We start from the raw sequence: 56,274 nt of genomic DNA on the forward strand, positions 1-56,274 counted from the left end.
GAACAGCGGGTTGCCGGCCTGCTCGGCGGGCGTGACCACCATCACCGCGACGACGAACATCACCGTCATCGCCGCGAGCACGGCCCAGCCCTGGCGCATGTCGCCCACCACATGGCCGAAGGTGAAGCACAGCGCCGCCGGGATCAGGAAGATCGCGATCATCTGCAGCAGGTTGGAGAGCGCGGTCGGGTTCTCGTACGGGTGCGCCGAGTTGGCGTTGAAGAAGCCGCCACCGTTGGTGCCGAGCATCTTGATGGCTTCCTGCGAGGCGACCGGGCCCATGGCGAGCGTCTGCGTCCTGGTGGTGGCGTCTTCCATCACCGGGGCGCCCTTTTCATCCTTGAGCGCCTGGCCGTCCGCACCGGTCTTGGGCTGCTGGAAGGCGGTGGTCTCGACCGTGTCCACGGTCTTGTAGGCATCGAAGTTCTGGATCACGCCCTGGCCCACGAAGAAGACCGCGAGCACGAACGACAGCGGCACCAGCACCCACAGCGTGACGCGGGTGATGTCGGCCCAGAAGTTGCCGACCAGGCCCTTGCTCCCCGCGCCATCGCCCCGGCGCGCAAAGCCGCGCACCAGTGCGAAGGCCACCGCGATACCGGTGGCGGCGGAAAAGAAGTTCTGCACCGTGAGGCCGAGCATCTGCGTGAGATAGCTCATGGTCGATTCACCGGCGTAGCCCTGCCAGTTGGTGTTGGCGACGAAGCTCACCGCGGTATTGAAGGCCGAGTCGGCCGACACCGCGCCCATGCCGGCCGGGTTCAGCGGCAGCACGCCCTGCAGGCGCTGCAGCCCGTAGACGACGACGGCGCCCACGAGGTTGAAGGCCAGCAGCGCCAGCGCATAGGTGCGCCAGTTCATCGAGCGCTCGGGGGCGGTGCCCGCAAGCTTGTAGAGCGGCGCTTCGACGCGCTGCATCCAGCGCGGCACGCGCTCGTTGCACAGCGCGGCGAGGAATTTGCCGACGGGCCAGGCCAGCACGGCGAGTGCGGCGAGAAAGAGGGCCAGCAGGCCCCAGGCGGACGCGGTCATTTCAGAATTCCTCGGCGCAGATCAGCGCGAAGACGAGATAGGCGAAGAGGACGACGGCGATGAGCGCGCCGAATCCGTAAAGGACTTCGAGGCTGATCACGATGCTTCTCCGTTGCCGGTTTTCGGCGGGTTCGGTCCCTCGAGCCTGTTCAGCCCGACGACCATGGCCGCTACCACGACCCACAGCGCCAGCAAGGCGCCCATCCAGACGATGTCCATTCAATTGCTCCTGGAGCGAAACACAAGGGCACCAGTCTCGGCAGGCGTCCGTAAAAACGGGGAACAGAGTCGGCGGGGCCGCATAAAGAAAGCGTAAAAACGCGCCCCTTTTTCCAAGGCCCGGCTGTCACAAAGCCGCTGGCCCGCACGTCTTCAGGACAGGCGCCGGGCCGCAGAACCCGCGGATAGCCCGGCCCTATCGGGGTCATTGCGCCGTCTTGCTCGACAGCGCCTTCGACGGCATTCAATAATCAAAGCACTAACTTTGATAAATAACGGATCGAGATCATGAACACACGATCAAGGGCCTGGCTGGTCGCCGGCCTCGCGGTACTGGTGGTGGGAGCGGCGGGCTACGGGCTCGTCAAGCTGAAACCGGCGCATGCACAGGGCGGCGGCATGCCGCCGGCCAAGGTGGCGGTAGCGGCCGCGCGGCCAACGGAGATGGCGCGTTTCCTCAGCGGCATCGGCACGCTGGAGGCCAACCGGCAGGTCGAGGTGCCGGCCGAAGTGGAGGGGCGCGTCGCGAAGATCCTCTTCACGCCGGGCGCCGAAGTGCGCGCCGGCCAGTTGCTGGTCCAACTCAACGACGCGCCCGAGCAAGGCGACCTGGAGCGCCTGACCGCCCAGCGCGCCAACGCCAAGGCCCTGCTCGACCGCACGCGCCGCCTGCTGCCGCAGCAGGCCGCCACGCAGGAGCAGATGGATCAGGCGCAGGCCGGCTTCGACCAGGCCAACGGCGAACTGCGGCGGGTGCAGGCGCTGGTCGAGCAAAAGCGCATCAAGGCGCCGTTCGACGGCGTGCTGGGCATCCGCAAGGTGAACCTCGGCCAGTTCGTGCGGGCCGGCGACACGCTGGTGTCGCTCACCGACGGTCGCACGCTGTTCGCGAACCTCACGCTGCCCGAGACCGCGCTGCCGGCGCTCAAGCGCAACCAGGTGGTGTCGCTCGCGGTCGATGCGTATCCGGGCCGCGTCTTCCAGGGCAGGCTGAGCGCCATCGAGCCGCAGATCGGCAGCGACACGCGCACCGTGCGGCTGCAGGCCACGGTGGACAACGCCGACGGCGCGCTCACGCCGGGCATGTACGTCAACGGCAAGGTCGCGCTGCCATCGCGCACCGACGCGATCACCGTGCCGGAAACCGCCATCACCTACAGCACGCACGGCGACTCGGTCTTCGTGGTGCGCCCCGCCGAAAAGGGCGATGGCTTCACGGCGCACCAGGTGTTCGTGAAAGCGGGCGACAGGCAGGACGGCCTGGTCGTCATCGAAGAGGGCCTCAAGTCCGGCGAGAAGGTCGTCACCTCGGGCCAGTTGCGCCTGTACACCGGCGCCGCCGTCGCACCGGCCGAGAAGGACACGCTCGCCCTCGCGGAGCGCAAACCATCATGAAGTTCACCGACCTCTTCGTGCGCCGGCCCGTGCTGGCGCTGGTGGTGAGCACGCTGATCCTGCTGCTCGGCGCCCGCGCTCTGGGCGACCTGCCGGTGCGCCAGTACCCGCTCACAGAGAGCACCACGCTCACCATCACCACGCAGTACCCCGGCGCCTCGCCGGAACTGATGCAGGGCTTCGTCACGCAGCCGATCGCGCAGGCGGTGGCGACCATCGAGAACGTCGACTACCTCTCGTCGTCTTCCACGCTCGGGCGCAGCGTGATCAGCGTGCGCATGAAGCTCAACGCCGATGCCAACCAGGCGCTCACGCAGGCGATGGCGCAGGTGAGCCAGGTCAAGTACCGGCTGCCGGCCGAGGCTTTCGATCCGGTCATCCTGAAGTCGTCGGGCGAAGCCACCGCGGTGGCGTACGTCGGTTTCTCGAGCAAGACGATGCCGGTGCCTGCCCTCACCGACTACCTCTCGCGCGTGGTGCAACCGCAGTTCGCATCGATCCCCGGCGTCTCGGGCGTCGAGGTCTCGGGCGGGCAAACGCTCGCGATGCGCGTGTGGCTGGACGCCAACCGCATGGCCGCGCGCGGCATCTCGGCCGGCGAGCTGGCCGACGCCTTGCGGCAGAACAACGTGCAGGCCGCGCCCGGCCAGGTGAAGGGCCTGTTCGTGGTGTCGAACATCCGCGTGAACACCGACCTGGTGAACGTGGCCGAGTTCCGCGACATGGTCATCAAGCGCGAGGGCGACGCCATCGTGCGCCTCGGCGACGTGGCCACGGTCGAGCTCGGCGCAGCCAGCGCCGACAGCAGCGCGACGATGGACGGCGACAAGGCCATCTACCTCGGCCTGCAGGCGGCGCCCAACGGCAACCCGCTGGTGATCGTCAAGCGCATCCGCGACCTGTTGCCCGGCATCAAGCAGAACATGCCGCCGGGCGTGGAGGTGCAACTGCCCTTCGAGCTCGCGCGCTTCATCGAGGCCTCGATCGACGAGGTGCAGAAGACGTTGCTCGAAGCCATCGCGATCGTGGTGCTGGTGATCTTCCTGTGCCTGGGGTCGGTGCGCGCGGTGCTGATTCCGGTGGTGACGATTCCCTTGTCGATGCTGGGTGCGGCGGCGCTGATGCTGCTGTTCGGCTTCAGCATCAACCTGCTCACGCTGCTGGCGATGGTGCTGGCCATCGGCCTGGTGGTGGACGACGCCATCGTGGTGGTGGAGAACGTGCACCGCCACATCGAGGAAGGCAAGTCGCGCGTGCAGGCCGCATTGATCGGCGCGCGCGAAGTGGCGGGCCCGGTGATCGCGATGACGCTCACGCTCGCCGCGGTGTACGCGCCCATCGGCCTCATGGGCGGGCTCACCGGCTCGCTCTTCAAGGAGTTCGCCTTCACGCTCGCGGGCGCGGTGGTGGTCTCGGGCGTGATCGCGCTCACGCTGTCGCCGGTGATGAGTTCTTTCCTGCTGCCGCAGGACGCCACCGGCAGCCGCATGGCGCGCTACGCGGAGTCGTTCTTCCACAAGCTCGCCACCGCCTACGGCCGGCTGCTCGACGTGTCGCTGCACCACCGCTGGGTCACGGGCCTCTTCGCGGCCCTGGTGCTGGCGAGCCTGCCCTTTCTCTACAACGCGGCGCAGCGCGAGCTCGCACCGGGCGAGGACCAGGCGATGGTGCTCACCGTCATCAAGTCGCCGCAGCACGCCAACATCGACTACGTCGAGAAGTTCGGCAAGAAGTGGGACGACGTGTTCGCCGCGCTCCCCGAGAACACCGGCCGCTGGCTCATCAACGGCTCTGATGGCGTGTCGAACAGCATCGGTGGGGTGCAGCTCTCGGACTGGAAGGACCGCAAGCGCAACGCCGACCAGATCCAGGGCGAGGTGCAGGCGAGCATGGGCGACGTGGAAGGCAGCAACATCTTCGCGTTCCAGCTGCCTTCGCTCCCCGGCTCGACCGGCGGGCTCCCGGTGCAGATGGTGATCCGCAGCGCCGGCGACCACCGCGCGGTGTTCGAAGCCATGGAAACGCTCAAGACCGCCGCGCGCGAGAGCGGCAAGTTCGCCGTGGTCGACAGCGACCTGGAGTTCAACAACCCGGTGACCGAGGTGCGCGTGGACCGCGCCAAGGCCAACAGCATGGGCGTGACGATGAAGGCCATCGGCGACACGCTCGCGGTGCTGGTGGGCGAGAACTACGTCAACCGCTTCGGCATGGACGGGCGCTCGTACGACGTGATCCCGCAGTCGCCGCGCGACCAGCGGCTCACGGCCGAATCCCTCGCGCGCTACTTCGTGAAGAGCGCGAGCGGCCAGCCCGTGCCGCTCGCGAACCTGGTGACGCTTTCCACCAACGTCGGCCCCAACAAGCTCACGCAGTTCAACCAGCTCAATGCCGCGACCTTCCAGGCGATCCCGATGCCGGGCGTGACGATGGGCGATGCGGTGGCGTTCCTGAGCGAAGAGGCCAAGAAGCTGCCCGCAGGCTTCAGCTACGACTGGCAATCGGATGCGCGCCAGTTCACGCAGGAGGGCTCGGCGCTGGTCGTGGCTTTCGTGTTCGCGATCATCGTGATCTACCTGGTGCTGGCCGCGCAGTACGAGAGCCTGCGCGATCCGCTGATCATCCTGATCAGCGTGCCGATGTCGATCTGCGGCGCGCTGGTGCCGCTGGCGCTGGGCTTCGCGACCATCAACATCTACACGCAGATCGGGCTGGTGACGCTCATCGGGCTCATCAGCAAGCACGGCATCCTGATGGTGGAGTTCGCCAACGAGATACAGGCACGCGACAACCTCGAACGCCGCCCCGCCATCGAGCAGGCCGCGCGCATCCGGCTGCGCCCGATTCTGATGACGACCGCCGCGATGGTGGTGGGCCTGGTGCCGCTCTTGTTCGCGAGCGGCGCGGGGGCCAACAGCCGCTTCAGCATCGGCCTGGTGATCGTGGTGGGCATGCTGGTGGGCACGCTCTTCACGCTCTTCGTGCTGCCCACGATGTACACACTGCTGGCGCGCGACCACCGCACGGTGGGCCGCTCGCAGCGCACCGCCGAACTCGACGCGCTGGTCGAAGGAGCATGACCATGACGACAAGACTTTTCAACACTGCACCCTTCGTGCTCGGCGCGCTGGTGCTGGCGGGCTGCGCGGTCGGGCCGACCTACACCGCGCCGTCGGATGCGCCCGTCGCCATCTCGGCGCCCGAGCGTTCGCTGTTCGCCAACGACGCGGTGCAGCGCGACTGGTGGCGCCAGCTCGACGATCCGCAGCTCGATGCGCTGATCGAGCGCGCGCTCACCGGCAACCACGACATCCGCATCGCGCAGGCGCGGTTGCTGGAAGCCCGCGCCTCGCAAACCGAGGCCGAGCTGGACCGCCTGCCCGTCGTCACGCTGGGCGCGAGCAAGACGCGCAGCATCGCGCAGGGCAACGGCACGCCGGCCGATGCGCGCACGCTGGCGCAAAGCAGCCGCTCGGGCTTCGATGCCTCCTGGGAAATCGACCTGTTCGGCCGCCTCAAACGGCTCGACGAGGCGGCCACCGCACGCACCGAAGCCAGCGCGGCCGACCTCGAGCAGGTGCGCATCGTGGCCGTGGCCGAACTGGCCCGCAACTACTACGAGATGCGCGGCGCCGAGCAGCGCCTCGCGGTGACGCGCCGCACGCTCGAGAGCCTGCGCAGCAGCCTGCGCGTGACCGAGGCGCAGGTGCAGACGGGCCGCGGGCTCGAAGGCGACCTTGCAAGCGCGCAGGCCAACGTCGCGACCACCGAGAGCCAGCTGCCCGCCTTCGAGACCACGCGCCGCCAGGCCGCGTACCGCGTGGCGGTGCTGGCGGGCCTGCGCCCCGCCGAGCTGGAGCCGATGCTGCAGCCGCAGCAGCTGCGCGTGCTCGACAAGCGCCTGCCCATCGGCGACCTGGGCGACCTGCTGCGGCGCCGGCCCGACGTGCTGCGCGCCGAGCGCGGCCTCGCGGCCAGCACGGCCGACGTGGGCGCGACGACGGCGGAGCTGTACCCGCGCTTCGACATCGGCGGCTTCCTCGGCTTCATCGCGCTGCGGGGTTCGGACCTCGGCAGTTCATCGAGCCGCGCCTTCAGCGTGACACCGGGCGTGAGTTGGCCGGCGCTCCGGCTGGGCTCGGTCAAGGCCCGCGTGCGCGGCGCCGAGGCACGGGCAGAAGGCGATCGCGCGCTCTACGAGCAGACGGTGCTGCGCGCCATCGAGGACGTGGAGAGCGCCCTCACCGGCTACGGCCAGAACCAGCAGCGCCTGCAGTCGCTGGTGCAGGCCGCGGCCCGCAGCGGCCGCGCGGCCGAACTGGCCGAGGTGCGCTACCGCGAAGGGGCCGCGCCCTACCTGAGCGTGCTCGATGCGCAACGTACATTGCTGCGTGCGCAGGACGCGGTGGCCGAGGCCGAGACCGCCTCGTACACCAGCCTCGTCGCGCTCTACAAGGCGCTGGGCGGCGGGTGGCAAGCCCCCCCGCAGGCACAGGGAGGCCCCGCCACCTGACAATCGCCCGAACAAGAACCCACGAAACGTCCATGTCCGTCCCCATTGACGCCAAGCCCACCTGGATGCCGCACCAGCCGGCAGACCGCATCCTCTCCACGCTCAAGACCCGCGGCGCGCTCGGTATTCCCGACATCGCCAAGGTGCTGGGCGTCACAGTGGAAGCGGTGCGCCAGCAGATGGCCAAGCTGGAGGCCGAAGGCCTGGTCGATGCGGAAAGCCGCCCGAGCGGCCGCGGCCGGCCGACACAGATCTGGCGGCTCACCGGGGAAGGCCACAAGCGCTTTCCCGACACCCACGCCGAGATGACGGTGCAGATGATCAGCGCCGTGATCAGCGTGTTCGGCCAGAAGGGCATGGACCAGCTCATCGGCGCGCGCGAGAGCACCATGCGCGCCAACTACACCGAGGCGATGCGCGGCGCGCGCAGCCTGAAGACGCGGCTGGAGCGGCTTGCCGAGATTCGCAGCCGCGAAGGCTACATGGCCGAGTTCCGGCCCGAAGGCGACGGCTTTCTCTTCATCGAGAACCACTGCCCCATCTGCACCGCGGCGCAGGCCTGCACGGGCTTCTGCCGCAGTGAACTGCAACTCTTCGATGAAGTGCTGGGGCCCGAGGTGACCGTCAGCCGCGTCGAACATGTGCTCGCGGGTGCGCGGCGCTGTGCCTACCAGGTCAGCCCGAAGCCGCGCGCCTGAACACTGAACAACGATTTACCCACAACCCACCGAAAAGGAACCACGATGGAACACAAGCTCCCACCCCTGCCGTACGCCCTCGACGCGCTGGCACCCGAGTATTCGAAGGAAACCCTCGAGTACCACTACGGCAAGCATCACAACGCCTACGTGGTGAACCTCAACAACCTGCAGAAGGGCACCGAGTTCGAAGCCCTCACGCTGGAAGAAATCATCAAGAAGGCCAGCGGCGGCATCTACAACAACGCTGCCCAGATCTGGAACCACACCTTCTTCTGGAACTGCATGAAGCCCCAGGGCGGCGGTGCACCGACCGGCGCGCTGGCCAAGGCCATCGATGCCAAGTGGGGCAGCTACGACGCCTTCAAGGAAGCCTTCGTGAAGTCGGCTGTCGGCAACTTCGGTTCGGGCTGGACCTGGCTCGTGAAGAAGGCCGACGGTTCGGTGGACATCGTGAACACCGGCGCAGCCGGCACGCCGCTGACGACCGCGGACACCGCGCTGCTGACCGTCGACGTCTGGGAACACGCCTATTACATCGACTACCGCAACCTGCGCCCGAAGTTCGTCGAGACCTTCCTGGCCAAGCTGGTGAACTGGGACTTCGCAGCAAAGAACTTCGGCTGATCGATCAGCCGTTGATCAGGTTCAGGATGTTCCCGTCCGGGTCCTTGAACCACGCGACCTTCATGTCGCCCATGACATGGAGGTCGCCTTCGAGCTTCGTGTCGGGCATGTCGTAGTGCTCGAAGCGCACGCCCTTGGCCTTGAGCGCCGCGACAAGGCGCTCGATGTCCGTACCGACCTGCCAGGTCACTGCCGTCGCCTGGTTCGTGCCTGCGAACGACGAGCGGTACACGTTGATGCGCGTCGTGCCGCTGCGGTAGACGATGACCTCGTCGCCCTCCGCGTCGACCTGGGCGAGGCCCAACGTGCCTTCGTAGAAGCGGCGGGCCACCGCCAGGTCTTTCACCGCGAGGTTGGCTACGGCGTCGATGTTTCCGAGCATGGGTGTCTCCTGTGTTGCCTTGGGAATCGACATTTCATGTTCGACGCCGAAGCGGCCCTGTCAAGTCGCCGCCGTCTGATACGGGGCCCATCGCAAACCACGAAAACACCATCGCGGCGCTTGCGGCACACTGCACCCTCGGTGCAGTGAGGCCAAAAGACCTCTATCGCCCCTGCCCTGCTGCAACCCCGACTCGTCCAGACAAAGAGACAAACCCATGATCCGCAAACTCACCCGCACGCTGGCCCTCGCGCTGGCGCTCCCCCTGGCTTTTGCCGCCATCGCCGTGCACGCGCAAAGCTACCCCGCCAAGCCCATCCGCATGATCGTGCCGTTCCCGCCCGGCGGCGGCACCGACATCCTGGCGCGCCTGGTCGCGCAGAAGCTCACCGAGGCCAACCACTGGACCGTGGTGCCCGACAACCGCGGCGGCGCCGGCGGCACCATCGGCATCGCCGAGGCCGCGCGCGCCGCGCCCACGGGCTACGACATCGTGATGGGCCAGAAGGACAACATGGTCGTGGCGCCCTGGCTCTACAAGAACCTGAGCTACAACCCGGTGAAGGACCTCACCGCCGTGGCCCACGTGGCCTACACGCCGGTGGTGATCGTCACGCAGGCCAATTCGAAGTTCAAGACGCTCGACGACGTGGTGAAGGCCGCGCGCGCCGCGCCCGACACCGTCACCTACGGCTCGCCCGGCAACGGCACCACCATCCACCTGGCCGGCGAGATCTTCAACAGCGCCGCCAAGATCAAGATGCGCCACGTGCCCTACAAGGGCTCCAACGCGGCCATGATGGACGTGCTCGCGGGCAATGTCGACCTGATGGTGTCGTCGGTGCCCTCGGCCATGGCGCAGATCAAGGCCGGCAAGCTGCGCCCGCTGGCCGTCACCTCCGCCAAGCGCAGCACCTCGCTGCCCGAGACGCCCACCGTCGCCGAGCTCGGCTACAAGGGCTTCGATGTGAGCACCTGGTATGGCGTCTTCGTGCCGGCCGGCACGCCCAAGGACATCGTCGCCACGCTGAACACCGAGATCAACAAGCTCCTGGCCACGCCCGAAATGAAGGCCGCCATCATCGGCCAGGGCGCGGAACCCGAGAGCATGACGCCCGACCAGTTCGGCACGCTGCTGAAGACCGACTACGAGAAGTGGAAGGGCATCGTGCAAGCCTCGGGCGCGACCATCGAATAAGCCTCGCGGTCGCAGAATGGTGTCTCCACAACGGGCCGCGACGACGGCATGGAGACACCGATGGCATTTCTTCGCGAGAACTCACGCACCCTGCTGCTGAAGACAACCGCCCTGGCCGCGGTTGCCGCTTTCATCCAGGGCTGCGCACAATCGCCGGCGCAGCAGCCACCACCTTCGGAAGCCACCGTGGCCGCGCACGTTGCCGCGGCCACGCGCACGGCCGGCACCGACCTCACGCCGTTCCTGTCGCTGTGCAAGCCCGCGCCCGCCGCGCAGCCGCCGCAGGCCGAGCTGGACAAGGGACTGAAGGCGCTCATCGACAAGCCCGCGCCGCCGCCGGGCAAGGCCTTCGACAACCTCTACTTCGTGGGCGCCGACTGGGTGAGCGCCTGGGCCATCAAGACTTCGGACGGCATCATCCTCATCGATGCGCTCAACAACCAGATGGAAGCCGCCGCGCTCATCGAGGGCGGCATGCGCAGGCTGGGCCTGGACCCCGCGCAGATCAAGTACGTGATCGTCACGCACGGCCACGGCGACCACTACGGCGGCGCGCCCTACCTCGCGCAGAAGTACCGCGCCCGCGTGGTGATGAGCGAGGCCGACTGGACGATGACCGAGACGAAGCTCGAATTCGCGACGCCGATCTGGGGCGCCCCGCCCAAGCGTGGCGCGGGCGACGTGTCGGCGAAGGACGGCGACCGCCTCACGCTGGGCGACACCACCGTCACGCTCTACATCACGCCGGGCCACACCATGGGCACGATCTCGCCGGTGTTCGACGTGAGCGCCAACGGCCGGAAGCACCGCGCGATGCTCTGGGGCGGCACCGCCTTCAACTTCGGCAAGAACGTGCCGCGCCTGGGCAGCTACATCGACGCCACGCGACGCATGGACACGGTGGTGAAGGCGCAGAACATCGATGTGCTGCTGTCGAACCATTCGGCCATGGACAGCTCGCAGGCGCGGCTGGCGGCGCTGCGGCAGCAGCCGGCGAACGGAACCAATCCGTTCGTGATCGGCACGCCCGCGGTGTCGCGTGCGTTGAATGTGATGGGTGAATGCGCGCAGGCGCAGCGGGACCGGTTCGCGATGCAGTGAGCATGTCTTGCGCCTCCCCCTTCCGGGGGAAGGAGCAAGAAAGAGATGCCGAGGGTCAGTCCGGCACGAACTTGGCGTTGAAGATGTCGACGTCCGAGGCATCCTCGAACGTCGCCACCTGCCCCATCTTCCCGTCGCTCATCCGGCACGCCGAGAACAGGCTGTAGCGCCCCTTGAAGTAGAACTCGTCCATCACGATCAGCGCGTACGGATACGGCACGAAGACCTGGTGTTCGAAGATGACGCGGTGCACGTTCCTCGGCGACGGGAAGAGCTTGTAGTCGTTGGTGTCGATCGACTTTGCGGTGGCCATGGTCGTGCGCGCTTTCGGTGTTGAGGGCGTTCAGGCCGGGTCGCGCACGTCGGCCACGGGGTTCGCGCCGAAGTCCTCGCGCGCCAGGTACTTGAGCACCTTGGCCGCGGCGGTGGCGGGGCTGTCGAGCCGGCCTTCTTCCTTCATGCTCACGAAGCGCGTGCGGTCCGGAAAGTTCTCGGCCGATGCGCCGCGCAGTTGCACCTGCATGTCGGTATCGATGATGCCGGGCGCGAGCGAGACGATGCGCGCGCCGTTCGGTGCGGCCGCTTCCTCGAGCGCCACGGCCTGAGAGAAACGGTCCATGCCGGCCTTGGCTGCGCAGTAGGGCGCCTGGCTGCCCATCGCGTTGCGGCCGAGGCCCGAGGAGATGTTCAGCACCTTGCGCGCGCCGCGCCATTCGCGCGTGGCGTTGAGGAACGCCGCGGTCAGCAGCATCGGCGCTTCGAGGCCGATGCGCAGCGCCTGCGAGAGCTCGCTGGTCACTGCGCTCGCGAGCGGCGCCGGGTTGCCGACGGTGCCCGCGTTGTTGATGAGGGTCACGCTGTCGAAGCGCTGCCCGTCGAGGGTCTTGAGCCATGCCGACACGCGGGCCGAGGCGGCGACCGGGTCGGACAGGTCCTGCTCCCATTGAACGAGTTCGGCACCGGCGGCCTTGGCCGCTTCGGCCAGTTGCGCATCCTGCTTGCGCGAAATGCCGAGCACCACGTGGCCTGCTTGCAGCAGCTGTTCGGCCATGGCACGGCCCAGGCCGCGCGAGGCGCCGGTGATCAGGGTGAGGTGGGAAGCAGCAGCGGTCATCGGGAAAGTCTTTCTTGAACGAAGGCGGGGAGGTTAAAGGGTATCGAGAGGCCTTGCGGCTCAGCCGGTACGGAACTGGTTGCGCAGGAAGTTGCGATGGCGCGCAATGTGCTGCAGCTGCGCGGGCGCGATGGTGCCGCCCAGGTCGACTTCGTCCGCCCCGTTGAGCACCGCGTTCGCGTTTGTCATGGCACGCGCGACGACCTCTTCCTCGCTCACGCCCAGCTGCGCCGCGAGGTCGAGCGCCACGCGGCGCATGGCGCGCTGCGAGAGCATCCACATCGCGCCGAAGCGATCCCAGGCGAGCGCGGCTTCCTCGGCCTTCTCGCGGTCGGCGAGGATCTCGCTGAGCGGCTTGGCAAGGATCGCGTCGAGCGCGTCGATCTTCTCGGTCAGCGCCTCGTTGCGCGCGATGGCTTCTTCGAGCGTTGGACCGCTGTCCTCGGCTTTCTTCGCCTTCGTCGCCTCGGGCGGTGGAATGAAGGCCGCTTCCGCGTTCGCGGGCACGACCTGGATCTGGTCTTTGAGGGTCATGAGGTTTCCGTTTCCGCCGAGGCGTTCTTCTTGTTCGACATTGCGCTCACGCGAAGGCCCGGCAGGTCGAGCACGCGCAAGCCCCCGTACTCCACCCGGATCAGCCCCTGCGCTGAAAGGCCGTTGAGCGCCTCGTTCACCCGCTGGCGCGAAAGACCCACCAAGTAAGCCAGTTCCTGTTGCGTGATGCGCAGCACCTCACCCACGCCGGGGTACAGCACCGGGTTGAACAGCGACACCAGGTTGCGCGCCACGCGGGCGTCGGGGTTGTTGAGCCGGTCGATTTCCAGCGCCGCGATGAACTGGCCGAGCCGTTCGTTGAGCTGGTTCATCACGAAGCGGTTGAAGCCGATCGAATGATCGAGCAGCCAGTGGAAGCTCTCGATCGGCAGGCCCGCCACCACGCTGCGGCGCAGCGCCTGGATGTTGTAGCGGTAGGGCTCGCGCTTCATCACCGTGCCTTCGCCGAACCAGCCGCCGGGCGGAACGCCGGTGTAGGTGACCGAGCCGCCGTCGGCGTTGTCGTTGCTCATCTTGAGCAGGCCCTCGACCACGCCGAACCAGTAGGTGGGCGAGCGTCCGACGCGGCAAACAAGGTCGCCGGGCTCGGCTTCGCCCACCACCAGCGCAGCCTCGGCGCGGCGGCGCTCGGCCGGCGTGAGCGTGGGCAGCCAGGGGATGCCGCCGAGCTCCACGGCATTGGCGGGACGCACGCGGTCCTTGATCGAATTACCGAGCGGACTCTGGTTGAGATTGCCGTGAGGCATCGGGAAACTCCGGGGAGTAGTGTCCCTAGGATTGTCGTCGGAACGACAAGCGGACGTCAAAGTGAAGCCTACGATCCGCCCACTGTGCAAACAAACGACCCCACCTTCCCCCGGCTGCTGCTCGCGCACGCCCAGGCCCAACCCGAGTCGCCCGCGGTGCGCGAGAAAGACCTCGGCATCTGGCAGACCTGGACCTGGAACGCCGTGGCAGAAGAGGTGCGCGAGATGGCCTGCGGCCTCGCGAGCCTCGGCTTCAAGCCCTTCGACAACCTTGCGATCGTGGGCGCCAACCGGCCGCACCTGTACATGGCGGTGGTCGCGGCGCAGAGCCTGCGCGGCGTGCCGGTGCCGCTCTACCAGGACGCCGTGGCCAGCGAGATGGTCTTCATGCTGCAGGACGCGGCCATCGACTTCGTGATCGTCGAAGACCAGGAGCAGGTCGACAAGCTGCTCGAGTGCCGCGAGCTGCAGAAGGACCAGGCGCACGGCATCCGCCACATCATCTACGACGACCCCAAGGGCCTGCGCCACTACGACCAGCCCGGGCTCATGAGCTACGAGCAGCTGCGTGCGCTGGGCCGCGAGTTCGACAAGGCCAACATCGGCTACTACGACCGCGCCGTGGCGAGCGGCGAGGCCACCGACGTCGGTGTGATCCTCTACACCTCGGGCACCACCGGGCGCCCCAAGGGCGTGTGCCAGACGCACGCGAGCTTCATCGCCGCGGGCCGCGGCGGCGTGGAGACCGACAAGCTCGGCCCCGGCGACAACATCATGAGCTACCTGCCGATGGCGTGGGTGGGCGACCATCTGTTCTCGGTGGCGCAGTGGCTGGTGGGCGGCTTCACGCTCAACTGCCCCGAGTCGAGCGAGACGGTGATGAACGACATGCGCGAGATCGGCCCGAGCTACTACTTCGGCCCGCCGCGCACCTTCGAAGGCCTGCTCACCGCGGTGTCGATCCGCATGGAAGACGCGGCCGCGCCCAAGCGCTGGCTCTATGCGAAGTTCATGGCGCTCGCGCAGCGCGTGGGTGCCGACATCCTGAACGGCGCGCCGGTGAGCACGGGCGACCGGCTGATGTACGGCCTCGGCAACCTCCTGATCTACGGGCCGCTGCGCAACGTGCTGGGCATGAGCCGCATCCGCGTCGCGTATACGGCCGGCGCGGCCATCGGCCCCGACCTGTTTCGCTTCTATCGCTCCATCGGCGTGAACCTCAAGCAGTTCTACGGCCAGACCGAGACCTGCGCCTATGTGTGCCTGCAGCAGGACGGCAAGGTCAAGCTGCAGACCGTAGGCACCGCCGCACCCGGCATCGAACTCAAGATCGCGGAAGACGGCGAGGTACTGGTGCGCGGCGTGTCGGTGCTCAAGGAGTACTACAAGCGCCCCGATGCCACCGCCGAGGTGCTCGATGCCAATGGCTACTTCCACACCGGCGATGCGGGCGTGCTCGACAGCGAAGGGCACCTGCGCATCATCGATCGCGCGAAGGATGTGGGCCGGCTCGTCAGCGGCGCGATCTTTGCGCCCAACTACATCGAGAACAAGCTCAAGTTCTTTCCGCAGATCAAGGAAGCGGTGTGCTTCGGCAATGGGCGCAGCGAAGTCTGCGCGGCCATCAACATCGACTTCGAGGCCGTCGGCAACTGGGCCGAGCGCCGTGGTCTCGCCTATGGCGGCTACGTCGACCTGGCCGGCAAGCCCGAGGTGCTGACGCTCGTTGCCGAATGCATCGCCAAGGTCAACGCCGACCTCGCGAGCGAAGACGGCATGGGCGAGACGCAGATCGCGCGCTTCCTCGTGCTGCACAAGGAGCTGGACCCCGACGACGACGAGCTCACCCGCACGCGCAAGGTGCGGCGCGGCTTCATCGCCGAGAAATACTCGGTGCTGGTCGATGCGCTCTACGGCGGCAAGACCGAGCAATACATCGAGACCCAGGTCAAGTTCGAGGACGGACGCACCGGCGTGGTGAGTGCCACACTGAAGATCGTCGAGGCCAAGACCTTCCCCATCGTGAAGGCAGCGGCATGAGCGCACGCAAGACCGGCGAGGTCATCCTCGACGTACAGAACATCAGCCTGAGCTTCGGCGGCGTGAAGGCGCTGACGGACATCAGCTTCAACGTGCGCGAGCACGAAGTGCGCGCCATCATCGGCCCAAACGGCGCGGGCAAGAGCTCGATGCTCAACTGCATCAACGGCGTCTACTGGCCGCAGCAGGGCTCCATCACCTTCCGCGGCCAGACCTTCAAGCACATGAACTCGCGCCAGGTGGCCGAGATGGGCGTGGCGCGCACCTTCCAGAACCTGGCGCTCTTCAAGGGCATGAGCGTGCTGGACAACATCATGACGGGGCGCAACCTCAAGATGAAGAGCGGCCTCCTCGCGCAAGCGCTGCGTTGGGGCCCCGCCGAACGCGAGGAGCTGCGGCACCGCGAGTTCGTCGAACACATCATCGACTTCCTGGAGATCCAGGCGCACCGCAAGACGCCGGTGGGCCGCCTGCCCTACGGCCTGCAGAAGCGCGTGGACCTCGGCCGCGCACTCGCGATGGAGCCGCAGGTGCTGCTGCTCGACGAGCCGATGGCCGGCATGAACGTCGAGGAAAAGCAGGACATGAGCCGCTTCATCCTCGACGTGAACGACGAGTTCGGCGCGACCATCGTCCTCATCGAGCACGACATGGGCGTGGTGATGGACATCTCCGACCGCGTGGTGGTGCTGGACTACGGCAAGAAGATCGGCGACGGCACGCCGGACGAAGTGCGCAACAACGAAGACGTGATCCGGGCGTACCTCGGCGTGGAGCATTGACCATGGGATTTTTCCTCGAAACCCTGTTTGGCGGCCTCATGGTCGGCATGCTCTATTCGCTGATCGCCATCGGCTTCGTGCTGATCTACAAGGCCTCGGGCGTCTTCAACTTCGCGCAGGGCGCGATGGTGCTGTTCGCGGCGCTGGCGATGGCGCGGTTCTCCGAATGGTTCCCGCTGTGGTTCGGCTTCCAGAGCCTCATCCTCGCGAACATCCTGGCCTTCATCGCCGCGATGGCGGTGATGGTCGTGGTGGCCTGGCTCATCGAGCGGCTCGCGCTCAGCAAGCTGGTGAACCAGGAGGGCATCACGCTCCTGATGGCCACGCTGGGCATCGCCTACTTCCTCGATGGCGTGGGCCAGACGATCTTCGGCAACGACATCTACAAGATCGACGTGGGCATGCCCAAGGAACCGCTGATGGTGCTCGAGGGCACCTTCCAGGGCGGCCTGCTGCTGAGCCAGGAAGACCTGATCGCCGCAGCGGTGTCGGCAGCGCTCGTGGTGGTGCTGGCCATCTTCTTCCAGAAGACCGCCACCGGCCGCGCACTGCGCGCGGTGGCCGACGACCACCAGGCCGCGCAGTCCATCGGCATTCCGCTCAAGCGCATCTGGGTGATCGTGTGGTCGGTGGCCGGCTTCTCGGCGCTGGTGGCCGGGATCATCTGGGGCTCCAAGCTGGGCGTGCAGTTCTCGCTGTCGCTGGTGGCGCTGAAGGCGCTGCCGGTGGTGATCCTCGGCGGGCTCACCTCGATTCCGGGCGCGATCATCGGCGGCCTGCTGATCGGCGTGGGCGAGAAGCTGTCTGAAATCTATCTCGGTCCCATGCTCGGTGGCGGCATCGAGATCTGGTTCGCGTATGTGCTCGCACTGGTCTTCCTGCTGGTTCGTCCGCAGGGCCTGTTCGGCGAAAAGATCATCGATCGGGTCTGACATGTTCTACAGAGAAAACGGCCAGTTCAAGTCGAGCTACAGGGCCGACCAACAGATCCTCCCGATCGCGCAGGACCGCATCGCGATGCTGGTGCTGCTGCTCGTGGCATTCATCGTGATTCCGCTGGGCGTGTCCGACTACTGGATGCGCGCCATCCTCACGCCCTTCCTGATCCTGTCGCTCGCCGCACTCGGCCTCAACATCCTGGTCGGCTACTGCGGGCAGATCTCACTGGGCACCGGCGCCTTCATGGCGGTGGGCGCATACGCGGCCTACAACTTCCAGGTGCGCATCGACGGCATGCCGCTCATCGCCTCGCTGCTGCTGGGCGGGCTTTGCGCGACGGTGATCGGCGTGCTGTTCGGCATTCCGAGCCTGCGCATCAAGGGCCTGTACCTCGCGGTGGCGACGCTGGCCGCGCAGTTCTTCACCGACTGGGCGTTCCTGCGCATCCAGTGGTTCACCAACAACTCGTCGTCGGGTTCGGTGAGCGTGGCAGGTTTGAATGTGTTCGGCGTGCCGATCGAGTCGCCGGTGCAGAAGTACCTGTTCTGCCTCATCTTCGTGGTGGTGTTCGCCCTGCTCGCGAAGAACCTGGTGCGCAGCGCCATCGGCCGCGAGTGGATGGCGATGCGCGACATGGACGTGGCCGCCGCGGTGATCGGCATCCGACCGGTGTACGCCAAGCTCACGGCCTTTGCGGTGAGCAGCTTCATCGTCGGCGTGGCCGGCGCGCTGTGGGGCTTCATTCACCTGGGCGCGTGGGAGCCGGCGGCGTTCAGCATCGACCGCTCGTTCCAGCTGCTGTTCATGGTGATCATCGGCGGGCTCGGCTCGATCATGGGCAGCTTCTTCGGCGCCGCCTTCATCGTGCTCTTGCCGCTCTTCCTGAACCAGCTGCCCGCGTGGCTGGGTTTCTCGATTTCCACCGCGCTGGCCTCGCACCTGGAGACCATGATCTTCGGCGCGCTGATCGTGTTCTTCCTGATCGTCGAGCCGCACGGCCTCGCGCGGCTGTGGTCCACGGCCAAGGAGAAGCTGCGGCTCTGGCCCTTCCCGCATTGACAACGTATCTCGAGAGTTCCGTTCGTTCGTAAAAACCCGGCACCGAGGTGCCCACAAAAGGAGACAGGCATGAAACTGAAATCGCTCGCTCTGACCGCCGCCCTGGTGGCCAGCACCCTCGGCGCCATGCTCGCGCCATCGATCGCCACCGCGCAGGCCAAGGAGCAGTTCTTCCCGCTCCTGGTGTACCGCACCGGCCCCTATGCGCCCAACGGCACGCCGTGGGCCAACGGCAAGCAGGACTACATCAAGTACGTCAACGCCACCGGCGGCATCAACGGCGTGAAGATCGCCTATGAAGAGTGCGAGACCGGCTACGCCACCGACAAGGGCGTGGAGTGCTACGAACGCCTGAAGGGCCGCCCGGGCGTTGCGCTGTTCGATCCGCAGGCCACCGGCATCACCTTCGCGCTGACCGACAAGGTGCCCACCGACAAGATCCCGCTCATCACGCTGGGCTACGGCCTCTCGGCCTCGCAGGACGGCGGCGTGTTCAAGTGGAACTTCCCGCTGATGGGCAGCTACTGGACCGCGGCGGACATCCTGATCCAGCACATCGGCAAAAAAGAAGGCGGCATGGACAAGCTCAAGGGCAAGAAGATCGCCCTCGTCTATCACGACTCGCCATTTGGCAAGGAGCCGATTCCGCTCTTGCAGGAGCGTGCCAAGCAGAACGGCTTCGAGCTCTCGCTGATCCCGGTGACCGCGCCCGGCGTGGAACAGAAGTCGGCCTGGCTGCAGGTGCGCCAATCGCGCCCCGACTTCGTGCTGCTGTGGGGCTGGGGCGTGATGAACTCCACCGCCCTGAAGGAAGCCGTGGCCACGGGCTACCCGCGCGAGAAGATGTACGGCGTGTGGTGGGCCGGCGCCGAACCCGACGTGAAGGACGTGGGCGCCAATGCCAAGGGCTACAACGCGCTCGCGCTCAACACCTCGGGCACGCAGCCCAAGGTGATCCAGGACATCCTGAAGCAGGTGCACGACAAGGGCCAGGGCACGGGTCCGAAGGAAGAAGTGGGCTCGGTGCTCTACACGCGCGGCGTGATCATCCAGATGCTGACCATCGAGGCCGTCAAGCGCGCGCAGGAGCGCTTCGGCAAGGGCAAGGTCATGACCGGCGAGCAGGTGCGCTGGGGCATGGAGAACCTCGCGCTCGACCAGAAGAAGCTCGACGCGCTGGGCTTCTCGGGCGTGATGCGTCCGGTGAGCACCTCGTGCCAGGACCACATGGGCTCGACCTGGGCGCGCGTGCACACCTGGGACGGCGCCAAGTGGGGCGGCATGTCGGACTGGTATGAGGCCGACGAACAGATCATCAAGCCGATGGTCAAGGCCGCAGCCGACAAGTACGCCGGCGAGAAGAAGCTGACGCGCCGCGAAGCCGCCGACTGCCAATCTTGAGCTAACCCCCAGGCTACGCGCACTTCCTGTCGCTTCTCCCACCCCCTCTTGCAGGGGGCAACACCTGCGGCCCGGCAAAGCCGGTTCCGCGGTGTTCCCCGAAGGGTGGTGGGCCAAGCGGGCATCTGAAAGAACAGCGTCGTTGTTCTTTCGAATGCTTCGGACCACACCATGAGCGAACCCAACATCCTTCTCAACGTCAACGGCATCGAGGTCATCTACAACCACGTGATCCTCGTGCTCAAGGGCGTGTCGCTCACCGTGCCCGAGGGCGGCATCGTGGCGCTGCTCGGCGGCAACGGCGCGGGCAAGACGACCACGCTGCGCGCGGTGAGCAACCTGCTCGCGGGCGAGCGCGGCGCGGTGACCAAGGGCACCATCGAATTGCGCGGCGACCGCATCGAGGCGCTGTCGCCGGCCGAGCTGGTCAAGCGTGGCCTCATCCAGGTGATGGAAGGCCGGCACTGCTTCGCCCACCTCACGATCGAAGAGAACCTGATGACCGGCGCCTACACGCGCACCGACGGCAAGGCCGCGGTACAGCAGACGCTGGAGAAGGTGTACGCGTATTTCCCGCGCCTGAAGACACGCCGCACCTCGCAGGCCGCCTACACCTCGGGCGGCGAACAGCAGATGTGCGCCATCGGCCGCGCGCTGATGGCCAACCCGACGATGGTGCTGCTGGACGAACCCTCGATGGGCCTCGCACCGCAGATCGTCGAGGAGGTGTTCGAGATCGTGAAGGACCTCAACACCAAGGAACACGTGACCTTTCTCCTGGCCGAGCAGAACACCAACATGGCGCTGCGCTACGCCGACTACGGCTACATCCTGGAGAACGGCCGCATCGTGATGGACGGCGAGGCCAAAAGCCTGCGCGAGAACGAGGACGTGAAGGAGTTCTACCTCGGCGTCGGCGGCGCGGACCGCAAGAGCTTCCGGGACGTGAAAAGCTACAAGCGGCGAAAAAGGTGGCTGGCTTGAAACGCACTGGTGTTGCTGTTCAGGGCGCGATCACGCCGGCGGGGGACATTCGCGGAGGGGAGTACCCGGTGGCCTGTGCACACGCCCTGAACAACACCCGTCGGCAAGACACTGAACTGAATAGATGAAGGGTGCGGACATGACCGACCACTACGACAAGCTCGAAATCCGTGACCCCGCCGAACGCGAGCGCGACCTGCTCGCCGCATTGCCGAAACAGGTCGCGCAAGCACAGACAGCCACGTCCGCGTTCAAGAAGATCCTCGACGGCGTGAAGCCCGCGGACATCACGACACGCCAGGCGCTCGAGCAACTGCCGGTCACGCGCAAATCGGAATTGCTCGAACTGCAGAAGCAACGCCGCACCGACGATCCTTTCGGCGGCTTCGCATCGATCGTGCGCGGACCTCGCATGCCGCGCGTGTTCGCGAGCCCCGGCACCATCTACGAGCCCGAGGGCGAAGCACGCGACTACTGGCGCACCGCACGCGCGCTGCATGCGGCCGGCTTTCGCAGCGGCGACCTCATCCACAACAGCTTCAGTTATCACATGACGCCCGCCGGCTCCATCATGGAAACCGGCGCGCACGCCTTGGGCTGCACCGTGTTCGCGGGCGGCACCGGGCAGACCGAACAGCAGCTCGAAGCCATCGCCGACCTCAAGCCCGAAGGCTATGCGGGCACGCCGAGCTTCCTGAAGATATTGCTGGAGAAGGCCGAAGAGAAAGGCCAGAAGCTGCCCTTCACCAAAGCGCTCGTCTCCGGCGAAGCCTTTCCGCCGAGCCTGCACGACTGGATCGCCGCGCACGGCGTGAAGGGCACGCAGTGCTATGCCACCGCCGACCTCGGCCTCATCGCGTACGAGACCAGCGCGCGCGAAGGCCTGGTGATCGACGAGGGCGTGCTGGTCGAGATCGTGCGCCCCGGCACCGGCGACCCCGTGCCCGATGGCGAGGTGGGCGAGATCGTCGTCACCAGCTTCAACCCCGACTACCCGCTGGTGCGCTTCGGCACCGGCGACCTCTCGGCCGTGCTCGCGGGCACCTGCCCGACGGGCCGAACCAACAAGCGCATCAAGGGCTGGCTCGGCCGCGCCGACCAGACCACCAAGGTGCGCGGCATGTTCGTGCACCCCTCGCAGGTCGCGGAGATCGCGCGGCGCTTTCCGGAAGTCTTGCGCGCGCGCCTCGTGGTGTCGGGCGAGATGGGCGACGACCAGATGACCTTCAGGCTCGAATGCGCGGGCGCGCCGGCCGGGCTCGATGCGCGCATTGCCGATGCGGTGCGCGAAGTGACCAAGCTGCGCGGCACCATCGAGCTGGTGGCGCCGGGCACGCTGCCGAACGACGGCAAGGTGATCGAGGACGCGCGCAGCTACAAGTAGCGGCGATAGAACCGGCGCGTGACGGCGCGCGTGATCACCACCACCAGCGCCGCATAGACCAGCGCGAGCGCCACGGTGGCGCCGATGGCTCCGAGTGCGTTCGACATGCGCATGGAGCTCGTGTAGGCAAGGAAGAACCACGCGATCGCGATCACGAGGCTCGTCACCTGCACCAGCACGAAGGCCGACACGGACACGGCCACGGCCCTGAAAGGCCGCGCCGGCGATATGCCGGCGCGCGTACCGAGCCAGGCACCCCAGAAAGCGAGCGCAAAGGCCGCGAGCCACGGCAGCAGCAGTGTGAGCAGCAACCTGAGCGTGTTGTCATCCGACCGGAAAAGCCAGTTGGAGACCGCAAGGCTGCTCCACAGCTGCATCGACGCGAACAGCGCGGCGATCAGCCATACGACGGCGCGGCGCGGCGGTGCGCCGGAGACCTCGAAGGCCGCATCCTCCGGTGCGCGAACTGCCACGTCCTGGCCGCGGCTTCGGCTCAGCGCGAGGCGTGCTGCAAGCCAAATGCCGAGCACCAGCACCGCCAGCTGGACAACGGACTGCACCAGCATGGCAGCGCCCATGCCGAGATAAGGCGAGTAGCCGGAGAACTCTTCGAAGCGGCCGCCGAGCATGAACAGCGTCCTGATCTTGAAGAACAGCGGTGTCAGGCCGTAGTAGCTGAACGCGACCACGAGTGCCCACACCGTTCCGAAGCGCAGCCTCGCATCGTGCGCCAGCGCCACGTTCGCCGCGCCGAGCCTTTCGAGCGCATTGCGTGCGTGGCTCCAGGCGAGCACGGCCGACAGCGTCCAGGGTACCGCGAGGCCGGCCAGCATGGTGATCCAGACCTCCGGTTGCGCGTAGGCACTGCGGATCTGCTCGACGTCGGGTGTGAACCGCGTCAGCAGCACGACCGTGCTGATGACGAACATGGCCACATCGAGCCCCACTGCGATCAGCGCGAAATCGCGGGGCAAGCGCAGCGCGCGCTCGTCGGAAGGGTTCACCGTCATAGGAATACTTTCGCCTTGCGTCATGCATGCCGCGGTCGGCATGCGAAGACAACGAGGGTACCGGATGACGGTGCGACGGCGCGCGGGCCTTGCGTTTGTCTCTCTCGGGATCAGTGCGCGAGCGCGGCTTCGGCCTCTTCGGGTGCGGGCCCGATGTACACGGACTGCGGACGAATGAGCCGCCCCTTCTTCACCTGCTCGCGCGCATGCGCCACCCATCCGCTCACGCGGCCGGCCGCGAACACGCAGGTGAAGCTCTCGCGGCCGAAGCCCAGCGCTTCGAGCAGCAGCGCGGTATAGAACTCGACGTTGGTTTCCAGCGCGCGGCCAGGCTTCTTCTCGCGCAGGATCGCGAGTGCGGCCTGCTCCGCGGCTTCGGCCAGTTCGAAGCGCGCGGCGTTGACGCTGCCTTCCACGCTCAACCGGCGCAGTGCGCCCTTGAGCGCATCGGCACGCGGATCGCGCACGCGGTAGATGCGATGGCCGAAGCCCATCAGCCGCTGGCCGCTGGCCACCGCTTCCTCGAGCCAGTGGCGCGCGTTGGCGGCTGTGCCGATGGCATCGAGCGCATCGAGCACCGGGCCGGGCGCGCCGCCGTGCAGCGGGCCCTTGAGCGCGCTGATGCCGGCGAGCACCGCCGATGCCAGGCCCGCGCCCGTCGATGCCACCACGCGCGCCGCGAAGGTCGAGGCGTTGAGACCGTGGTCGCACACGGTGACGAGATAGGTGTCGAGCGCGGCGGCCTGCGCGGCCGTGGGCGTGCGGCCATGCAGCATGCGCAGCATGTCGGCGGCACAGGGCAGCGACTCGTCGGGCGCGAGGGCCTGCACGCCGAGGCGCCAGCGCATCACGGCCGCGGTGTAGACGGCGGGCGCCGCAACCAGACGCAATGCGGTGGCGAGGTCGTCGCCATCGGGCAGCCGCGCGAGCAGCGCGCGCACCGCTTCGATGGGCGGCATCTTGCGCAGCACCGCGTCGTCGTTGGGCTGCAGGCGCTCGAAGGCTTCGCGGCGCGCGCGGCCGAGCGCGCCGCGCAGGGCCGTTGCGTTCGGCACCGTGTCGAAGAAGCCCTCGAACAGCAGCGCCACCACGTCTTCATAGCGCCAGCGCTGCGCGATCTCGTCGAGCTGGTGGCCGCGGATCACCAGCCGGCCGGCGGCGCCGTCCACCTCGGACAGCACGGTGTGCGCAGCCACGACACCTTCGAGGCCGCCAAGTCCGTCATCGTCATTCATCGCTTCGTACTCCTGGTTTTTCACGATGACGTTGATTCTGGCGAGGCTAATATTGACGTCAATCTTGATCTATTCCATCAACATGACCAAGGCTCCCCTCTGGCTCCCCGCCGCCGAAGCGCTCGAACTGATGCAGGTGCGCCCGCAAACGCTCTACGCGAGCGTGAGCCGAGGGCGCGTGCGCGCCAAGCCCGATGCGGCAGACCCGCGCCGCAGCCTCTATCACCGCGACGACGTGCAGCGTGTCGCGGCGCGCACGCGCGGCCGCCGCAGCAGCGAGACGGTCGCGAGCGAGGCCATCCAGTGGGGCGAGCCGGTGCTTCCTTCCGCGGTGTCGACCGTGGCCGAGGGACGCCTCTGGTATCGCGGGCAAGACGCCTGCGACCTGGCCCAACGCGCCACGCTCGAAGACGTCGCGGGACTGTTGTGGGAAAGCGCAGCGCCGCGCTTCGCGGCTGCGAGTTCCGGGCCGGCGCCTGCCAACAAGGCCGCGACGCCGTTGCAGGCCGGCCTGCTCGCACTCGCCGCGCGCGCTGCCACCGACCCGCCTTCGCGCGGCCGTTCGCGCAGCGCGCTGCAGGCCGAGGCGGCCGATGTGATCGGCACGCTCGCCGATGCGCTGCTCGGTCCGTCGGCCTCCCAAGGCCAAGGAGCGCACCTGCACATGCGGCTTGCCGCCGCATGGCGCCGACCGCGCGCAGCCGACGTGCTGCGCCGCGCCCTGGTGCTGATGGCCGACCACGAACTCAACGCATCGACCTTCGCCGCGCGTGTGACGGCCTCCACGGGCGCATCGCTCGCGGCCTGCCTGCTCACGGGCCTGTCTACGTTGACAGGTCCTTTGCACGGCGGTGCGGCGGCTGCAGTCCAGGCCCTGATGCGCAGCGTCTCCACCCTCGGCAGCGAAGCCGCCGTGCGCGAATGGCTGGCGCACGACCGGCCGCTCGCGGCCTTCGGGCATCCGCTCTATCCGGCGGGCGATGCGCGCTGCACCGCGCTGCTCGATGTCATGGAACTTCCGCCGGCTTTCGCCGAGCTGCGCGCCACCGGGGAAAAGCTGCTGGGCGAGGCGGTAAACATCGACTTTGCGCTGGCGGCCATGGCGACGGTGCACAAGCTGCCAGCCGATGCACCGCTGATGCTGTTCGCGCTGGCGCGCACGGTCGGCTGGACGGCGCATGTGCTCGAGCAGCAGGCCACAGGACAGCTGATCCGGCCGCGCGCCCGCTACACGGGGCCCGGCATCGCGCGCTGAGCGCAAGCCCTAGTGCAGGCCCTAGTGCAGGGCAGCCTCGTACGCCAGCTCGAACACCTTCGTCATCTCGCGATTGAAGGCCGGCAGGTCGTCGGGCTTGCGGCTCGTGACGAGGTCGCGGTCGACCACCACCTCGGCGTCGCTCCACTTCGCGCCCGCATTGCGCAGGTCCGTGCGCAGCGACGGCCACGACGTCATCTTTCTGCCCTTCACGCCGCCGGCATCGATCAGCGTCCAGGGGCCGTGGCAGATCGCGGCGATGGGCTTGCCCGCATCGACGAAGGCGCGCACGAAAGCCACGGCCTGCTCGTCGATGCGCAAGGTGTCCGGATTGACCACGCCGCCCGGCAGCAGCAGCGCATCGAAGTCTTCGGCCTTTGCGCGCTCGAGCGGCACGTCGACTTCGAAGGTGTCGGCCGCCTCGTGGTGATTCCAGCCGCGCACGCTGCCGTCCACGGGGGAGACGATCTGCGTGTGTGCGCCGGCACGGTCGAGCGCCTGGCGCGGTTCGGTCATTTCGACCTGCTCGAAGCCGTCCGCAACGAGGATGGCGACCTTCATTCCGTCGAGGGACGAGGTGGTGATGGTGGGCATAGGGATGTGCTCCTTGTGAGTGAATGGGCGGGTGGGTTTCAGTTTTCACCCTAGGGCGCCCGCACGGCCCACGCATCGGCGTGCGTCGGGTCCGCCTGTCGGACAGTTCGACGGGCGGCAAACTTCTCTTACGACGTTTTACCGCGCGCTCGTACTTGCGTCTCTGGCGTGCCGCTTCGATCCAGGCGATGAAGCCGGCAGCACATGGATACGCGCGGCGCCCCGGGAGCCGGACGCCCGCAGCCCCAAAGAGGGGCACGGCCACGCCGACCGCGAAGGGGCGGATTTCGTCACGGACCTAAGGGCTATTCGGTATAGGTCAGGCGGTGGTCAGCCTATAAGATCGCGGCCGATTTTCAAACTCAACCGCCCGGAGACTTCATGAAGAAATTGCTTGCCCTTACCGCGATCGCCGCCGCCGCCGTCGGCGCTCACGCCCAGGATTTCCCCGCAGGCAAGACCGTCACGCTGGTGGTGCCTTTCGCAGCCGGCGGTCCGACCGACCGCGTTGCGCGCGACCTGGCCGAAGCCATGCAGAAGACGCTCGGCACCACCATCGTGGTGGACAACACCGCCGGTGCCGGCAGCTCCATCGGCACCGCCAAGGTGGCGCGCGCCAACCCCGACGGCTACACGCTGCTGCTGAACCACATCGGCATGTCCACGATGCCGGCGCTCTACCGCAAGCTGCCGTTCAACGTGGAGACCGACTTCGAATACCTGGGCATGGTCAACGAAGTGCCGATGACGCTGATCGGCAAGCCCGGCCTGCCGGCCAACAACTACAAGGAACTGACGACCTGGATCGAAGCCAACAAGGGCAAGATCAACCTGGGCAACGCCGGCCTGGGCGCTGCGTCGCACCTGTGCGGCCTCTTGTTCCAGAGCGCGCTGAAGGTCGAGATGACGCCGGTTCCCTACAAGGGCACGGCCCCCGCCATCGCCGACCTGCTGGGCGGCCAGATCGACCTGCTGTGCGACCAGACCACCAACACCACCTCGCAGATCGAGGCCAAGAAGGTCAAGGCCTATGCCGTGACCACCGCCAAGCGCCTGACCACGCCGGCCCTGAAGGACCTGCCGACGCTGCAGGAAGCGGGCGTGAAGGGCTTCGAAGTGTCGATCTGGCACGGCATGTACGCCCCCAAGGGCACGCCGGCACCGGTGCTCAAGAAGCTGAACGAAGCCATCACGGCCGCCATGAAGGACCCGGGCTTCATCAAGCGCGAAGAAGCGCTGGGCGCGGTGATCACCACCGACAAGCGCACCGAGCCGGCCGAGCACAAGAAGTTCGTCTCGGCTGAAATCGCCAAGTGGGGTCCGATCATCAAGGCGGCTGGCGTGTACGCCGACTGATCTTTTCGATCTCTCCAAACAAGAAGCCGCCGGCCCTCGGGACCGGCGGCTTTTTTCATGGCGACGGCGGAAAGGCACCGCGCGGCCGGCCTGCATTCTTTCGCTATGCTCGCCGGAGTTTCCCCCACCCCCTCTTTCCCATGCGTCTTCGCGGCACTTCGCTGGTGCTGGCCCTGCTGGCCTTGTTCGCGCACGAAGCCATCGCCGGCCCGCAGGCCAGCCCGCCGCGCACGCTGCTCTGGGTGTGGGACCGCCCCCAGCTTTTCTCCGCGCCGCCCGAAGGCACCGGCATTGCCTACCTGCACGCCACGGTGCGCCTGAGCGGCACGCAGAGCCGCACGACGTGGCGCCAGTGGCCGCTGCGCATCGCGCCCGGTATCACGGTGATTCCGGTGGTGCACGTCACGCTCGACAACCTCGCGCCGTCGCCGGTCGACGACGCGCAGCAGCAAGCCATAGCCCGCGCGCTCGAACATGCCGCCGCGCACAGCCGCTCGGGCTGGGTGCAGCTGGACTTCGAGGCGCGCCGCAGCCAGCGCGAGGCGTATGTCGCGCTGCTCGGGCGGCTGCAGCCGCTGCGCGCGAACGTGCGGCTCTCGGCCACGGCGCTGGCCTCGTGGTGCATGGACGACCCCTGGCTGCCGGCGGGCCTCCTCGACGAGGTGGTGCCGATGTATTTCCGCATGGGCGCGGATTCCGCGCGCATCCGCCAGCGGCTGCAGGCCACGGGCGCGGCCACCGTGCCGGCCTGCCGCGACGCGGCCGGGCTGCTGCTGGGCGAAAGCTGGCCCGCGCTGGGCGGCAACGTGAAGCGGCGCTACGTCTTCCACACGGGCGCATGGAAGAACGAAGACTTCGAAAAGATCGACACCAGGGACACACATCCATGACTTCTCCCATGCGCACCCTGCGCGCCGGCCTTCGTCTGCTTGCACTGGCCGCATCGCTCGGCGCAGCGGCGGCGCACGCGAGCGGCGGCGGCGACCCCGTGGACCTGTTCTTCGACAACACGCGGCCCGATCAGCCGGTGCGCGAATTCGTCGAGCGGCCCGCGGGCTACTACACCGACTACCTCGTGCCCTACCAGGTGCTCTGGTATTGGCGCCTCCGCGGCCAGGCGTTCTCGCCCGATGCGGTGCGGGCCTTCTCCGACCTGCTGGAGAAGCTGCCGCGCGAGGACAGCGGCATGGAAGACACCGACACGGCCTGGACCGACTGGCAGCAGGCCCGCGCCGACGCCTACGCCAAACTGGGCCAGCCGCTGCCCGAGGGATCGAAGGCCACCACGCCGCCTTCGGGGCGCACACCGCAGTGGAACGCCAACACCCTGCAGGCGAGCCCCCATTGCCTTTACGGCGACGCCTTCCGCAATGCCACGAAGACGCTGGCCGAACGCCTCGCGCGCACGAACAGCGACAAGACGGCCGGCGCGTTCGTGCTGCACTGGTTGCAGGCGCAGGAGGTGGTGTTCTACGCCTGCGACAAGGAACCCGCCGCGCTCCCGGAGCTGCCGCCCCGCGCCCCCGCCTGGCTCCAGGCCGACCACGCCTACCAGCAGGCCGCGTGGCGCTTCTACACCGGCGACCTGGACGGCGCCGACACCGCGTTCACCGAGATCGCGGCCGACAAGGCGAGCCCGTGGCGCGACCTCGCGGCCTACATGCGGCTGCGCGTGCTGGCGCGCCAGAACCCGGGCAACGATGTGGCGCCCCCGGACCGCGAGAGTCCCGACAAGGAGAGCCCCGAGGCGCTCGAGCAGCAGGCCGAGCTCACGAAGGCGGTCGACGCCATCGCGCTGCCGCTGCTGAAGAACCCGCGCCTGAAGGCACTGCACCCCTCGGTGCATCGGCTGGCCGAGGCGCTGCGCATCCGCTACCTCACGCCCGCCACGCGCGTGCAGCGCCTGGCCGATGGCCTGAAGACCATCGGCACGCCCGACGCGGCCGCCGCAAGACTCCTGCTGCTGAACCACGAATTCCGCGCCTGCGGGTTCTTCTTCGACTGCACGTACATCGGCCCGACGCAGCCCTCCGACCTCGTTCAATGGCTCAGCACGGTGCGCGGCTTCAAAGGCCGCGGCAGCGACCGCGACCCGAGTGAAAAATGGCGCGAGACCCGGAGCTGGAGCCGCTACCAGCGCACCCACGAGCTCACCTGGCTCATGGCCGCCGCGAGCCTGGTGCCGGTCGCCGGCACGGCCGACGACAAGCGCGAAGCCGAGCTGAAGGCCGCGCTGGCGGCAGTGCCCGAAGACCATCCCGCGCGCTTCGCCGCCACCCAGTTGCGCGCGCAGCGCCTGTTCGCACAGGGCCGCTTCAAGGAGGCGCGCGAGCTCGTCGCTGGCGCGCTCGATTCGCCGCTGATCGCCCGCAGCCCCTCGGGCCAGACCTTCGTGAAGGCGTTGCTGCTGCCCACGGCCTCGTCGGAAGAAGAATGGCGCCGCCTCGCGATCCGGCCCGTGATCGCGCGCCGCGATCACGAGGCGCAGGAGGCCAAGCCCAATGCAGTCCCTCTGGCCAGCGCCTTCGACGACGACGTGGTGCGCTTCCTGAATACGCGCGCACCGCTCGCGATGTGGCTGCGATTGGCAGTCGACCCGGCCCTCTCGCCCGCGCTGCGCGACACGCTGCTGGAGACCGCGTGGACCCGCGCCGTGCTGGTGGAGGACTACGCCACGGCGCACCGCGCGGCCGAACTGCGCATCGCCTCGACGCAGACCGCGACACAGAACGCACCGGCCAAGGGCGCCGACGCCATCGCCGGCATCCGCCGTTCGCTCACGCTGGCCACGACCGACACCGCCGCCTGGCACCGCCTGCTGCTCGAGCGCATGGCCAGCGCCACCGAGACGCTGCAGCCGCCGCACTGGCCCGACGCCGGCTGGTACGTCCGGCCCACGCCGCTCGCGCCCTGGGTCGTGTCGAACTACGACTCCAACGCGGCCGTCGGCAGCTACGGCAAGTGGTGCACCTCGCTAGGCGTACCGACCTCGGGGCCCAAGGCCGCGAGCCCGGCCGACTTCGAGATGCCCGCATTCGTGCCGCAGGAGGAACGCACCCGGCAGGCGGCGCTGGTCGCGAAGCTGCGCACCATTCCGCAGGACTCGATCTACTTCACGCAGGAAAGCCTGGCGCTGATGCAGCGCGACCGCGCCGATCCGTTGGTGCCGCAGGCGCTTTCGGTGGCGGTGAAGATGGCGCGCTACACCTGCCAGGACAAGGCGGTGGGCGACTGGTCGCGCAAGGGCCTGCAGGCCCTGCACGCGAATTACCCGAAGTCGACTTGGGCCGCCAGCACTCCGTACTGGTTCGGCGGCCGCTAGCCGAAAAGCGCGCTGCGACTTACTTCGGCCGGACTGCGTCCGCCGTCCCCTGAATGAACGCCTTGATGCTCTCGATGTCCTCGCCCGAGAGCTTGCCCGTGAAGTCGGGCATGCCGCGCGACATGGCCGGGCCTTTCAGGATGAACTTGTCCAGGTTCTCGATGTAGGCCGCATCCATGTAGCCGAGGTTCGGGATGTTGCCGCCGCGGTCCACGCCCGGCACGCCGTGGCAGAACACGCAGTTGCTCACGTAGAGCAGCGTGCCGGCCTGCACCTTGGCGGGGTCGTACTTCACGCCCTGCACCAGCTTGCTCATGCGGTATTGCACGAAGTCCGGCATCTTGGCGGTGCCGCCGACCGCGAAGGTGTAGACCGTGCCCGGCCCCTGCCTTTCGGTGGCGCGCTGCGCGAGGCCGTACACGCCGCCCCAGCCCACGGCCACCGACACGTACTGCTTGCCATCGACCATGTAGGTCGAAGGCGCCGCGACCACGCCGGTGCCGGTGGGCGTTTCCCACAGCTTCTCGCCGGTCTTCGCGTTGTAGGCCAACAAGCGCCCGTCGGCCGTGCCCTGGAACACGAGGTTGCCCGCGGTGGTGAGCGTGCCGCCGTTCCAGGGCGAGGCGTAGTCGACGCCCCACGCCTCCTTCTGCGCGACCGGGTCCCAGGCGACGAGGCGTCCGAAAGGCTTGCTCTTGGGCGGCTCGGCGTTGGCGAACATGCCGGTGTTCCAGCCCAGTGCCGCATGCGGACGGCCCGGGGCGTTCTGGTCGAACTTCCAGTCCTTGTCATCCATCAGGTTGAGCGGCACATGCTGCGCAGGCAGGTAGGCCAGCCCCGTCTGCGGGTTGAACGACATCGGGTGCCAGTTGTGCGCGCCGAAGGGGCCGGGGATGCTGTCGCCGGGCTTCTCGTTCTGCCGCGCGGCGGCGATCTCGATGGGGCGGCCGTTCTTGTCGTAGCCGGTGGCCCAGTTCACTTCGACGAAATTCTTCGCCGAGATGAACTTGCCGTTGGTGCGGTCGATGACGAAGAAGAAGCCGTTCTTCGGCGCATGCAGCAGCACCTTGCGCGCCTTGCCGCCGAGCTTGACGTTCGCCAGGATCATCGACTGCGTGGAGGTGTAGTCCCAGTTGTCGCCGGGCGTCTCCTGGTAGTGCCACACGTACTTGCCGGTGTCGGGGTCGAGCGCCACCACCGAGCCGAGGTAGAGGTTGTCGCCGCCCTTGGGGCTGCGTGCCTTGTGCGCCCACGGCGAGCCGTTGCCGGTGCCCACGTACATCAGGTTGAGCTCGGGGTCGAAGGCGAAGCTGTCCCATGCGGTGCCGCCGCCGCCGGCTTCCCAGTACTTGCCGCTCGGGTCCCAGGTCTTGGCGGCGCGCGCCATCGATTCGTCTTCGAAGGGCTTGGACGGATCGCCCGGCACCACGAACCAGCGCCACTTCTGGTCGCCGGTCTTCGCGTCGTAGGCGGTCACGTAGCCGCGCACGCCGTACTCGGCGCCGCCGTTGCCGATGATGACCTTGCCCTTGAAGACGCGCGGCGCGCCGGTGATGGTATAGCTGCCCTTCTGGCCTTCGATCGTGTTCTTCTCCCACACCTTCTGGCCGGTGGCCGCGTCGAGCGCGATGAGCCGGCCGTCGTAGGCGGCCACGTAGACGCGGCCTTCGTGCAGCGCCACGCCGCGGTTCACCACGTCGCAGCAGCCCCTGAAGCCTTTGGACTTATCGACCTGCGGATCGAAGGTCCACAACCGCTGGCCGGTGCGCGTGTCGATCGCGTGCACCACGCTCCACGAGGCGGTGACGTACATGATGCCGTCCACCACCAGCGGTGTGGCTTCCACGCCGCGTGTCGATTCGAGGTTGTACGACCAGACCAGCCCGAGCTGCTTCACGTTGCCCGCGTTCACCTGGTCGAGCTTGCTGAAGCGCGACTCGGCGTAGTCCAGGCCCACGCTGGGCCAGTCGGGGGTTTTCTGCGCCGCGTTGGCGCGCACGAAGTTGCCGTCGACCTTCTTTGCCGCGGCGGCGGCGCGGTCCTGCGGACTCTGGGCCGAGGCCATCGATGCGCCCAGGCACAACAATGCGCCGGCCAGCAGATGCAGCCCGGTGGTGGTTTTCTTCATCGTGGGTCTCCTTGTGCCGCAAGGATCGTTCGCGCGGCGCCGGCGTTCATCCTCGGGATTTCCCCAATCGAGCCTTGTTCCATTGCGGAACACATTCGCTGTGGTTCCCGAATCCAGGGAGGCATCGAGCACCATGGCTCACGACATGTTCGACAGGCTGGGCACCGCGGATGCGCCGCGCCAGCTCTTCGCCAACACGCCCGCGGAGCGCGTGGCGCTCGCGCGGCGGCAGTTTTTCGAGGAAGGGGTGCGGCCCTCGGGCCTCATCGGCGAAGCGGTGCTCCAGTCATGGATGCGCTGCACACGCAGCCACGCCGATCGCCAGCGCATCGTGCCCTTCGATGCCGTCACGCCGAGCCGCCTGCACGCCACGCTCGCGCGCAACCGCGAGCTGCTCGATGTGGCGCGCCAGGAGCTCGGGCAGATGGAGCACGCGCTCGCCGGCACCGACTGCCGCGTGATCCTCACCGACCGCGAAGGCGTGGTGGTGCACGTCACGCACCAACCCGCCGCCGCACACCAGCCGGTGCTGCGCAAGACCGCGCGCGTGGGCGTGAACATCTCCGAGCGCATCGTGGGCACCACCGCGCCAGGCATCGTCGCCACCACGGGGCAGGCCTGCACGGTCGATGGCGCGGAGCACTACTTCGACGTACTGCGCGAGATGCAGTGCGCGGCAGCGCCGATCCGCGACGTGACAGGCCGCCTCGCCGGCGTGCTCGACCTCACGGTGGAGGCGCGGCGCTTCGGCTTCGATGCGGCGTCGATGGTGTCGCTGTACGCGACGACGATCGAGAACCGGTTGCTTCAGGCGCAGTCGCGCGACCACCTCATCCTTCGCTTCCAGGCGAGTCCGACGCTGCTCGGCACGCCACTGGAGGCGCTCGCCGGCATCGCGCCGGACGGCACCATCGCGTGGCTCAACAACGCGGGCGCGCGCTTGCTCGGGCGCTTGCCCGAAGCGGCGGACGAGCGCGATGTCGAATGCCTGCTGGGCCACGACCTCGCGAGCCTGCTGCGGCTGGGGCGCCGCGAATCGGCGCAGCCGCTGCGGCTTGCGAGCGGCCTGGGCGTGTGGGTGCAGGCGCATCTGAAGGGCGCGGACGGGGTGGACTTCAAGCACGCGGTGGCGATGCCCGGCCTGCATGCATCGACCCCCGTCGAGCACACGGTCAACGCAACCACTGCCGGCGAAGACTGCACAGCCGCAACCGACGACGAACAGGCGCCGCATGCCGAGACCTTGCGCGAACACAGCCGCAAGCTGATCGAGGAAACGCTCGCGGCGCATGGCGGCAATGTGTCGCAGGCGGCGCGTCAATTGCACGTATCGCGCGGCACGCTCTATCGACGCATGCGCGGCTGGCGCGAGAGCGAGGGGCTGGCTGCGGACTGAGCGCAACCTTCAGCGCTTGGGCAAGGCATAGGCAATCACGTGATCGCCAGTGCGCGTTCCCAGCGACCCATGCCCGCCAGCCGCCACCACCACGTACTGCCGCCCATCGCTGCCGCGGTAAGTCATCGGCGTGGCCTGCCCGCCTGCGGGCAGCCGGCTGCGCCACAGCTCCTTCCCATTGCCGACGTCGTACCCCCGCACGTACTGGTCGAGCGTGCCCGAAAGAAACGCCACGCCACCCGCCGTCATCACCGGCCCGCCGAGATTCGGAACCCCCATCGCAAAGGGCAGAGGCAACGGCGAGCTGTCCCGTACCGTGCCGTTCTTGTGCATCCAGACGACCTTGCCGGTGCGCAGATCCGCCCCCGCCACATGCCCCCACGGCGGCGCCTGGCATGGCAGGCCGAACACCGAGGTGAACGGGTTGAGCTTGATCGCGAACGGCGCGCCGAAGTTCTCGTTGAGCGCCGGCAGGCTGCCGGTCGGCTGGCCCTTGCCCTGCACATAGTGCGTGGTGTCGTCCGCGCGCGGCACCAGCCGCGACACGAAGGCCAGAGACGCCGGCGTGGTGAAGGCGATCTGCCGCTGCGGATCGACCGCGATGCTTCCCCAATTGAAGACGCCGAAGTTGCCCGGGTAGATCAGCGAACCCCGCGTCGACGGCGGCGTGAAGCGGCCTTCGTAGCGCAGCCGGTGGAATGCGATGCGGCAGGCCAATTGGTCGAAGATCGTGCCGCCCCACATGTCGGACGGCTTCAATGCGGGCGGGTCGAAGGAAAGGCCCGACACCGGCTGCGTCGGCGCGGTGCGGTCGCCCGTGGCCGCGCCCTGCGGCGCGGGCCGTTCGTTCACCGGCACGATGGGTTTGCCGTTGCGCCGGTCGAGCACGAAGAGCTCGCCCTGCTTGGTCGGCTGCACCAGCGCCGGAATGGTCTCGCTGCCCACGCGCAGGTCGATGAGGCTCGGCTGCGCGGGCACGTCGTAGTCCCAGAGGTCGTGGTGCACCGTCTGGAAGCTCCAGCGCACGCGGCCGCTCGCGAGATCGAGCGCCACCACCGATGACGAATACCGCTCCGCGCCCTCGGTGCGCTTGCCGCCCCACTGGTCCGGCGGCTGGTTGCCCGTGGGCACGTAGACCAGCCCCAGCGCCTCGTCCACGCTGGAGATCGACCAGCTGTTGGGCGAGTTGACGGTGTAGGTGCGGTCGGCCGCGATGGGCGCGGTCTCATCGGGGTTGCCCGAATCCCAGTTCCACACAAGTGCGCCGGTGTTCACGTCGAAGGCGCGGATCACGCCCGAGGTCTCCTTGGTCGACACGTTGTCGAGCACGGTGCCGCCCACCACGATGAGCGAGCGCGTCACGACGACGGGCGAGGTCGAGTAGTAGGAGCCCGCCTTGACGTTGGGCATGTTCTTCCAGAGATCGATCTGGCCGCTGCCGCCGCCGAAGGCCATGCACGGCTTGCCGCTTTCGGGGCTGAGTGCGATCACGCGGCCGTCGGCGGTGGGCATGAAGAGCTTGGCGTCGCACTCGCCTGCCGGTGCTGAAGGCGAAAGCGAAGGCGACGGTGCGGCTGCCTGCGCCGTGCTGCCGGCGTAATAGGAGAGGCCGCGGCAGGTCAGGTGCTGCAGCGCGAGGGATTTCTGGATGTCGGGCGTGTAGCGCCAGATCTGCTCGCCCGTGGTGGCGTTGAGCGCGATCACCGCCTGATGCGGCGTGCAGAGAAAGAGCCGCTCGCCGATCTTGAGCGGCGTGACTTCGAAGGTCGTCTCTTCCGGATCGCCGGGCTGGCCGCGCACGTCGCCGGTGCGGAAGTGCCAGGCCTCTTCGAGCTGCCCGACGTTGGCCGGCGTGATCTGGTCGAGCGCGGAATAGCGCTGGCCGAAGCCGGTGCCGCCGTAGGCGGTCCAGTCGTCCTTTGGAGGTGGTGGGCTGGAAAGTGCAGTGGCGGTTGCATTGCTCGATGCATCGGGCAACGGCGCGATGCCTTCGATGCGCCCCGGCTCGCGCGTCCACGAGAACACCGCCGCCAGCAGGAACGCCGCGAGCACCACGCCGAGCACGGCACGCGTGCGGCCGATGCCCGTTGCATCGCGCCGCGCGAGCGCACGCGCCACCCACGGCGACAGCAGGAACAGGCCGACCACGAAGAACACGTCGCCCCGCGCGGCCAGAGGCCACCAGTCGAAGCCCACTTCCCACAATGCCCACACCAGCGTGAGCAGCACCACCGCCGCATAGAACAGCAACCCGATACCGCCGCCACGCCTGAGCAGCAAGGCCGATGCGATGAGCCCGAGCCCCGCCACGAGGTAGTACCACGAGCCGCCGAGCGTGATGAGCCATGCGCCCGCGACCACGAGCGCAAGACCCGCAAGGCCGATGAGCACGGCGACAACGACAAGCAATGCAGAGGGCGACGAGGCCTCGGCAGGTTGGGTGAACTGGGCGGAGGAACGCGTCATGGCTGGGACTCCTGGAGGCGGAATCCTGGAACGTTAGGGCATCGATCGCGCGACGCGCGTAGGCCGAAGGCTCAGGCGGCGGCTAGAACGCGCTCGGCGCGCGCACGACGCGTTCTCGCATCGGGTTGCAGCGGCCTTAAGTATTCGTGCAACGCCAGCGCCGCAGCGCCGACCGCGGGCGCGAGCTCCTCATAGCGCGCGATGCGCAGCCCGGGTGCGGGCATGCCCGCGCCATCGGCATGGCGCTTCACGGCCTCGAACGCGGCCTGCACGAAGCCGCGGTGCGCCGCACACGACTTGCCGCCGAGCACGATCGCGCGCGGATTGAAGGTCACCCACAGGTTCTGCAGCAGCACGCCGAAGAAGGCCGCGGCGCGCTGCGTGTCCACGCCCTCGCGCTCCAGCGTTCGCGAGCCGAAAAATGCTTCGGCACAGCCGCGCCGGCCGCACGAGCAGAGTGGCCCGTCGAGTTCGAGGATCGTGTGGCCGATCTCGCCGGCCATGCCCTGAGCGCCGGTGAAGAGGCGGTCGTTCAGCACCACGCCCGCACCCACGCCCACGTCGCAGCTCACGAAGATGAGCGGGTCTTCGCCCTCGCCCGCGGCGAATTCGTATTCGCCGAGCACGGCCGCGTCGGCATCGTTCTGCAGTTGCACCGTGACGCCTGGCAGGCCTGCGGCGGCAAGCGATTTTTCGAGCGCGGGCAAGAGGCTCACGTTGCGCCAGCCGAGGTTGGGCGCGAAGCGGACGACGCCGGTGCAATCGTCCACCGCACCCGGCACGCACACGCCGATGCTCGACAGGCGCAGGCCCAGCGCATCGAGCTGTTTGTGCGCGGCCGAAGCCATGCGCGCGACCTGCGCGCACACGCCGGCGGGCGAGCCGTCGGTGAGCGCGTGGGTGTTGGAGTACAGCACCTCGCCCTGCAGCGAGACGCACACGAGTCGCACCGTCTCCACCGCGATTTCCACGCCCATCAATGCGCGCACGCCGACGTTGATCTGCAGCGGCGTCGAAGGTCGGCCGAGCCCGTCGTTCACCGCCGCATCGGACTCCTGGAGCCAGCCTTCGTCGAGCAGCTCGCGCACCAGCAGGCTCACGGTGGATTTCGTGAGGCCGCTCTCGGTGGCCAGGCGCGCGCGCGACAGCCCCGGCTGCGCACGCAGCAACCGCAGCAACACGCTGCGGTTCATGCGCTTGAGCAGTTGCTGGTCGCCGATGGTCTTCATGTCGCCGGACGGTTCAGGCCGTCACTGCTGCGGTTGCCGCATGGTGCGCCTGCTCTTTGCCTTCGGGGCGCTTGCCCGCGATGATCATTCCGAGCACTTCGTCTTCAGTGACGTCTTCGGTGCGGTAGGTGCCCACGAGCTTGCCGTTCTTCATCACCGCGAGGCGGTCGCTCAACGAGAACACATCGGGCATATCGTGCGTGATGAGGAAGATGCCCACGCCATCGGCCTTGAGCTGCTTCACCAGGCCGCCGACCATCGCGGTTTCTTCGGGGCCGAGCGCGGCGCAGGGCTCGTCCATGATGAGGATGCGCGCGTTGAAATACAGCGCGCGCGAAATCGCCACCACCTGCCGCTGGCCGCCCGAGAGCCGGCGAACCGGCACGCGGATGTTGGTGAAGTTCTTGTTGAGGCGGTGGAACACCTTGCGCGCCTGCACTTCCATGAAGTGGTCGTCCAGCGTGTTCCAGCGGGTCATCTTCTCGCGGCCGAGAAAGAGGTTGGAAACGGAGTCGAGGTTGTCGGCGAGCGCGAGCGTCTGGTAGATGGTCTCGATGCCCTGGCCCTGCGCCTCGGCGGGGGTGCGGATGTTGACCTTCTCGCCCGCGATGAGCGTGTCGCCCGAGTCGATGGGATAGGCGCCCGCAAGCATCTTCATGAGCGTGGACTTGCCCGCGCCGTTGTGGCCGAGCAGCGCGACCACTTCGCCGGGGTAGAGATTCACGCTCACGCCGTCCACGGCCTTGACGCCGCCGAAGGACTTGCGGATTTCCTTCAGCTCGACAAGCGGTTTGGAGGTGTCGATGGTCATCTCAGTTTTCTCCAAACTTGCGGCGGTACAGCACGTCGAACACCACCGCCACGATCAGCACCTGGCCGATGATGACCATGCGCTTGCCGATGGGCACATCGAGCAGCAGCATGCCGCTGTCCAGCGACTGCATGATGAGCGCGCCCAGCACCGAGCCGAAGATCGAGCCGCTGCCGCCCGCGAGCGCCGTGCCGCCGATGACGGCCGCCGCGATCACGTAGAGCTCCATGCCGGTGCCCAGCGAATTGGTGCCCGCGTTGAGCCGCGCAATCGACACGATGGCCGCGATGGTGACCAGCACCGCCAGCAGCGCGAACAGCATCAGCGTCACGCGCTTGACCGGAATGCCCACGAGCGCCGCCGCATCGGGGTTGCCGCCCATCGCGAACACATAGCGCCCGAAGCGCGTGCGGTGCACGATGAACGACAGCACGATGGCCACCACCGCCCAGATCAGCACCGGGATCGGAATGCCCTGCGGCTCCGACTTGGAGGAGATCTGGTAGTTGTTCATGACCGCCGCGAAGCCGAAGACCACCGCCACCGGCACGGCCGTGATGAGCACGTCGAGCCACAGCGCCTCGGTGGGCATGTCGTAGCGCTGGCGCGCACGGCGCTTCTGCACCATGCGCCCGAAGAGCACGAGCGCCACCAGCGCCGCGATCACCCAGCTTGCCGTGGTGCCGATGCCGCCGTCGTAGCCGCCGCCCAGGCGCTGGAAGAATTCATCGTTCACCGGCTGCGTCTTGCCGTCGGCCACGAGGAAGGCCGCGCCGCGGAACGACATCAGGCCGCCGAGCGTGACCACGAACGAAGGCACGCCGAGCACCGCCGTGAGCCAGCCCTGGTAGATGGAGACGAGCAGCGCCACCGCGAGCCCCGCAAGGCAGGCCGTGGGCCACGACCAGCCCGAGGTGTATTGAAGGTACGCGATGAGCACCCCCACGAACCCCATCACCGAGCCGACCGACAGGTCGATGTGGCGCGCCACGATGATCAGCACCATCACGGTGGAGACGATGCCCACCACGGCGGTCTGCTGCGCGACGTTGTAGAGATTCTCGGGCGAGAGAAACACGCCGCCCGACATGACGCTGAAGGCCACCGCCATGGCGACCAGCAGCACGCACATCAGGATCAGGCGCAGGTCGACGCCCGTGCGGCGCCACCATCCCGGAGTTTCATTGCTCATTTTTTGGATACCCCCTCAAGGCGGATGCGCGAGAGCGTCCCGGCCGGGCCTCGAAAGCCCGGCCTGACGCCTGCATCGCGCGGATTGACGACTGGCTGGCGGTGTGGGCCTGCTTACTTGCAGGCCGCGGGCGCGCTGGCTGCCGGGACGCCCTTGCAGAGCTCGTCCTTCTTGATCCAGCCGGCCTTGACCACGACGTCGAGGTTGTCGCGCGTGACCGGCACCGGCGTGAGCAGGCGGGACGACAGCGCGACCTTCTTCGGTCCCGAGTTCCACTGCGCGGCCTTCTCGACCGGCTTGCCCTGCGAGAGCGAGATGGCCGCGGTGGCGGCTTCGCGGCCGAGCTCGCGCGAGTCCTTGAAGATGGTGGCGGTCTGCGTGCCCAGCGCGATGCGGTTGAGCGCCGCGAAGTCCGCGTCCTGGCCCGACACCGGCACGCCGCGCAGGCCCTTGGCCGTGAGCGCGGCGACCGCGCCGCCGGCGGTGCCGTCGTTGGCGGCCACCACCGCATCGACCTTGTTGGCGTTCTTGGTGAGGATCTGCTCCATGTTCTTCTGCGCGACCTCGGGCTTCCAGCCTTCGGTGTATTCGTCGCCGACGATCTTGATGTCGCCCTTCTTGATGGAGGCCTCGAGCACTTCCTGCTGGCCCGCGCGCAGGAAGTCGGCGTTGGGGTCGCTCGGCGAGCCCTTGATGATCACGTAGTTGCCCTTGGGCTTGACCTTGAGCACCTCGCGCGCCTCCATGCGACCGACCTCGACGTTGTCGAAGGTGATGTAGAAGACGCCGGGCGCTTCGATCAGGCGGTCGTAGGCGACCACGGGCACCTTCTGGCGCGTGGCCTTGGTGATGGCCGGCAGGATCGCGTCCTTGTCCATCGCCAGCACGATGAGCGCCTTGGCGCCCTTGGACATCAGGCCCTCGATGTCGCCCAGCTGCTTCTCGGGCGAGCCACCCGCGTCAGCGCTGATGTACTTGGCGCCGAGCTTTTCGAGCTGCGCCTTGATGGCGGCCTCGTCGGTCTTCCAGCGCTCTTCCTGGAAGTTGGACCAGCTCACGCCAACCACGGTCTGGGCCAGCGCGCTCACGGCGGTGAGGCCGAAGGCCATGGCGGCCAAAGTTTGTTTGAGTTGCATCGGTGTCTCTCCTGCCGTGTAAGAAATTAGTTAGTTTGAAAGGCGAACTAACTATCCCATCGCGATCCGAAGATTGGCATCGGGGAATTCCCCGAGCAGCCGAACGCAACGAATCAGGGTGAAACGACCGTCGAGGAAAGGGCCGCGGGAGCCGCGGCCGTCCGCAGCCAGCCCAGCGCGTTGCCCCCCATCTTCCAGCGGCCATCAACGGCCTCCAGGGCAAAGCGCGCCCGGCTGCCGGAGAACGGGCCGGGGTTCTGCTGGACGATCTCGACCTCGCGCTCGCTCACGCCGGCCACGATGGCGACGTGTCCGTACGGATTGAAGAGCGTGGGCGGAAACACGATGAGGTCGTCGACCTGCGGCTTCTCGGCTTCGCCATTGCGGTACTGCACGAGCCCTCGCTTCGGGTTGAGTGCGCCCTGCGCCGTGTTGGCGTCGAAGAAGTCCTTCGCGTTGCCGAAGGCGTCCGGCATGCGGTGGTTGAAGCGCTCGAAGTAGTAGCGCTTGACGAACTCCACGCACTGGTACTTGATGCCCAGGTTGTAGCCGTCGCGCGAGAGATTGCGCCCTTCCGAGTTGTTGACGCCGCCGTTGTAGTAGACCTTCACGCCGTTGAACTCGTCGACCACGGCGCCCACCTCCTGGCCGGGGTTGAGGTTGGTGTAGGTCACGACGCGATAACCAGCGGCGGCCAGCAGCACGGCGCCGGCCACGGCGAGAAGCAGGGTGCGCAGGCGGATCGTCCCCATGCTCAGCACCCGCACACCTGCACGATCGGCCGGCCCTGCGGCGCGCCGCCGTCCATCGAGACGCGGAGTTCGCCGGCGTAGCAGGAGCCCTCGGAAGGCGGATCGGGATGATTGGCGCAGGTCGGCGCAAAAGGCACTTCGCGCGAGCGGATGGTGACCACCGCGCCGTCGCCGCGATAGGTGTTGACCCAGTCTCGGCCGATCTTCTTGCTGCGGACGTTGGAGAGCTCGTGTTCACGCCCGTCCAGCACGAGGCGCACTTCCTCGGCGGTGCTCGATGCAAGGACCGTGTCGAATGACAGCGGCCTGCTCGCGCGGCCGGCGGGCACCACCGCGCAGGTGCAACGCTCGCCCTGCAGCGGCGCGACGCGCTCCGCCGGCAGCGGCGTCAGCAGGGGTAAAGGCTTGTGCGATTGCGCGATGCCGGTCGTGGGCAGGGCCAGCAGCGCAGCGAGGGACAGCACGGGGAGAAACGGGAAATGCATGGGCGCCAAGGTTAGCGCCCGACGATAGGGGCGCCACGGAGCGACGGCCAGTGCCGAAGGTCACCCCCGCGAATGCCTCGTTGCCTGTCCTCGGGCATGATCGCGGGCACAAAAAAAGCACTGGAGACACCGATGGACCCGAGCATTCCCCCCGGCGCCGGCGAGGCGCTGTACCGCACGATGGTGCGCATCCGCGCGTTCGAGAACGCCGCCGAGGCGGCCAGCCAGGGCGGCGTGAGCGCCTACGGCCAGCAGGCCGGCACCGCCGCGAAAGTGCGCGGCCCGCTGCACCTCTCGACCGGGCAGGAGGCCGTGCCCGCAGGCGTGTGCGCGCACCTGCGCACGAGCGACTACCTCACCTCCACGCACCGCGGCCACGGCCACACGCTGGCCAAGGGCGCGGACCTCGCCCGCATGATGTGCGAGTTGTTCGGCAAGGCCACGGGCTTCAACGGCGGCAAGGGCGGCTCGATGCACATCGCGGATTTCTCGGTCGGCATGCTGGGCGCCAACGGCGTGGTGGCGGCGGGGCTGCCGATTGCCGTGGGCGCAGCGCACGCGCAGAAGCTGCTGAAGAAAAGCGACGACATCACGGTGTGTTTCTTCGGCGATGGCGCGATCAACCGCGGGCCCTTTCTCGAAGCACTGAACTGGGCGCGCGTTTATGCACTGCCGGTGCTCTTCGTCTGCGAGGACAACCGCTGGAGCGCCACCACCGCGAGCGGGCCGATGACGGCGGGCGACGGCGCATCGGCGCGCGCCATGGCGATGGACATCGCGGCCACGCAGGTCGATGGCAACGACGTGTTCGCCGTGCACGAAGCCGCCGCGCGGCTCGTGAACGAAGTGCGCGGCGGCGCCGGGCCGCGCCTGCTGCATGCGTTGACGTACCGCGTGAAGGGCCATGTGTCGGTCGATCTCGCGGCGTACCGCGATCCGGCCGAACTGGCCGCGGCGCTCGAAACCGATCCGATCGCGCGCACGCGCGGCCGCCTGCTCTCGGCCGGCGTGAGTGCGGCCACGCTCGACGCCATCGAGAACGCGGCGCGAGACGAAGTCGACACCGCGCTGGCCATCGCCGACGCGGCGCCCTGGCCCGATGCCACCTCCGCCTTCACCGACGTGCAGACCATCGGAGCAGGCCAATGGCATTGAAGAAGGAACTGAGTTACGCCGAAGCGGCCGTGCTCGCCGTGCAGCGCGAGATGGAGGCCGATGCGCGCGTGGTCGTGCTCGGCGAGGACGTGGGCCACGGCGGCATCTTCGGCCAGTACAAGGGACTGCAGCAGACCTTCGGCGCGGAGCGCGTGATCGACACGCCGATCAGCGAGGCCGCGATCATGGGCGCCGGCGTGGGCATGGCGCTCGCGGGGCTGCGCCCCGTGGTCGAGATGCGCGTGGTCGATTTCGCGCTCTGCGGCATGGACGAGCTGGTGAACCAGGCCGCCAAGAACCGCTTCATGTTCGGCGGCCAGGGCCGCGTGCCGCTGGTGGCGCGCATGCCGGGCGGCATCTGGGATGCATCGGCGGCGCAACACTCGCAATCGCTCGAGGCGTGGTTCGCGCACCTGCCGGGCGTGGTGGTGGTGAACCCGTCGACACCGCAGGACAACTACGGCCTGCTGCGCGCGGCGCTGCAGTGCGGCGACCCGGTCGTCTATATAGAACACAAGACGCTCTGGGGCCTGCGCGGCGAAGTCGACGAAAACCTCACCGTGCCGCTCGGCAAGGCGGCGTGCGTGCGCGAGGGCAACGCGCTCACGCTCGTGAGCTGGAGCCGGCAGATGCAGGCCTGTGCCGCGGCGTGCGATGCGCTTGCGGCCGAAGGCATTGCGGTCGACCTGATCGACCTGCGCACGCTGTGGCCCTGGGACCGAGAGACGCTGCTTTCATCCTGCGCGCGCACCGGACGATTGCTGGTCGTGCATGAAGCCGTGCAGGCCGCAGGCTTCGGCGCCGAGATCGCGGCCAGCGCCGCGGAGGCCACGGGCTGCCGCATCGCGCGTCTCGGGGCGCCGCGCATTCCAGTCGGCTACGCGCCGGTGCTGGAGGCGCAGTCGCGCGTCGGCGTGGAGGCCATCGTGGCAGGCGCGAAGAAGCTGCTGGACTGACGCGGCGGGCTCATCGGCCCACCGCATCAAAGCCGGGGATCAGGCGGTGTACCCGCCGTCCACGCTCAGGCTCGCACCGGTGACGAAACCGCCGTCCGGGCCCACGAGGTAGGCGACCATGCCGGCGATTTCTTCGGCGCGGCCGTGACGCGGCAGGGCCATCACATCGTGCATCGAGCTGGCGCGCGGTCCGCTGGCGGGGTTCATGTCGGTGTCGACCGGACCGGGCTGCACGTTGTTCACGGTGATGCCCCGCGCGCCCAGGTCGCGTGCCAGGCCGCGCGTGAGGCCGACGATCGCGGCCTTGCTCATCGCATAGACACTGGCGCCCGCGGCAGGTACGCGTTCGGCGTTGATGCTGCCGATGTTGACGATGCGTCCACCGTCGCCCATGTGGCGCGCGGCGGCTTGCGCGGCCACAAACACGGCGCGCACGTTGACGTCCACGGTGCGGTCGAAATCCGCGAGCGAGAAGGTGTCGAGTTCGCCGCCCAGGTAGACACCGGCGTTGTTGACCAGGATGTCCAGCCGGTCGAAGGCGCTCGCGCCCTGCGCGACGGCGGCCGAGAGCGCGGCGGCATCGCCCGCATCGGCGCGGATGGCCAGCGCCCGGCCGCCGGCGGCCTGGATTTCGGCGGCCAGCTTGTCGGCTTCGGCCTGGGCGCTCACGTAGGTGAAGGCCACGGCGGCGCCGTCGCGCGCCAGGCGGCGCACGATGGCCGCGCCGATGCCGCGCGAACCGCCGGTGACGAAGGCCGCCTTGCCGGCCAGGACGGGAGAAGAAGAGGAGGAGGAAGCAGTGGAAGCCATGATTTTTTCCGTTGGATCAGTGGAGGAATGACTTCAGTGTCGGGATTCCACTCCTTCTCCGGTAGCCATCAATCGGGGCAATCAAATTCAACCAAAAGTTGAAGATGAGGTTGAAAATGGGCGCATGGAACCGCTCAATCACCTCGAATCCTTCGTGCAGAGCGCGGAGGGCGGCAGCTTCTCGGCAGCCGCGCGGCGCCTCGGGCTCACGCCGGCGGCGGTCAGCAAGAACGTCGCGCGGCTCGAGGCGCGGCTGGGTGTGCGGCTGTTCCAGCGCAGCACGCGCCGGCTCACGCTGACGGAGGGCGGCGAGCGCTTTCTTGCGCAGATCGGCGGCGCACTCGCCACGCTGCAGGACGCGGTGGCGGGCCTGGCGAAGGACGACGGCCAACCGGCCGGCACGCTGAAGGTCAGCATGGGCCAGGCCTTCGGGCGCGAGCACGTGCTTCCGATGCTGGGCGACTTTCTTGCGCGCTACCCGGCCATCCAGCCCGACTGGTACTTCGACAACCAGCAGGTGGACCTGGTCGGCGAGGGCTTCGATGCGGCCATCGGCGGCGGCATCGAGCTGTCGCCCGGCGTGGTCGCGCGTGAGCTGTCGCGCATCCACGTGGTGGCGGTGGCTTCACCGGCCTACATGGCGGGACGCGAATGGCCCGCGCAACCCGCCGACCTGGCCAGACTCGACGCGCTGCTGCGGCGCTCCTCGCCCACCGGGCGGCTGCGCAGCTGGACGCTGCAGCATGCGAACGGCCAGCAGGCCACGGTGGAACTGCCGCGGCCGCGCGCGATCTTCAACGACCCCGAGGCGATCGCACAGGCCGCGCTGCTGGGGCTGGGCGCGGCGATGCTGCCGATGGCTTTCGTCGAGCGGGGCCTTCGCAGCGGCGAGCTGGTGCGGCTGCTGCCCGAATGGCACTTCGACGCGGGCGTGGTGTGGCTCTACTACCCGAGCAAGAAGTTGCTGCCGCCGAAGACGCGCGCGTTCGTCGATTTCGTGCTGGAGCGCTTTCGCAGCGAGCACTTCGCCGAGCGGATGCAGGTGGCCTGAAAGCGCCGGTTCCCGGGGTTTTCACTCGCGGCGGCAGGGAGGGTTCGCCTGTACAAAGACGCGCATGAACAACTTATCTTTCAAAACGAATCGCCGGGCCGCGCTGACGGCAACGGCCGCCGCTGCTGCCATCGCCCTGATGGCCCCCGCCGCGTCCTGGGCCCAAGGCACCTGGCCGACCAAGCCCGTGCGCATCGTCGTGCCGTTCGCGGCCGGCGGCACCACCGACATCCTGGCGCGCGCCGTCGCGCCGGAGCTCTCCAAGGCCTTCGGCCAGCAGTTCATCGTGGACAACCGCGCGGGCGCGGGCGGCAACGTGGGCGCCGAGATCGTGGCGCGCGCGCCGAACGACGGCTACACGCTGCTGATGGGCACGGTAGGCACGCACGGCATCAACCGCGCGCTGTACCCGAAGCTGCCCTTCGACCCGATCAAGGATTTCGCGCCGATCACGCTGGTGGCGGCCGTGCCGAACGTGATGGAGATGAACGCCGAGAAAGCCAAGACGCTGAACATCCACAACGTGCAGGACTTCATCAAGTACGCCAAGGCCAACCCGGGCAAGCTGAACATGGCATCGAGCGGCAGCGGCACCTCGATCCACCTGGCGGGCGAACTCTTCAAGAGCATGACGGGCACGTTCATGGCGCACATCCCGTACAAGGGCTCGGGCCCGGCGCTGCTGGACATGGTGGGCGGCAACGCCGACGTGATGTTCGACAACCTGCCCTCGTCAATGGCGCAGATCAAGGCCGGCAAGCTCACCGCGCTGGCCGTGACCAGCGCGCAGCGCTCGCCGGCGCTGCCCGACATTCCGACGGTGGAGGAAGCGGGCGGCCCGACGCTCAAGGGCTTCGAGGCGAGCTCATGGTTCGGCCTGCTGGCGCCGGCCGGCACCTCGCCGGAGATCGTGAACCGGATTCAGCAGGAAGTGGCCAAGTCGCTCGGCACGCCGGCCATCAAGGAAAAGATGCTCGCGCAGGGCGCGATCCCGAGCGGCAATTCGCCGGCCGACTTCACGAAGCTCATTGCGAACGAGCACGTGAAGTGGGCAAAGGTCGTCAAGGACTCCGGCGCAAAGGTGGACTGACGACGACCTGCCTCAGGTGCTCCAGGTCACGTCCTTGTTGTCGGCCTGCGAGTCCTTGAGCATGTGAAGCAGGGGGGCTGCACGCTGGTGCAGTCCTACATGCTGCTTCTCGGCCTCGCTGGTGTGGCCTTCGACGGCATAGTCGTCGTTGTTGTGGGCATTGCTGCCTTCGCGGGCCAGCGCGGCCTCGAGCGCCGCAATGGCGCCGGGAATCTGCTCGACCGTGATGATGCCTTGCGGCGCCGGGGACTTGCCGACGATGTCGAGCAGCTGGCGCGCATGGACTTCGAGCATCACGAAGTCAGGAGCGGCCCGGGACTTGAAACGATAGAGCATGGTTGTGTTCACTCACTTGTAGATGTAGTCACGGGCAAAAGGGTACACCGATTGCGCGCCGCGCAAGACGCCTGCGCGCCCTACGTTGCCGTCAGGCTTTGTCGACAACATCTGATGCAAGGAGATCCATCCCTGCTCGAAACTCATGGCCGAGCCCGCGAGGTACAGGCGGTAGGCACGCAGCACGCGCTCGGCGTTTTCGGCCTGGCGGCCGCCGCTGCGCTGCAGCACCTCGCGCGCCGCGTCGAGTTGCGCCTCGAGGGCGTCGGACCAGGCCCAGAGCGTGCGCGCATAGTGCGGACGCAGGCTCTCGGTGTCGACCATCTCCAGGCCCGCGGCCGCGGTCTCGCGCAGCACGTGCGTCACGTGCAGCAGCTCGCCGCCGGGGAAAATGTACTTCTCGATGAAATCGCCCATGCCCGCGCCTAGCTGGCGGTAGTTGAGTTCGCCAGATGTGATGCCGTGGTTCATAACCAGGCCGCCGGGCTTGAGGAGCGAATGGATCTTGCGGAAGTAGGTCGGCATGTTGGCCGCACCCACATGCTCGAACATGCCGACCGAGGAGATCTTGTCGAAGGGCTGTTCGGCCGAGAGCTCGCGGTAGTCGCGCAGCTCGACGCGCACGCGGCCCTGCAGGCCTTTCTCTTCAATGAGGCGTTGCACGTAGGCATGCTGGTTCTTCGACAGCGTGATGCCGGTCGCATCGACGCCGTAGTGCTCGGCCGCCCACAGGAGCAGTGCGCCCCAGCCGGAGCCGATGTCCAGGTAGCGCTCGCCGGGCTGCAGCATGAGCTTCTTGCAGATGTGGTCGAGCTTGGCTTCCTGCGCCTCTGCCAGCGTGAGGTCGGGCGTGCGGAAGTAGGCGCATGAATAGACGCGGCGCGCATCGAGCCACAGCGCGTAGAAGTCGTCCGAGACGTCGTAGTGGAACTCGATCTGCGCCGCGTCCTTGCGCAGCGAATGCGAGCCGTGCGACTTGGCCCGGCGCTGCAGGCGGCTCCACCAACCGGTGTCGGTTTCGGCCGGGTTGCCGGGCAGCATGCCGACGGTGGCATCGATCAGGTCGCGCATGGCGCCCTCGATCTGCACCTTGCCCTCGACATAGGCCTCTCCGATGGCCCCCACCTGTCGGGCGGCCAGCTTGGCCAGCACCGCCCACTCCTTGAAGGCCAGCGTGACGCGGGCTCCCGCCTGGGCAACGCGCCGGCCATCCGGCAGCTCCAGCGCGATGGGAACAGGCAGCGAAGCCAGCTGCGACTCGATTTTGGGTATCAAGTTTTGCATGGGGCCCATGGTATTGATTTTTGCAAGTGTTTGCATCCCTGCCGCGCGGTCCCGCCGCGGGCCGTTGCCAAACCCGGATTGACAGCAAATCGTTTATGCCTAAACTATTCAATCATGAACAGCCTCAGTCCGCTCCAACCCGCTCCCGCCTCGGACCTCCAGCGCATCCTGTGCATCGGCGGCGGTCCGGCGGGCTTGTATTTCGCGCTGTTGATGAAAGCGCGCAACCCCGCGCTACAGATCACGGTCGTGGAGCGCAACAGGCCCTTCGACACCTTCGGCTGGGGCGTGGTGTTGAGTGATCAGACGCTGGGCAACCTCAAGGCGGCAGATGCCGAGACTGCGGCGCTGATCGGCAACGAGTTCCATCACTGGGACGACATCCAGGTCTTCTTCAAGGGCCGCCAGGTGCGTTCCGGCGGCCACGGCTTCTGCGGCATCGGGCGCAAACGCCTGCTCAACATCCTTCAAGAACGTTGCCTCGCACTGGGTGTCGACCTCGTGTTCGAAACCGACGCCACCGACGACCAGGCGATCGCCGCGCAGTACAAGGCCGACCTCGTGATCGCGAGCGACGGCCTCAACAGCCGCATCCGCCAGCGCTATGCCGATGTGTTCAAGCCCGATGTCGACCTGCGCAACTGCCGCTTCGTGTGGCTCGGCACGCACCAGACCTTCGACGCCTTCACCTTCGCCTTCGAACAGACCGAGCACGGCTGGTTCCAGGCGCATGCCTACCAGTTCGACGACAAGACCTCGACCTTCATCGTGGAGACACCCGAGGCTGTGTGGAAGGCGCACGGCCTCGACCAGATGGAGCAGCCCGAGGCCATCGCCTTCTGCGAGAAGCTGTTCGCCAAGTACCTCGGCGGCCACTCGCTCATCAGCAACGCCACGCACCTGCGCGGCTCGGCCAACTGGATCCGCTTCCCGCGCGTGGTGTGCGAACGCTGGACGCACCGCATCGACGTCGAAGGCCGCTCGGTGCCCGTCGTGCTGATGGGCGACGCCGCGCACACGGCACACTTCTCGATCGGCTCGGGCACCAAGCTCGCGCTTGAAGACGCGATCGACCTCGCGAACGAGTTCGAGCAGGGCGGCACCGTCGACCATGTGCTCGAAGGCTATGAGGCACGCCGCAGTGTCGAGGTGCTGAAGATCCAGAACGCCGCGCGCAACTCCACCGAGTGGTTCGAAAACGTGCCGCGCTACACCGGCATGCAGATCGAGCAATTCGCCTACTCGCTCCTCACGCGCTCGCAGCGCATCAGCCACGAGAACCTGCGCGTGCGCGACACGCAATGGCTCGGCGGCTACGAGCAATGGCTCGCGGGCGGCAAGGCGATGGCGCCGATGCTCATGCCCTACAAGGTGCGCGGGCTCACGCTGAAGAACCGCATCCTGGTCTCACCGATGGCGACCTACAGCGCGGTCGACGGCGTGCCGCAAGACTTCCTGCTGGTGCATCTGGGCGCACGCGCGCTCGGCGGCGCCGCGATGGTGTTCGTCGAAATGACGAGCCCGACGCCCGAAGGCCGCATCACGCCGGCCTGCACCGGCCTCTACAACGACGCGCAGCAAGCGGCCTTCAGGCGCATCGTCGATTTTGTGCACACGCAATCGAGCGCGAGGATCGCGATGCAGCTCGGCCACAGCGGCCCCAAGGGTTCGACGCGCGTCGGCTGGGAAGGCACCGACGAACCGCTCGAAGACGGCAACTGGCCGCTGCTCGGCGCCAGCGCATTGCCCTACGGCGAGCAGAACCAATTGCCGGCTGCCATCACGCGCGCCGAGATGGACACGCTGCGCGACCAGTTCGTCGACTCCACGCGACGCGCCGTCGAATGCGGCTTCGACTGGCTCGAACTGCATTGCGCGCACGGCTATCTGCTGTCGGCCTTCATCAGCCCGCTCACCAACCAGCGCACCGATGAATACGGCGGCGACATCGAAGCGCGCTGCCGCTACCCGCTCGAAGTGTTCCGCGCGATGCGCGCCGTGTGGCCGCAAGACAAGCCGATGAGCGTGCGCATTTCCGCGCACGACTGGGCGCCCGGCGGCAACACCGATGCGGACGCAGTCATCGTCGCACGACTCTTCAAGGAAGCCGGAGCCGATTTCATCGACGTGTCCTCGGGCCAGACCACGCGCGCCGCCAAGCCCGTCTACGGCCGCATGTACCAGACGCCGTTCTCCGATCGCATCCGCAACGAGGTCGGCATCTCGACCATCGCCGTGGGCGCGATCACCGATGCGGACCAGGCCAACAGCATCATCGCAGCCGGCCGCGCGGACCTCTGCGCCATCGCGCGCCCGCACCTCGCGGACCCCGCGTGGACGCTGCACGAAGCCGCCAAGCTGCAGAGCCGCGACGTCGACTGGCCCAAGCAGTACCTGAGCGGCCGCGACCAGATGTACCGCGAGATCGCCAAGCAGCAGCAAATCGCCGCGGCCACGAATGCGGCACTGGCGGCGCAGAACACCGAGGAGACACACTGACATGGACCTCGAAGCGCGCGCGCACAGCGAACACCCCGAAGCCTTGCGGCTCTGGCTGCGGTTGCTCACCTGCACCCAGCTCATCGAGAAGCAGGTGCGCAACGAACTGCGCTCGCAGTTCGCGACCACGCTGCCGCGCTTCGACCTGATGTCGCAACTCGAGCGCTCGCCCGACGGCCTCAAGATGAACGAGCTCTCGCGCCGGATGATGGTGACGGGCGGCAACGTCACCGGCATCACCGACCAGCTCGTGACCGAAGGGCTGGTCGAGCGCATCAACGTCGAGGGCGACCGCCGCGCCTGGCGCGTGCGCCTCACGGCACGCGGACGCAAGCTCTTCAACGACATGGCGCAACAGCACGAAGACTGGATCGTCGGGGCCTTCGCGGGCCTGACGGGCAAGGAGATCGCGCAGTTGCACAAGCTGCTCGGCAAGGTGAAGCAGCACTCACACAACCAATTGATGGCGGAGACCGAATGAAGCACTACATCGGCGCAGGCAATCCCATGCGCGCGCAATTCGAAGCAAAGGCAGCCTACAAGGCCGAGCACTTTGCATGGAGCTACGAGGCCGGCGTCGGCACCGTCACGCTGAACCGCCCTGAGCGCAAGAACCCGCTCACCTTCGATTCGTACGCCGAACTGCGCGACCTGTTCCGCGCGTTGAACTACGCGACCGACGTGAAGGCCATCGTCGTCACCGGCGCAGGCGGCAACTTCTGCTCGGGCGGCGACGTGCATGAAATCATCGGCCCGCTCACCGGCATGCGCATGCCCGAGCTGCTGGAGTTCACGCGCATGACGGGCGACCTGGTGAAGGCGATCCGCGCTTGTCCGCAACCGATCGTGGGTGCCATCGATGGCGTGTGCGCCGGTGCCGGCGCGATGATCGCGCTGGCCTGCGACCTGCGCTACGGCTCGCCGGCCACGCGCACCGCATTCCTCTTCACCCGCGTGGGCCTTGCCGGCGCGGACATGGGTGCCTGCGCATTGCTGCCGCGCGTGATCGGTCAGGGCCGCGCATCGGAACTGCTCTTTACCGGCCGCGCAATGACGGCGCAGGAAGGCCACGCCTGGGGCTTCTTCAACGCGTTGCACGAAAGCGATGCACTGCTCGAGGCCGCCACCAAGATGGCGCGCGAACTGGCCGAAGGCCCGAGCTTCGCGCACGGCATGACCAAGACAATGCTGGCGCAGGAATGGTCGATGACCATCGACCAGGCCATCGAGGCAGAAGCACAGGCACAGGCGATCTGCATGCAGACCGAAGACTTCAAGCGCGCCTATGAAGCCTTCGCTGCGAAGCGCAAGCCGGTGTTCGGTGGGGACTGAAGCCATGATGACGAAGATCCCGGCACCGCCTTCGACAGCGCATCTCGCGCTGCCGTTCTTCGATGAAGCCCATCGCTCGCTCGCACGTGACCTGCTGCCGTGGTGCGCAGCGCAGGAGATCGACGAGCGCGACGACCGCGCGGCCTGCCGCGAATGGGTGCGCCGCCTCGGCGACGGCGGCTGGCTGCGTTACGCCGTGCCCGGCAGCGCGGGCGGCGCGTTGGATCGCCTCGATTCGCGTGCACTCGTGCTGCTGCGCGAGACGCTCGGCTACCACTCGCCGCTCGCCGACTTCGCCTTTGCGATGCAGGGGCTGGGCAGCGGCGCGATCACGCTCACCGGCACGCCCGAGCAGCAATCGCAATACCTCACGGCGGTCGGCAAGGGCGAGAAGATCGCGGCCTTCGCACTGAGCGAACCCGATGCCGGTTCCGACGTCGCCGCGATGGCCATGCGCGCCGAACCCACGGCCGACGGCTGGCTGCTGAACGGCGAGAAAACCTGGATCAGCAACGGCGGCATCGCCGACTTCTACTGTGTGTTCGCGAAGACCGATCCAACCGGCGGCACGCGCGGCATCACCGTCTTCATCGTCGATGCGACCACGCCCGGCCTCGACACTTCCGAGCACATCGACGTGATGGCGCCGCACCCGCTCGCCACGCTGCACTTCGAGAACTGCGTGGTGCCGCGCACGGCGCAGCTCGGTGAACTCAACGGCGGCTTCAAGCTCGCGATGCGCACGCTCGACATCTTCCGAGCATCGGTGGCTGCGGCCGCACTCGGCATGGGACGTCGCGCACTCGCCGAAGCCATCGCACACGCGAAGGGTCGCCGCATGTTCGGCCAGACGCTCGCGGACTTCCAGCTCACGCAGGCCAAGCTCGGCGAGATGGCCGCGCTGATCGACAGCGCCGCATTGCTCACTTACCGCGCCGCCTGGATGCGCGACGATGCCGAGCAACGTGGTGCAGCGGCAGTGGGCGATGTCTCCGCCGCCGCCGCGATGGCCAAGATGTGCGCCACCGAAAACGCAAGCCGCGTGATCGACATGGCACTGCAGATGCACGGCGGCCTCGGCGTGAAGGTTGGCACGAAGATTGAAAGCCTCTACCGCGACATCCGCTCGCTGCGCATCTACGAAGGCGCGACGGAAGTCCAACAACTGATCATTGGCAAATCCGTTCTGCGGGGATAAATACCGTGTCTGCCCAAGTCGACCGCTTCGTTCACGACCGCCTGCCGCCTGCCGAGCAGTTGCCGGTCTTTCGCTACGACCTGCCCGAGCTGCAGCTGCCCGACCAGTTGAACCTCGTGGAGGAGCTGCTGGACAAGGCCGACGCCAAGGGCTTCGGCGGCAAGCCGATGCTGCGCTCGCCAGCCGGCACGCTCACGTACAACCAGGCCGCGGTCGAAGTCAATCGCATCGCGCAGGTGCTGACGGAGGACCTCGGGCTCGTGCCCGGCAACCGCGTGCTGCTGCGAGGCGGCAACTCGGTGGCGATGGCGCTCGCGTGGCTCGCGGTGGTGAAGGCCGGGTTGATCGCGGTAGCGACGATGCCGTTGCTGCGCGCGAAGGAACTCGGCGAGATCATCGAGAAGGCGCGCCCTGTTGCCGCGTTGTGCGACGGACGTCTGCTCGATGAGTTGGTGATCGCGCAGAAGGAGCACCCGGTGCTCGCGACAGTCATCGCATTCAACAAGCCCGATGCGGTGGACTCGCTCTCCGCACGCGCCGCAGGCAAGAGCGGTGTGTTCACTGCATGCCCTACCGCGGCCGACGACATCGCATTGCTCGCATTCACATCAGGTACCACGGGCAAGCCCAAGGCGCCCGTCACCACGCACCGCGACGTGCTCGCGATGTGCGAGACCTGGCCACGCCATGTGCTCAAGGCGCGCAGCGACGACATCGTGGTGGGCTCGCCGCCGCTGGCCTTCACCTTCGGGCTCGGCGGCTTGCTGGTGTTCCCGATGTGGGCCGGTGCCTCGGTGTATTTCGCCGATGCACCGTTCACGCCCGAGGGGCTGGTGAAGCTCATCAACGAGGTCGGTGCGACCATCTGCTACACGGCGCCCACGTTCTACCGCCAGATGGCGCCTTTCGTTCGGCAGCACGGCATGCCGAGCCTGCGCATCAGCGTGAGCGCGGGCGAAGCTTTGCCGGACGCGACGCGCCAGCTCTGGAAGGAAGCCACAGGCATCGAGATGCTCGACGGCATCGGCGGCACCGAGGTGTTTCACATCTACATCTCCGCAGCGGGCAGTGACGTGCGCAAGGGTGCCGTCGGCAAGGCGGTGCCCGGCTTCACCGCGAAGGTGGTGGACGACAAGGGCAACGAGGTGCCGCACGGCACCGTCGGCAAGCTCGCGTTGCAGGGGCCGGTCGGCTGCCGGTACCTGGACGATCCGCGCCAGGCCGACTACGTGAAGAACGGCTGGAACTATCCCGGTGATTCGTTCGTGCAGGACGACGACGGCTATTTCTTCTACCAGGCCCGCGCCGACGACATGATCATCACGGCCGGCTACAACGTCGGCGGCCCAGAGGTCGAGGACGCCCTGCTCAAGCACCCCGCGGTGGCCGAGTGCGGCGTGATCGGCAAGCCCGATGCCGACCGCGGCATGATCGTGAAAGCTTTCTGCGTGCTCAAGCCCGGCAACGAAGGCGATGCGGCCCTGGTAAAGGCGCTGCAGGACCATGTGAAGGCCAGCATCGCGCCGTTCAAATACCCGCGTGAGATCGAATTCGTGGCCACGCTGCCGCGCACGGAAACCGGCAAGCTCCAGCGATTCAAACTGAGACAACTCAACAACAGCACACCATGATCAACAAACTCCTGCAGCCCGAGGGCTGGTTGCCTCCGAAGGGCTATGCGAACGGCGTCGCCGCGCGCGGCACCATGCTGTTCGTCGGCGGCCAGATCGGCTGGAATGCGCAGCAGCAATTCGAGTCGGACGACTTCATCGAGCAGTGCGGCCTCGCGCTGCGCAACATCGTCGAAGTGCTGCGCGCGGGCGGCGCGGGCCCGGAGCACATGGTGCGCATGACCTGGTATGTGACCGACCGCGACGAATACAGCCGCCGGCTCGCCGAGCTCGGTCCGGTCTATCGCGATGCAATGGGGCGCAACTTTCCGGCGATGACCTGCGTGCAGGTGGCCGCGCTGGTGGAGCATCGCGCGAAGGTCGAGATCGAAGTCACGGCGGTCATTCCGGACTGATCGT

Annotated in this window: 51 protein-coding genes (1 of these 51 cut by a window edge); 29 read left to right on the plus strand and 22 right to left on the minus strand. The window is 67.6% G+C overall.

The window, feature by feature from the left end; translation table 11 throughout:
- The 3 genes in view from kdpA to J2W23_RS28350 are tightly spaced (at most 1 nt apart) and all read right to left on the minus strand, a layout consistent with a single transcriptional unit that may run on beyond the window.
- Positions 1–1,032, minus strand: the 5' portion of a protein-coding gene (kdpA, locus tag J2W23_RS28340) for a potassium-transporting ATPase subunit KdpA (protein WP_307651126.1). Its footprint begins 777 nt before the window's first position; the window shows 1,032 of its 1,809 coding nt (coding positions 1–1,032); the start codon lies at positions 1,030–1,032; its stop codon lies beyond the left edge, outside the window.
- 1 nt (position 1,033) lies between these two features.
- Positions 1,034–1,132, minus strand: coding sequence for a K(+)-transporting ATPase subunit F (gene kdpF / locus J2W23_RS28345; protein ID WP_019657711.1), 99 nt, complete (start codon positions 1,130–1,132; stop codon positions 1,034–1,036).
- Complete coding sequence (locus J2W23_RS28350; protein ID WP_307651127.1) at positions 1,129–1,251, minus strand: hypothetical protein; 123 nt, start codon at positions 1,249–1,251, stop codon at positions 1,129–1,131. The genes kdpF and J2W23_RS28350 overlap by 4 nt, the downstream gene beginning before the upstream one ends.
- Before the next feature lie 288 nt (positions 1,252–1,539).
- On the opposite strand from J2W23_RS28350, the gene J2W23_RS28355 reads away from it, so the two are divergent.
- The 5 genes from J2W23_RS28355 to J2W23_RS28375 are packed head-to-tail and all read left to right on the plus strand — an operon-like array spanning position 1,540 to position 8,481.
- Positions 1,540–2,646, plus strand: coding sequence for an efflux RND transporter periplasmic adaptor subunit (locus J2W23_RS28355; protein ID WP_307651128.1), 1,107 nt, complete (start codon positions 1,540–1,542; stop codon positions 2,644–2,646).
- Positions 2,643–5,723 carry a MexW/MexI family multidrug efflux RND transporter permease subunit gene (locus J2W23_RS28360; protein WP_307651129.1) on the plus strand — a complete coding sequence of 1,027 codons (3,081 nt, stop codon included), beginning with the start codon at positions 2,643–2,645 and terminating at the stop codon, positions 5,721–5,723. The genes J2W23_RS28355 and J2W23_RS28360 overlap by 4 nt, the downstream gene beginning before the upstream one ends.
- 2 nt (positions 5,724–5,725) lie before the next feature.
- The gene (locus J2W23_RS28365) at positions 5,726–7,156 is read left to right on the plus strand and encodes an efflux transporter outer membrane subunit (protein ID WP_307651130.1); all 1,431 of its coding nucleotides are present in this window, start codon (positions 5,726–5,728) and stop codon (positions 7,154–7,156) included.
- A 32-nt stretch (positions 7,157–7,188) separates the two neighbouring features.
- The gene (locus J2W23_RS28370) at positions 7,189–7,854 is read left to right on the plus strand and encodes a helix-turn-helix transcriptional regulator (RefSeq protein WP_307651131.1); all 666 of its coding nucleotides are present in this window, start codon (positions 7,189–7,191) and stop codon (positions 7,852–7,854) included.
- A gap of 45 nt (positions 7,855–7,899) precedes the next feature.
- Positions 7,900–8,481, plus strand: a complete 582-nt coding sequence (locus tag J2W23_RS28375; RefSeq protein WP_307651132.1) for a superoxide dismutase — start codon at positions 7,900–7,902, stop codon at positions 8,479–8,481.
- 4 nt (positions 8,482–8,485) lie between these two features.
- Here J2W23_RS28375 and J2W23_RS28380 read toward each other — a convergent pair whose 3' ends face one another.
- Positions 8,486–8,863: a VOC family protein gene (locus tag J2W23_RS28380; RefSeq protein ID WP_307651133.1), complete on the minus strand. Its 378-nt coding sequence runs from the start codon at positions 8,861–8,863 to the stop codon at positions 8,486–8,488.
- A 217-nt stretch (positions 8,864–9,080) separates the two neighbouring features.
- Between J2W23_RS28380 and J2W23_RS28385 the strand changes: the two genes are divergently transcribed.
- Positions 9,081–10,061 carry a Bug family tripartite tricarboxylate transporter substrate binding protein gene (locus tag J2W23_RS28385; RefSeq protein WP_307651134.1) on the plus strand — a complete coding sequence of 327 codons (981 nt, stop codon included), beginning with the start codon at positions 9,081–9,083 and terminating at the stop codon, positions 10,059–10,061.
- Positions 10,062–10,121: 60 nt separating this feature from the next.
- Positions 10,122–11,162 carry an MBL fold metallo-hydrolase gene (locus J2W23_RS28390; protein WP_307651135.1) on the plus strand — a complete coding sequence of 347 codons (1,041 nt, stop codon included), beginning with the start codon at positions 10,122–10,124 and terminating at the stop codon, positions 11,160–11,162.
- Positions 11,163–11,217: 55 nt separating this feature from the next.
- On the opposite strand, the gene J2W23_RS28395 is transcribed toward J2W23_RS28390, so the two are convergent.
- From J2W23_RS28395 to J2W23_RS28410, 4 genes are read right to left on the minus strand one after another with little or no spacing between them, the layout of a single operon-like run.
- Positions 11,218–11,475: a hypothetical protein gene (locus tag J2W23_RS28395; RefSeq protein ID WP_176661773.1), complete on the minus strand. Its 258-nt coding sequence runs from the start codon at positions 11,473–11,475 to the stop codon at positions 11,218–11,220.
- 30 nt (positions 11,476–11,505) lie between these two features.
- On the minus strand, positions 11,506–12,276 hold the full coding sequence (locus J2W23_RS28400; RefSeq protein ID WP_307651136.1) for an SDR family NAD(P)-dependent oxidoreductase: 771 nt from the start codon (positions 12,274–12,276) through the stop codon (positions 11,506–11,508).
- A gap of 60 nt (positions 12,277–12,336) precedes the next feature.
- Complete coding sequence (locus J2W23_RS28405; protein ID WP_307651137.1) at positions 12,337–12,810, minus strand: hypothetical protein; 474 nt, start codon at positions 12,808–12,810, stop codon at positions 12,337–12,339.
- A complete protein-coding gene (locus J2W23_RS28410; protein WP_307651138.1) occupies positions 12,807–13,577 on the minus strand; it encodes a Crp/Fnr family transcriptional regulator in 771 nt (256 codons plus the stop codon). The genes J2W23_RS28405 and J2W23_RS28410 overlap by 4 nt, the downstream gene beginning before the upstream one ends.
- Positions 13,578–13,661: 84 nt before the next feature.
- On the opposite strand from J2W23_RS28410, the gene J2W23_RS28415 reads away from it, so the two are divergent.
- The 7 genes from J2W23_RS28415 (at position 13,662) to J2W23_RS28445 (ending at position 22,166) form a co-directional block, all read left to right on the plus strand.
- Complete coding sequence (locus J2W23_RS28415; protein WP_307651139.1) at positions 13,662–15,617, plus strand: AMP-binding protein; 1,956 nt, start codon at positions 13,662–13,664, stop codon at positions 15,615–15,617.
- On the plus strand, positions 15,614–16,399 hold the full coding sequence (locus J2W23_RS28420) for an ABC transporter ATP-binding protein (RefSeq protein ID WP_176661768.1): 786 nt from the start codon (positions 15,614–15,616) through the stop codon (positions 16,397–16,399). The genes J2W23_RS28415 and J2W23_RS28420 overlap by 4 nt, the downstream gene beginning before the upstream one ends.
- A 2-nt stretch (positions 16,400–16,401) precedes the next feature.
- Positions 16,402–17,331 (plus strand): branched-chain amino acid ABC transporter permease, encoded by a 930-nt coding sequence (locus tag J2W23_RS28425; protein ID WP_307651140.1) that lies wholly within the window; start codon positions 16,402–16,404, stop codon positions 17,329–17,331.
- 1 nt (position 17,332) lies between these two features.
- The gene (locus J2W23_RS28430) at positions 17,333–18,397 is read left to right on the plus strand and encodes a branched-chain amino acid ABC transporter permease (protein ID WP_307651141.1); all 1,065 of its coding nucleotides are present in this window, start codon (positions 17,333–17,335) and stop codon (positions 18,395–18,397) included.
- 69 nt (positions 18,398–18,466) lie between these two features.
- Positions 18,467–19,798 (plus strand): ABC transporter substrate-binding protein, encoded by a 1,332-nt coding sequence (locus J2W23_RS28435; protein ID WP_307651142.1) that lies wholly within the window; start codon positions 18,467–18,469, stop codon positions 19,796–19,798.
- Between the two features lie 171 nt (positions 19,799–19,969).
- Positions 19,970–20,782, plus strand: coding sequence for an ABC transporter ATP-binding protein (locus J2W23_RS28440; protein ID WP_176661764.1), 813 nt, complete (start codon positions 19,970–19,972; stop codon positions 20,780–20,782).
- Between the two features lie 139 nt (positions 20,783–20,921).
- Complete coding sequence (locus tag J2W23_RS28445; protein WP_307651143.1) at positions 20,922–22,166, plus strand: phenylacetate--CoA ligase family protein; 1,245 nt, start codon at positions 20,922–20,924, stop codon at positions 22,164–22,166.
- Here the strand turns inward: J2W23_RS28445 and J2W23_RS28450 are convergent.
- Positions 22,157–23,176 (minus strand): hypothetical protein, encoded by a 1,020-nt coding sequence (locus J2W23_RS28450; protein ID WP_307651144.1) that lies wholly within the window; start codon positions 23,174–23,176, stop codon positions 22,157–22,159. The genes J2W23_RS28445 and J2W23_RS28450 overlap by 10 nt on opposite strands.
- A gap of 110 nt (positions 23,177–23,286) precedes the next feature.
- On the minus strand, positions 23,287–24,411 hold the full coding sequence (locus J2W23_RS28455; protein WP_176661761.1) for a citrate synthase/methylcitrate synthase: 1,125 nt from the start codon (positions 24,409–24,411) through the stop codon (positions 23,287–23,289).
- An 82-nt stretch (positions 24,412–24,493) separates the two neighbouring features.
- Here J2W23_RS28455 and J2W23_RS28460 point away from each other — a divergent pair, with 82 nt between their 5' ends.
- On the plus strand, positions 24,494–25,666 hold the full coding sequence (locus J2W23_RS28460) for a citrate synthase (RefSeq protein WP_307651145.1): 1,173 nt from the start codon (positions 24,494–24,496) through the stop codon (positions 25,664–25,666).
- A gap of 21 nt (positions 25,667–25,687) precedes the next feature.
- Here the strand turns inward: J2W23_RS28460 and J2W23_RS28465 are convergent, their stop codons facing one another.
- On the minus strand, positions 25,688–26,260 hold the full coding sequence (locus tag J2W23_RS28465) for a type 1 glutamine amidotransferase domain-containing protein (protein ID WP_307651146.1): 573 nt from the start codon (positions 26,258–26,260) through the stop codon (positions 25,688–25,690).
- Between the two features lie 381 nt (positions 26,261–26,641).
- On the opposite strand from J2W23_RS28465, the gene J2W23_RS28470 reads away from it, so the two are divergent.
- The 3 genes from J2W23_RS28470 (at position 26,642) to J2W23_RS28480 (ending at position 30,938) form a co-directional block, all read left to right on the plus strand.
- The gene (locus tag J2W23_RS28470; protein WP_176661758.1) at positions 26,642–27,616 is read left to right on the plus strand and encodes a tripartite tricarboxylate transporter substrate-binding protein; all 975 of its coding nucleotides are present in this window, start codon (positions 26,642–26,644) and stop codon (positions 27,614–27,616) included.
- A gap of 140 nt (positions 27,617–27,756) precedes the next feature.
- The gene (locus J2W23_RS28475) at positions 27,757–28,506 is read left to right on the plus strand and encodes a hypothetical protein (protein ID WP_307651147.1); all 750 of its coding nucleotides are present in this window, start codon (positions 27,757–27,759) and stop codon (positions 28,504–28,506) included.
- Positions 28,503–30,938 (plus strand): hypothetical protein, encoded by a 2,436-nt coding sequence (locus J2W23_RS28480; protein WP_307651148.1) that lies wholly within the window; start codon positions 28,503–28,505, stop codon positions 30,936–30,938. The genes J2W23_RS28475 and J2W23_RS28480 overlap by 4 nt, the downstream gene beginning before the upstream one ends.
- A gap of 19 nt (positions 30,939–30,957) precedes the next feature.
- Here the strand turns inward: J2W23_RS28480 and J2W23_RS28485 are convergent, their stop codons facing one another.
- A complete protein-coding gene (locus J2W23_RS28485; protein ID WP_307651149.1) occupies positions 30,958–33,066 on the minus strand; it encodes a PQQ-dependent dehydrogenase, methanol/ethanol family in 2,109 nt (702 codons plus the stop codon).
- A gap of 133 nt (positions 33,067–33,199) precedes the next feature.
- On the opposite strand from J2W23_RS28485, the gene J2W23_RS28490 reads away from it, so the two are divergent.
- Positions 33,200–34,462 carry a helix-turn-helix domain-containing protein gene (locus tag J2W23_RS28490; protein WP_307651150.1) on the plus strand — a complete coding sequence of 421 codons (1,263 nt, stop codon included), beginning with the start codon at positions 33,200–33,202 and terminating at the stop codon, positions 34,460–34,462.
- Positions 34,463–34,471: 9 nt separating this feature from the next.
- On the opposite strand, the gene J2W23_RS28495 is transcribed toward J2W23_RS28490, so the two are convergent.
- The 7 genes from J2W23_RS28495 to J2W23_RS28525 all read right to left on the minus strand — a co-directional run bounded on the left by J2W23_RS28495 (position 34,472) and on the right by J2W23_RS28525 (position 42,512).
- Complete coding sequence (locus J2W23_RS28495) at positions 34,472–36,928, minus strand: glucose/quinate/shikimate family membrane-bound PQQ-dependent dehydrogenase (RefSeq protein WP_307651151.1); 2,457 nt, start codon at positions 36,926–36,928, stop codon at positions 34,472–34,474.
- A gap of 71 nt (positions 36,929–36,999) precedes the next feature.
- Positions 37,000–38,157 carry an ROK family transcriptional regulator gene (locus J2W23_RS28500; RefSeq protein ID WP_176661752.1) on the minus strand — a complete coding sequence of 386 codons (1,158 nt, stop codon included), beginning with the start codon at positions 38,155–38,157 and terminating at the stop codon, positions 37,000–37,002.
- A 13-nt stretch (positions 38,158–38,170) separates the two neighbouring features.
- Positions 38,171–38,968: an ATP-binding cassette domain-containing protein gene (locus J2W23_RS28505; RefSeq protein WP_176661751.1), complete on the minus strand. Its 798-nt coding sequence runs from the start codon at positions 38,966–38,968 to the stop codon at positions 38,171–38,173.
- A gap of 1 nt (position 38,969) precedes the next feature.
- Positions 38,970–40,160, minus strand: coding sequence for a sugar ABC transporter permease (locus J2W23_RS28510; RefSeq protein ID WP_176661750.1), 1,191 nt, complete (start codon positions 40,158–40,160; stop codon positions 38,970–38,972).
- A gap of 113 nt (positions 40,161–40,273) precedes the next feature.
- The gene (xylF, locus tag J2W23_RS28515; protein ID WP_042577497.1) at positions 40,274–41,296 is read right to left on the minus strand and encodes a D-xylose ABC transporter substrate-binding protein; all 1,023 of its coding nucleotides are present in this window, start codon (positions 41,294–41,296) and stop codon (positions 40,274–40,276) included.
- A gap of 113 nt (positions 41,297–41,409) precedes the next feature.
- Positions 41,410–42,048: a CHAP domain-containing protein gene (locus J2W23_RS28520; RefSeq protein ID WP_307651152.1), complete on the minus strand. Its 639-nt coding sequence runs from the start codon at positions 42,046–42,048 to the stop codon at positions 41,410–41,412.
- Positions 42,049–42,050: 2 nt separating this feature from the next.
- A complete protein-coding gene (locus J2W23_RS28525) occupies positions 42,051–42,512 on the minus strand; it encodes a hypothetical protein (RefSeq protein WP_307651153.1) in 462 nt (153 codons plus the stop codon).
- 153 nt (positions 42,513–42,665) lie between these two features.
- Here J2W23_RS28525 and J2W23_RS28530 point away from each other — a divergent pair, with 153 nt between their 5' ends.
- Together J2W23_RS28530 and J2W23_RS28535 are read left to right on the plus strand one after the other, a co-directional pair.
- Positions 42,666–43,688 carry a thiamine pyrophosphate-dependent dehydrogenase E1 component subunit alpha gene (locus J2W23_RS28530; protein WP_307651154.1) on the plus strand — a complete coding sequence of 341 codons (1,023 nt, stop codon included), beginning with the start codon at positions 42,666–42,668 and terminating at the stop codon, positions 43,686–43,688.
- A complete protein-coding gene (locus tag J2W23_RS28535; protein WP_307651155.1) occupies positions 43,679–44,644 on the plus strand; it encodes an alpha-ketoacid dehydrogenase subunit beta in 966 nt (321 codons plus the stop codon). The genes J2W23_RS28530 and J2W23_RS28535 overlap by 10 nt, the downstream gene beginning before the upstream one ends.
- A gap of 39 nt (positions 44,645–44,683) precedes the next feature.
- Here the strand turns inward: J2W23_RS28535 and J2W23_RS28540 are convergent, their stop codons facing one another.
- Complete coding sequence (locus tag J2W23_RS28540) at positions 44,684–45,454, minus strand: SDR family oxidoreductase (RefSeq protein ID WP_307651156.1); 771 nt, start codon at positions 45,452–45,454, stop codon at positions 44,684–44,686.
- A 124-nt stretch (positions 45,455–45,578) separates the two neighbouring features.
- On the opposite strand from J2W23_RS28540, the gene J2W23_RS28545 reads away from it, so the two are divergent.
- Together J2W23_RS28545 and J2W23_RS28550 are read left to right on the plus strand one after the other, a co-directional pair.
- Positions 45,579–46,505 (plus strand): LysR family transcriptional regulator, encoded by a 927-nt coding sequence (locus J2W23_RS28545; protein ID WP_176661744.1) that lies wholly within the window; start codon positions 45,579–45,581, stop codon positions 46,503–46,505.
- Positions 46,506–46,569: 64 nt separating this feature from the next.
- Positions 46,570–47,595 carry a Bug family tripartite tricarboxylate transporter substrate binding protein gene (locus tag J2W23_RS28550; protein WP_307651158.1) on the plus strand — a complete coding sequence of 342 codons (1,026 nt, stop codon included), beginning with the start codon at positions 46,570–46,572 and terminating at the stop codon, positions 47,593–47,595.
- Between the two features lie 12 nt (positions 47,596–47,607).
- Here the strand turns inward: J2W23_RS28550 and J2W23_RS28555 are convergent, their stop codons facing one another.
- Positions 47,608–47,931: a DUF1840 domain-containing protein gene (locus tag J2W23_RS28555; protein ID WP_176661742.1), complete on the minus strand. Its 324-nt coding sequence runs from the start codon at positions 47,929–47,931 to the stop codon at positions 47,608–47,610.
- Between the two features lie 12 nt (positions 47,932–47,943).
- The gene (locus J2W23_RS28560; protein ID WP_176661741.1) at positions 47,944–49,215 is read right to left on the minus strand and encodes an SAM-dependent methyltransferase; all 1,272 of its coding nucleotides are present in this window, start codon (positions 49,213–49,215) and stop codon (positions 47,944–47,946) included.
- Positions 49,216–49,329: 114 nt separating this feature from the next.
- On the opposite strand from J2W23_RS28560, the gene J2W23_RS28565 reads away from it, so the two are divergent.
- The 6 genes from J2W23_RS28565 to J2W23_RS28590 are packed head-to-tail and all read left to right on the plus strand — an operon-like array spanning position 49,330 to position 56,270.
- Positions 49,330–51,714 (plus strand): bifunctional salicylyl-CoA 5-hydroxylase/oxidoreductase, encoded by a 2,385-nt coding sequence (locus J2W23_RS28565; RefSeq protein WP_307651160.1) that lies wholly within the window; start codon positions 49,330–49,332, stop codon positions 51,712–51,714.
- A 1-nt stretch (position 51,715) separates the two neighbouring features.
- Entirely contained in the window at positions 51,716–52,195 is a 480-nt protein-coding gene (locus J2W23_RS28570; protein WP_176661739.1) for a MarR family winged helix-turn-helix transcriptional regulator, read from the plus strand.
- Complete coding sequence (locus J2W23_RS28575) at positions 52,192–53,046, plus strand: enoyl-CoA hydratase family protein (protein ID WP_176661738.1); 855 nt, start codon at positions 52,192–52,194, stop codon at positions 53,044–53,046. Before J2W23_RS28570 ends, J2W23_RS28575 begins: the two co-directional genes overlap by 4 nt.
- A 4-nt stretch (positions 53,047–53,050) precedes the next feature.
- On the plus strand, positions 53,051–54,244 hold the full coding sequence (locus J2W23_RS28580) for an acyl-CoA dehydrogenase family protein (RefSeq protein ID WP_307651161.1): 1,194 nt from the start codon (positions 53,051–53,053) through the stop codon (positions 54,242–54,244).
- A gap of 5 nt (positions 54,245–54,249) precedes the next feature.
- Positions 54,250–55,875 carry an AMP-binding protein gene (locus J2W23_RS28585; protein WP_307651162.1) on the plus strand — a complete coding sequence of 542 codons (1,626 nt, stop codon included), beginning with the start codon at positions 54,250–54,252 and terminating at the stop codon, positions 55,873–55,875.
- Positions 55,872–56,270 carry a RidA family protein gene (locus J2W23_RS28590; protein ID WP_176661735.1) on the plus strand — a complete coding sequence of 133 codons (399 nt, stop codon included), beginning with the start codon at positions 55,872–55,874 and terminating at the stop codon, positions 56,268–56,270. The genes J2W23_RS28585 and J2W23_RS28590 overlap by 4 nt, the downstream gene beginning before the upstream one ends.
- Positions 56,271–56,274: the final 4 nt, after the last annotated feature.

The sequence above is a fragment of the Variovorax boronicumulans genome, assembly GCF_030812215.1.
Classification (GTDB): Bacteria; Pseudomonadota; Gammaproteobacteria; order Burkholderiales; family Burkholderiaceae_C; genus Variovorax; species Variovorax boronicumulans_C.

Bases quoted from the DNA above. Each gene is read 5' to 3' on its own strand.
- J2W23_RS28350 (WP_307651127.1), bottom strand. From the start codon at position 1,251: ATGGACATCGTCTGGATGGGCGCCTTGCTGGCGCTGTGGGTCGTGGTA.
- J2W23_RS28355 (WP_307651128.1), top strand. From the start codon at position 1,540: ATGAACACACGATCAAGGGCCTGGCTGGTCGCCGGCCTCGCGGTACTG.
- J2W23_RS28360 (WP_307651129.1), top strand. From the start codon at position 2,643: ATGAAGTTCACCGACCTCTTCGTGCGCCGGCCCGTGCTGGCGCTGGTG.
- J2W23_RS28365 (WP_307651130.1), top strand. From the start codon at position 5,726: ATGACGACAAGACTTTTCAACACTGCACCCTTCGTGCTCGGCGCGCTG.
- J2W23_RS28370 (WP_307651131.1), top strand. From the start codon at position 7,189: ATGTCCGTCCCCATTGACGCCAAGCCCACCTGGATGCCGCACCAGCCG.
- J2W23_RS28375 (WP_307651132.1), top strand. From the start codon at position 7,900: ATGGAACACAAGCTCCCACCCCTGCCGTACGCCCTCGACGCGCTGGCA.
- J2W23_RS28380 (WP_307651133.1), bottom strand. From the start codon at position 8,863: ATGCTCGGAAACATCGACGCCGTAGCCAACCTCGCGGTGAAAGACCTG.
- J2W23_RS28385 (WP_307651134.1), top strand. From the start codon at position 9,081: ATGATCCGCAAACTCACCCGCACGCTGGCCCTCGCGCTGGCGCTCCCC.
- J2W23_RS28390 (WP_307651135.1), top strand. From the start codon at position 10,122: ATGGCATTTCTTCGCGAGAACTCACGCACCCTGCTGCTGAAGACAACC.
- J2W23_RS28395 (WP_176661773.1), bottom strand. From the start codon at position 11,475: ATGGCCACCGCAAAGTCGATCGACACCAACGACTACAAGCTCTTCCCG.
- J2W23_RS28400 (WP_307651136.1), bottom strand. From the start codon at position 12,276: ATGACCGCTGCTGCTTCCCACCTCACCCTGATCACCGGCGCCTCGCGC.
- J2W23_RS28405 (WP_307651137.1), bottom strand. From the start codon at position 12,810: ATGACCCTCAAAGACCAGATCCAGGTCGTGCCCGCGAACGCGGAAGCG.
- J2W23_RS28410 (WP_307651138.1), bottom strand. From the start codon at position 13,577: ATGCCTCACGGCAATCTCAACCAGAGTCCGCTCGGTAATTCGATCAAG.
- J2W23_RS28420 (WP_176661768.1), top strand. From the start codon at position 15,614: ATGAGCGCACGCAAGACCGGCGAGGTCATCCTCGACGTACAGAACATC.
- J2W23_RS28425 (WP_307651140.1), top strand. From the start codon at position 16,402: ATGGGATTTTTCCTCGAAACCCTGTTTGGCGGCCTCATGGTCGGCATG.
- J2W23_RS28430 (WP_307651141.1), top strand. From the start codon at position 17,333: ATGTTCTACAGAGAAAACGGCCAGTTCAAGTCGAGCTACAGGGCCGAC.
- J2W23_RS28435 (WP_307651142.1), top strand. From the start codon at position 18,467: ATGAAACTGAAATCGCTCGCTCTGACCGCCGCCCTGGTGGCCAGCACC.
- J2W23_RS28440 (WP_176661764.1), top strand. From the start codon at position 19,970: ATGAGCGAACCCAACATCCTTCTCAACGTCAACGGCATCGAGGTCATC.
- J2W23_RS28445 (WP_307651143.1), top strand. From the start codon at position 20,922: ATGACCGACCACTACGACAAGCTCGAAATCCGTGACCCCGCCGAACGC.
- J2W23_RS28450 (WP_307651144.1), bottom strand. From the start codon at position 23,176: ATGACGGTGAACCCTTCCGACGAGCGCGCGCTGCGCTTGCCCCGCGAT.
- J2W23_RS28455 (WP_176661761.1), bottom strand. From the start codon at position 24,411: ATGAATGACGATGACGGACTTGGCGGCCTCGAAGGTGTCGTGGCTGCG.
- J2W23_RS28460 (WP_307651145.1), top strand. From the start codon at position 24,494: ATGACCAAGGCTCCCCTCTGGCTCCCCGCCGCCGAAGCGCTCGAACTG.
- J2W23_RS28465 (WP_307651146.1), bottom strand. From the start codon at position 26,260: ATGCCCACCATCACCACCTCGTCCCTCGACGGAATGAAGGTCGCCATC.
- J2W23_RS28470 (WP_176661758.1), top strand. From the start codon at position 26,642: ATGAAGAAATTGCTTGCCCTTACCGCGATCGCCGCCGCCGCCGTCGGC.
- J2W23_RS28475 (WP_307651147.1), top strand. From the start codon at position 27,757: ATGCGTCTTCGCGGCACTTCGCTGGTGCTGGCCCTGCTGGCCTTGTTC.
- J2W23_RS28480 (WP_307651148.1), top strand. From the start codon at position 28,503: ATGACTTCTCCCATGCGCACCCTGCGCGCCGGCCTTCGTCTGCTTGCA.
- J2W23_RS28485 (WP_307651149.1), bottom strand. From the start codon at position 33,066: ATGAAGAAAACCACCACCGGGCTGCATCTGCTGGCCGGCGCATTGTTG.
- J2W23_RS28490 (WP_307651150.1), top strand. From the start codon at position 33,200: ATGGCTCACGACATGTTCGACAGGCTGGGCACCGCGGATGCGCCGCGC.
- J2W23_RS28495 (WP_307651151.1), bottom strand. From the start codon at position 36,928: ATGACGCGTTCCTCCGCCCAGTTCACCCAACCTGCCGAGGCCTCGTCG.
- J2W23_RS28500 (WP_176661752.1), bottom strand. From the start codon at position 38,157: ATGAAGACCATCGGCGACCAGCAACTGCTCAAGCGCATGAACCGCAGC.
- J2W23_RS28505 (WP_176661751.1), bottom strand. From the start codon at position 38,968: ATGACCATCGACACCTCCAAACCGCTTGTCGAGCTGAAGGAAATCCGC.
- J2W23_RS28510 (WP_176661750.1), bottom strand. From the start codon at position 40,160: ATGAGCAATGAAACTCCGGGATGGTGGCGCCGCACGGGCGTCGACCTG.
- xylF (WP_042577497.1), bottom strand. From the start codon at position 41,296: ATGCAACTCAAACAAACTTTGGCCGCCATGGCCTTCGGCCTCACCGCC.
- J2W23_RS28520 (WP_307651152.1), bottom strand. From the start codon at position 42,048: ATGGGGACGATCCGCCTGCGCACCCTGCTTCTCGCCGTGGCCGGCGCC.
- J2W23_RS28530 (WP_307651154.1), top strand. From the start codon at position 42,666: ATGGACCCGAGCATTCCCCCCGGCGCCGGCGAGGCGCTGTACCGCACG.
- J2W23_RS28535 (WP_307651155.1), top strand. From the start codon at position 43,679: ATGGCATTGAAGAAGGAACTGAGTTACGCCGAAGCGGCCGTGCTCGCC.
- J2W23_RS28540 (WP_307651156.1), bottom strand. From the start codon at position 45,454: ATGGCTTCCACTGCTTCCTCCTCCTCTTCTTCTCCCGTCCTGGCCGGC.
- J2W23_RS28545 (WP_176661744.1), top strand. From the start codon at position 45,579: ATGGAACCGCTCAATCACCTCGAATCCTTCGTGCAGAGCGCGGAGGGC.
- J2W23_RS28550 (WP_307651158.1), top strand. From the start codon at position 46,570: ATGAACAACTTATCTTTCAAAACGAATCGCCGGGCCGCGCTGACGGCA.
- J2W23_RS28555 (WP_176661742.1), bottom strand. From the start codon at position 47,931: ATGCTCTATCGTTTCAAGTCCCGGGCCGCTCCTGACTTCGTGATGCTC.
- J2W23_RS28560 (WP_176661741.1), bottom strand. From the start codon at position 49,215: ATGCAAAACTTGATACCCAAAATCGAGTCGCAGCTGGCTTCGCTGCCT.
- J2W23_RS28565 (WP_307651160.1), top strand. From the start codon at position 49,330: ATGAACAGCCTCAGTCCGCTCCAACCCGCTCCCGCCTCGGACCTCCAG.
- J2W23_RS28570 (WP_176661739.1), top strand. From the start codon at position 51,716: ATGGACCTCGAAGCGCGCGCGCACAGCGAACACCCCGAAGCCTTGCGG.
- J2W23_RS28575 (WP_176661738.1), top strand. From the start codon at position 52,192: ATGAAGCACTACATCGGCGCAGGCAATCCCATGCGCGCGCAATTCGAA.
- J2W23_RS28580 (WP_307651161.1), top strand. From the start codon at position 53,051: ATGATGACGAAGATCCCGGCACCGCCTTCGACAGCGCATCTCGCGCTG.
- J2W23_RS28590 (WP_176661735.1), top strand. From the start codon at position 55,872: ATGATCAACAAACTCCTGCAGCCCGAGGGCTGGTTGCCTCCGAAGGGC.